This is a genomic window from Arenibacter certesii DSM 19833, assembly GCF_000429545.1.
Lineage (GTDB): Bacteria > Bacteroidota > Bacteroidia > Flavobacteriales > Flavobacteriaceae > Arenibacter > Arenibacter certesii.
In genome coordinates, this window is the sequence record NZ_KE386914.1 from 158,977 (window position 1) to 216,647 (window position 57,671).

The 57,671-nt window shown below is 37.3% G+C and carries 41 protein-coding genes (1 of these 41 running past the window's edge); 28 read left to right on the plus strand and 13 right to left on the minus strand.

Annotated elements, in window-relative coordinates; translation table 11 throughout:
- Positions 1-808 precede the first annotated feature (808 nt).
- From G466_RS0119545 to G466_RS0119680, 26 genes are all read left to right on the plus strand, one after another.
- On the plus strand, positions 809-2,083 hold the full coding sequence (locus G466_RS0119545; protein ID WP_026815123.1) for a mechanosensitive ion channel family protein: 1,275 nt from the start codon (positions 809-811) through the stop codon (positions 2,081-2,083).
- A 1,012-nt stretch (positions 2,084-3,095) separates the two neighbouring features.
- The gene (locus G466_RS0119550) at positions 3,096-3,923 is read left to right on the plus strand and encodes an amidohydrolase family protein (RefSeq protein WP_026815124.1); all 828 of its coding nucleotides are present in this window, start codon (positions 3,096-3,098) and stop codon (positions 3,921-3,923) included.
- 1,442 nt (positions 3,924-5,365) lie between these two features.
- The gene (locus G466_RS22835) at positions 5,366-6,523 is read left to right on the plus strand and encodes an MraY family glycosyltransferase (RefSeq protein ID WP_169720777.1); all 1,158 of its coding nucleotides are present in this window, start codon (positions 5,366-5,368) and stop codon (positions 6,521-6,523) included.
- A gap of 214 nt (positions 6,524-6,737) precedes the next feature.
- Positions 6,738-7,199 carry a UpxY family transcription antiterminator gene (locus G466_RS0119560; RefSeq protein ID WP_026815125.1) on the plus strand — a complete coding sequence of 154 codons (462 nt, stop codon included), beginning with the start codon at positions 6,738-6,740 and terminating at the stop codon, positions 7,197-7,199.
- A gap of 2,533 nt (positions 7,200-9,732) precedes the next feature.
- Complete coding sequence (locus G466_RS0119570; RefSeq protein ID WP_026815127.1) at positions 9,733-11,040, plus strand: nucleotide sugar dehydrogenase; 1,308 nt, start codon at positions 9,733-9,735, stop codon at positions 11,038-11,040.
- Between the two features lie 47 nt (positions 11,041-11,087).
- Positions 11,088-11,477, plus strand: coding sequence for a GxxExxY protein (locus tag G466_RS0119575; protein ID WP_026815128.1), 390 nt, complete (start codon positions 11,088-11,090; stop codon positions 11,475-11,477).
- Between the two features lie 82 nt (positions 11,478-11,559).
- Positions 11,560-12,558 (plus strand): SDR family oxidoreductase, encoded by a 999-nt coding sequence (locus G466_RS0119580; RefSeq protein WP_026815129.1) that lies wholly within the window; start codon positions 11,560-11,562, stop codon positions 12,556-12,558.
- Positions 12,559-12,610: 52 nt separating this feature from the next.
- Complete coding sequence (locus tag G466_RS0119585) at positions 12,611-14,056, plus strand: lipopolysaccharide biosynthesis protein (protein ID WP_026815130.1); 1,446 nt, start codon at positions 12,611-12,613, stop codon at positions 14,054-14,056.
- An 8-nt stretch (positions 14,057-14,064) separates the two neighbouring features.
- Positions 14,065-15,090, plus strand: coding sequence for a nitroreductase family protein (locus G466_RS0119590; RefSeq protein WP_051315794.1), 1,026 nt, complete (start codon positions 14,065-14,067; stop codon positions 15,088-15,090).
- A gap of 34 nt (positions 15,091-15,124) precedes the next feature.
- Positions 15,125-16,273, plus strand: a complete 1,149-nt coding sequence (locus G466_RS0119595) for a polysaccharide pyruvyl transferase family protein (protein WP_084419014.1) — start codon at positions 15,125-15,127, stop codon at positions 16,271-16,273.
- A complete protein-coding gene (locus G466_RS22840) occupies positions 16,273-17,070 on the plus strand; it encodes a glycosyltransferase family 2 protein (protein WP_051315795.1) in 798 nt (265 codons plus the stop codon). Before G466_RS0119595 ends, G466_RS22840 begins: the two co-directional genes overlap by 1 nt.
- A 14-nt stretch (positions 17,071-17,084) precedes the next feature.
- Positions 17,085-18,392: a phenylacetate--CoA ligase family protein gene (locus G466_RS0119605; RefSeq protein WP_026815133.1), complete on the plus strand. Its 1,308-nt coding sequence runs from the start codon at positions 17,085-17,087 to the stop codon at positions 18,390-18,392.
- 57 nt (positions 18,393-18,449) lie between these two features.
- The gene (locus tag G466_RS0119610; RefSeq protein WP_026815134.1) at positions 18,450-19,838 is read left to right on the plus strand and encodes an O-antigen polymerase; all 1,389 of its coding nucleotides are present in this window, start codon (positions 18,450-18,452) and stop codon (positions 19,836-19,838) included.
- Entirely contained in the window at positions 19,835-20,935 is a 1,101-nt protein-coding gene (locus G466_RS0119615; RefSeq protein WP_026815135.1) for a glycosyltransferase, read from the plus strand. The genes G466_RS0119610 and G466_RS0119615 overlap by 4 nt, the downstream gene beginning before the upstream one ends.
- Positions 20,932-21,501 (plus strand): acyltransferase, encoded by a 570-nt coding sequence (locus tag G466_RS0119620; RefSeq protein WP_026815136.1) that lies wholly within the window; start codon positions 20,932-20,934, stop codon positions 21,499-21,501. Before G466_RS0119615 ends, G466_RS0119620 begins: the two co-directional genes overlap by 4 nt.
- Positions 21,498-22,664 carry a glycosyltransferase gene (locus G466_RS0119625; protein ID WP_026815137.1) on the plus strand — a complete coding sequence of 389 codons (1,167 nt, stop codon included), beginning with the start codon at positions 21,498-21,500 and terminating at the stop codon, positions 22,662-22,664. Before G466_RS0119620 ends, G466_RS0119625 begins: the two co-directional genes overlap by 4 nt.
- Positions 22,657-23,826 carry a glycosyltransferase family 4 protein gene (locus tag G466_RS0119630; RefSeq protein ID WP_026815138.1) on the plus strand — a complete coding sequence of 390 codons (1,170 nt, stop codon included), beginning with the start codon at positions 22,657-22,659 and terminating at the stop codon, positions 23,824-23,826. The genes G466_RS0119625 and G466_RS0119630 overlap by 8 nt, the downstream gene beginning before the upstream one ends.
- Positions 23,823-24,446, plus strand: coding sequence for an acetyltransferase (locus G466_RS0119635; protein WP_051315796.1), 624 nt, complete (start codon positions 23,823-23,825; stop codon positions 24,444-24,446). Before G466_RS0119630 ends, G466_RS0119635 begins: the two co-directional genes overlap by 4 nt.
- 156 nt (positions 24,447-24,602) lie before the next feature.
- A complete protein-coding gene (locus G466_RS0119640) occupies positions 24,603-25,751 on the plus strand; it encodes a LegC family aminotransferase (RefSeq protein WP_026815140.1) in 1,149 nt (382 codons plus the stop codon).
- A gap of 318 nt (positions 25,752-26,069) precedes the next feature.
- Positions 26,070-27,281, plus strand: a complete 1,212-nt coding sequence (locus tag G466_RS0119645) for a polysaccharide biosynthesis protein (RefSeq protein ID WP_026815141.1) — start codon at positions 26,070-26,072, stop codon at positions 27,279-27,281.
- Between the two features lie 41 nt (positions 27,282-27,322).
- Positions 27,323-27,994, plus strand: coding sequence for a sugar transferase (locus tag G466_RS0119650; protein ID WP_026815142.1), 672 nt, complete (start codon positions 27,323-27,325; stop codon positions 27,992-27,994).
- Positions 27,995-28,057: 63 nt separating this feature from the next.
- On the plus strand, positions 28,058-29,152 hold the full coding sequence (wecB, locus tag G466_RS0119655) for a non-hydrolyzing UDP-N-acetylglucosamine 2-epimerase (RefSeq protein ID WP_026815143.1): 1,095 nt from the start codon (positions 28,058-28,060) through the stop codon (positions 29,150-29,152).
- 339 nt (positions 29,153-29,491) lie between these two features.
- On the plus strand, positions 29,492-30,256 hold the full coding sequence (locus G466_RS0119660) for a polysaccharide biosynthesis/export family protein (RefSeq protein WP_026815144.1): 765 nt from the start codon (positions 29,492-29,494) through the stop codon (positions 30,254-30,256).
- A gap of 4 nt (positions 30,257-30,260) precedes the next feature.
- Entirely contained in the window at positions 30,261-32,639 is a 2,379-nt protein-coding gene (locus tag G466_RS22845; protein WP_051315797.1) for a GumC family protein, read from the plus strand.
- Between the two features lie 670 nt (positions 32,640-33,309).
- A complete protein-coding gene (locus tag G466_RS0119675; RefSeq protein ID WP_026815145.1) occupies positions 33,310-34,668 on the plus strand; it encodes a capsule assembly Wzi family protein in 1,359 nt (452 codons plus the stop codon).
- 339 nt (positions 34,669-35,007) lie between these two features.
- Positions 35,008-36,372 carry a capsule assembly Wzi family protein gene (locus G466_RS0119680; protein ID WP_026815146.1) on the plus strand — a complete coding sequence of 455 codons (1,365 nt, stop codon included), beginning with the start codon at positions 35,008-35,010 and terminating at the stop codon, positions 36,370-36,372.
- A 1,485-nt stretch (positions 36,373-37,857) separates the two neighbouring features.
- On the opposite strand, the gene G466_RS0119685 is transcribed toward G466_RS0119680, so the two are convergent.
- From G466_RS0119685 to G466_RS0119735, 11 genes are all read right to left on the minus strand, one after another.
- Positions 37,858-39,018: an OmpA family protein gene (locus G466_RS0119685; protein ID WP_026815147.1), complete on the minus strand. Its 1,161-nt coding sequence runs from the start codon at positions 39,016-39,018 to the stop codon at positions 37,858-37,860.
- A gap of 1,256 nt (positions 39,019-40,274) precedes the next feature.
- Positions 40,275-41,441, minus strand: a complete 1,167-nt coding sequence (locus G466_RS0119690; RefSeq protein WP_026815148.1) for an OmpA family protein — start codon at positions 41,439-41,441, stop codon at positions 40,275-40,277.
- 270 nt (positions 41,442-41,711) lie between these two features.
- On the minus strand, positions 41,712-42,203 hold the full coding sequence (locus G466_RS0119695; RefSeq protein ID WP_189356620.1) for a hypothetical protein: 492 nt from the start codon (positions 42,201-42,203) through the stop codon (positions 41,712-41,714).
- Positions 42,204-42,205: 2 nt separating this feature from the next.
- Entirely contained in the window at positions 42,206-43,342 is a 1,137-nt protein-coding gene (gene bshA, locus G466_RS0119700) for an N-acetyl-alpha-D-glucosaminyl L-malate synthase BshA (protein WP_026815150.1), read from the minus strand.
- A 1,176-nt stretch (positions 43,343-44,518) separates the two neighbouring features.
- The gene (locus G466_RS0119705) at positions 44,519-47,431 is read right to left on the minus strand and encodes a glycoside hydrolase family 3 N-terminal domain-containing protein (protein ID WP_026815151.1); all 2,913 of its coding nucleotides are present in this window, start codon (positions 47,429-47,431) and stop codon (positions 44,519-44,521) included.
- Between the two features lie 98 nt (positions 47,432-47,529).
- Positions 47,530-48,012, minus strand: a complete 483-nt coding sequence (locus G466_RS0119710; protein ID WP_026815152.1) for a hypothetical protein — start codon at positions 48,010-48,012, stop codon at positions 47,530-47,532.
- A gap of 123 nt (positions 48,013-48,135) precedes the next feature.
- On the minus strand, positions 48,136-48,927 hold the full coding sequence (locus tag G466_RS0119715; RefSeq protein WP_026815153.1) for a (Fe-S)-binding protein: 792 nt from the start codon (positions 48,925-48,927) through the stop codon (positions 48,136-48,138).
- Positions 48,928-48,943: 16 nt separating this feature from the next.
- Positions 48,944-50,269, minus strand: a complete 1,326-nt coding sequence (locus tag G466_RS0119720) for a (Fe-S)-binding protein (protein WP_026815154.1) — start codon at positions 50,267-50,269, stop codon at positions 48,944-48,946.
- Between the two features lie 3 nt (positions 50,270-50,272).
- Entirely contained in the window at positions 50,273-51,238 is a 966-nt protein-coding gene (locus tag G466_RS0119725; RefSeq protein WP_026815155.1) for an MlaD family protein, read from the minus strand.
- A 19-nt stretch (positions 51,239-51,257) separates the two neighbouring features.
- Positions 51,258-51,386, minus strand: coding sequence for a hypothetical protein (locus G466_RS24620; RefSeq protein WP_262482355.1), 129 nt, complete (start codon positions 51,384-51,386; stop codon positions 51,258-51,260).
- Between the two features lie 62 nt (positions 51,387-51,448).
- Positions 51,449-52,699, minus strand: a complete 1,251-nt coding sequence (locus G466_RS0119735) for an N-acetylmuramoyl-L-alanine amidase family protein (RefSeq protein ID WP_026815156.1) — start codon at positions 52,697-52,699, stop codon at positions 51,449-51,451.
- Positions 52,700-52,829: 130 nt separating this feature from the next.
- Here G466_RS0119735 and G466_RS0119740 point away from each other — a divergent pair, with 130 nt between their 5' ends.
- Both G466_RS0119740 and G466_RS0119745 read left to right on the plus strand, forming a co-directional pair.
- A complete protein-coding gene (locus tag G466_RS0119740) occupies positions 52,830-55,538 on the plus strand; it encodes a putative LPS assembly protein LptD (protein WP_051315798.1) in 2,709 nt (902 codons plus the stop codon).
- Between the two features lie 525 nt (positions 55,539-56,063).
- Positions 56,064-56,447, plus strand: a complete 384-nt coding sequence (locus G466_RS0119745) for a RidA family protein (RefSeq protein ID WP_026815158.1) — start codon at positions 56,064-56,066, stop codon at positions 56,445-56,447.
- Here G466_RS0119745 and G466_RS0119750 read toward each other — a convergent pair.
- Both G466_RS0119750 and gap read right to left on the minus strand, forming a co-directional pair.
- On the minus strand, positions 56,437-57,288 hold the full coding sequence (locus G466_RS0119750) for an N-acetylglucosamine kinase (RefSeq protein WP_026815159.1): 852 nt from the start codon (positions 57,286-57,288) through the stop codon (positions 56,437-56,439). The genes G466_RS0119745 and G466_RS0119750 overlap by 11 nt on opposite strands.
- 82 nt (positions 57,289-57,370) lie before the next feature.
- Positions 57,371-57,671 carry the 3' end of a type I glyceraldehyde-3-phosphate dehydrogenase gene (gene gap / locus G466_RS0119755; protein ID WP_026815160.1) on the minus strand. Its footprint extends 701 nt past the window's final position, so 301 of the gene's 1,002 nt are visible here — the last part of the coding sequence; the start codon falls outside the window, past its right edge — the gene reads right to left on this strand; the stop codon is at positions 57,371-57,373.

Genomic DNA, 57,671 nt, shown 5'->3' on the forward strand with positions numbered 1-57,671 from the left:
AATAGTATTCCTGGGTGAAATTTAGGAATCTAATTTTAGTATTTATTCTCTCTCTCCCTAGCGAGGCCGAGAAAATGAACTTTAGGTAACATAAGCTTGGGTGTCTTATTACTACTATCTTATTTAAATGATGAAGCATAAAAAGCTCCTCGCTTTCGCTAGTACAAAGTATTAAGTATTGAGTAGTTAGATTTGTTATGTACTAGCCTGCACCTCCTTAACTCAAAAAAGATTAATTCTTGGTAATATTACGTAATGGCGTGTGTCAAAATTTATTTAATTCCGAGATTCAGCTTTTTTTTTCAAAAAAGCGCGGAGTTTAAAAACCGATTTTTAGATGTATTCTAAAAAATATATCGGAGAAGGCGCCTTCGCCAACGCTACAGCTGGCTCCTCTAAACGTAAGGTACACCGGTACCTTACGTTTATCGACCCTGTTTCTTTGGACAAGCAATGAAACCGACGAAGGAGGTTCATGAATACCAATAAAAAACAAATAAAATCCAATGAACTAAACCGACGAAGGAGGTTCATGAATACCAATAAAAAACAAATAAAATCCAATGAATCAAATCGCAGATTCACGAAATCCTTTAAAAAATCAATAAAAAACCATTTGAGTAAATTGAACAAACACTAAAAGCAAGGAAGAAACCCCATAGCGTAGTTAATAAGCGCTTTTGTGATATACAAAAACACTCCCGTAAAGAGCACAATCCATAATACATTAAACCAATGCGGATTATATTTCACATTATCTCTTTCAAGCCCTATTTTTGCAAAGAATACAATAAATCGATTTATAAAAATGGTTGAAAATTTTAAAGACCTTGTTTTCAAATATCTATTAAAACTAGGAATGAGCGAACAGGTGGCTGCCTATATCAATCTTATCCTACTCCTTGCCGTACTGCTATTTGTAGCTGCCCTGTTGGATTTTATGATCTGGAAGATTCTAAGGGGATTTTCGGTCCGACTTGCAAGACAAACAAAGACCAATTTCGATAACTATTTAGTGGCGCACAAAGTACCGCGATTCCTTGCCCGCGTCATTCCCTTGATGATGTTGGTGGAATTTGTTCCTTTAATTTTTTCCGATTTTCCTTTCTGGGAAAGCTTTATGCAGAAACTACTGCGGGTAAGTGTGGTAATCCTTACCCTTATCATCGTAAAAAGTATCTTTAGAAGTATCAATGATCACATAAAAACCTTACCAAGGTTCAAAGACAAACCTGTGGACAGTTATGTACAGGTGTTTATCATCTTTGCTTGGCTACTGGGCATACTTACCATATTTGCCATCGTTACCGAAACCACCGTTTGGGCCTATTTTACTGCTTTAGGCGCTGCCTCAGCCGTAATCCTATTAATATTTAAAGATTCCATCCTCGGGTTTGTAGCCAGTATACAGGTGAGTATCAACGATATGGTCCGTATAGGGGATTGGATTACCTTTCAAAAGTATGGTGCCGATGGGGACGTAACGGAAATTACCTTGGCTACCGTGAAGGTGCAGAATTTTGATAAGACCATTACTACCATTCCCACCTATGCCTTGATATCCGATTCTTTTAAGAACTGGCGGGGCATGGAAACCTCGGGCGGAAGACGTATAAAAAGGTCCTTGGCCATTTGTCAAAAAAGCATTCGCTTCCTTACCGAAGAAGATTTAAAAGTATTGCGAAAGATTCAGCTTATAGAACCCTATATAGAACAACGGGAAAAACAGATAGCGGAGTTCAATAAGAAACACCAGTTTAACCGGGAAATCCCTATCAACGGTCGTAATATGACCAATTTTGGGGTGTTTAGGGAATATACAACCCAGTATTTAAAGAACCATCCGGGCGTAAATCAAAAAATGACCCTTATGGTGAGGCAATTGAGTCCCACCCCACAGGGCATCCCTTTAGAAATTTATGCCTTTAGCTCCGATAAAAGGTGGGCAAATTATGAAAATGTGATGTCCGACATATTCGACCATCTCCTTGCCGCCATTCCCTATTTTGATCTAAAAATCTTTGAATACCCCACTACTTTCATCGCCTCCCCCAACCCGGAACAGGAAGTTGTTTCTAAGTAGTACAAAGTAACAAGTAACAATTAGCATGGTTCAGTGTTCAGTAATCAGTAAACAGTAGTCAGTAGTCAGTAGTTAGTAGTCAGATTTTTACAATAAACAATTACCAATGTGATTAGTGACCGATGATTAATTATAGGAATTGAATAGCCCCGTGATACATCACGGGGAATAATAGTAAATAAAGAAAATCGGCTTTAGCCAAACCTTAAAGGCTACAGCAGAGCCTTCGTAACTTCATTTAGTTAGTATCAAGTACAGAATTGCGGCCTGAGATAAAAGCATTTATAGGACGCTGACTCCCTAAACCAGTCAAATTCTCCTACCTCAAAAAACAATTGAATAGCCCCGTGATGTATCACGGGGGTTTAAAGCAAAACAAATGAAACGGCTTTAGCCAAACCTTAAAAGCTACAGCAGAGCCTTCGTAACTTCATTTAGTTAGTATCAAGTACAGAATTGCGGCCTGAGATCGGAGCATTTAGATGACGCTAACTCCCTAAAGCAGTCAAATTCTCCTACCTCTAACAAAACAATTGAATAGCCCCATGATGTATCGCGGGGGTTTAAAGCAAAAGAAACGGCTTTAGCCAAACCTTAAAAGTTACAGCAGAGCCTTCGTAACTTCATTTAGTTAGTATCAAGTACAGAATTGCGGCCTGAGATCGGAGTATTTAGATGACGCTAACTCCCTAAAGCAGTCAAATTCTCCTACATCAAAAAAAAACAATTGAATAGCCCCATGATGTATCACGGGGATTAATAGTAAATAAAGAAAATCGGCTTTAGCCATAGCTTTCGCTAATACAGCCTATTACCTATTGCGTAGTGACTTGAGTAAAACGAACAAACCTACAAAGCAAGGAAGTCTACTATCGGGATAATTAGGCGGTATCTTTGTAAACCATAACCACCCCTCACACTCCATTCAAAATAAATTCAAAATAGTAATAACAACAAATCTTCCTATATTAGTATCTTCACAATTTTACAAACTAAAAAACCATATTCAAAAATGATCATAGATTCCCATCAGCACTTCTGGAAGTACAACCCCAAAAAACATGCTTGGATAAACGAAGAAATGTCCGTTATCCGAAGAGATTTTCTCCCCTCCGACCTACAAACCGTGTATGCCGAAAATGGCGTGGATGGTTGCGTAGCGGTTCAGGCGGACCAAAACCTGCAAGAAACCGATTTCCTTTTGGAACTGGCACATGATAACGACTTCATAAAAGGCGTAGTGGGCTGGGTCGACTTAAGAAATGAAAACGTGGAGCGCGATTTGGAGAAATACGCCTCCGATAAAAAACTAAAGGGATACCGACATATTGTTCAGGGAGAAGAAGACCATAATTTCCTTTTACGACCTAATTTCCTAAATGGAATCTCCAAATTAGAACAATACAATGCGGTGTATGATATCCTGGTCTTCCCCCATCAGTTGAGTGCTACGCTGGAGTTTGTAAAGCAGTTCCCTAATCAGAAATTTGTGATAGACCATATTGCCAAACCCTATATTAAAGATGGCTTTTTTGATGGATGGGCAGTGCTGATGAAAGAAATAGCAAAACAAGAAAATGTCTACTGCAAAGTCTCCGGCCTGATCACCGAAGCAGATTATAACAGCTGGACGCCAGAACAGATGCACCCTTATATGGAACTGGTACTAAACGCTTTTGGGCCATCTCGTTGTATGTATGGCTCCGATTGGCCCGTTTGCCTCGTCGCCGGAAAATACAGCCAAGTAAAACAACTCACTACCAACTTTATCGCCTCCCTCAGCGCTGAGGAACAAAAAGCTATTATGGGAGGGAATGCGGTTTCTTTTTATGGTCTGTGATTAGTTCTTACCAGTTTTTGTAGTATTGAGAAGTTAGATTATTTGGTGCAAGCCTTGCAATTATTTAACTATGATCTGTATAGCTTGATCATAGTAGTTAGTAGCCTGCTCCTATTTGTACCCAGAAAAAGTCATTGCCCCATGCCCTAAAGGGTGGACTTTTCCTTGCATACTATATTAGGATAAGTTTTCGATGGTTTTAATGATAAGAAGAGTGAGAATTGCTCTTTAGTCAATAGTAGAAAACTAGTTAAGTGATAGACGCTGTATGTCCCTGATATTAAAAATGAAGCAGCCAACTTCATAGATACTTAAATAGGAATTGAATAGCCCCGTGCTTTATCACGGGGATAAATAGCAGTTCATAAAAACGGCTTTAGCCAGAACATTAGTAGTACGTATTGAGTAGTTAGATTTGTTTGAACAAGCTCGTAACCTATTACCGTGAAAAATTATTCCTTGGTAATACGAAGATTACCCTTTACCAAGGGTTTCAGCCTTTAGTATTGATGATACGTCTCGCCTGCACCTATTTGTACGCAGAAAAAGTCATTCCCCCATGCCTAAAGGGTGGAATTACAAAATTGAAGCAATTAGCATTTCGAATGAACGCTAGTGAAAAGAAACCGAAGGTTCACGAATACCAGTGAAATAAAATTGCCATTAGCTAAATCGCACAAGTAGCTAACGCGGCGTTCAGTGACCAGCAATCAGTAATCAGTAATCAGTATTCTGTTCAATTAACAATAAAAATTAGTAATTAGAAATGCGTCCAGCCCTCAGTGAACAGGCGTAAGACGGGTTCCATAAATGACTAAAAAACCCATTATCAAATCAGCCCCCATTGTTACATTAAATAACGGTTACATTTCCAAATTAACGCATCTACAAAATTTCAAATTATCTCCCAATTAGTACATTAAATAACGGTTACATTTTCACATTAATATCCCATTTCCAAATCATCACCTCTTCAAATTACCAAATCGAAGCAATTTCCACATTAACCCCTCATTTTCAAATTAACACATTAACGCATTTCCAAATCAGCCCCTATTGGTACATTAACCAATAGTTAAATTGGTACCTTTAAGAATAGCTGTAGTACTCAATTATTACATTACCACACGCCCATTTCACCCTCTCAAGCACATCCTAAAACACCCAAGCCCCTTAACATATTTCCCTTTTAATCAGCATGTTAGACACGTAACCATAAAACAGACTGTTTCTAAATTAAAACGGATAAGCCAAAATGTTAAAAAATTTTAACGTACTCCCTTTCTGATAAAAAAAATAGTATACTTTTGCAGGTTAGAAACAATACTTAAATTAAATATAAAAATTTCTTATTTTTAATAAATTTCCCCTCAAGAAATAACATGAAAATTCATGTAAAATAAATAAATAATAAGAATGCTCTTATTTAATTAATGGCCGTCATGACTAATATTGAATACTTATCCACTCTGCTTTCCAACAAATACATTTTGGTTTTTGTAGCTATAATTGTCTCGTTCTTAGTGTCTTTGCGCTCTTACCCTGTCATGATACTTTTAGTGAATCGCAAGCGACTTTTAGATTCACCGGTCAATAGGAGTATGCATACTAAAAGAACCCCTACCCTAGGCGGAGTCATTGTATTCATTATATTTTCTATCACCCTCATTATAATGGCCCTACTTTTAGGACTGCCCCGAGAGAATCTATTGGATATTTTAGCCATTCTTGCTGGTACCATCCTCCTTATGTCGGCCGGAGTGAAGGATGACTTGATCGGCATCTCCCCAAAAAAGAAATTAATCATTCAAGTATTTGCGGCCAGTGTGGTGGTCATACTGACCGATCTTAAAATTACCCATGGTTATGGCATTTTTGGCCTGGAAGAATTGCCTTATATTGTTTCTGTTTTACTCACCATATTCATTTTTATCCTGGTTATCAATGCGTTTAACCTAATAGACGGATTAGACGGACTAGCGGGAACCATAGGCATTATTACCAGCACTGCTTTTGGAATATTCTATTTTATGGAAAACAGGACGGCGATGATATTGGTTTCCTTTGCTTTAGTAGGATCCCTTATGGGGTTCCTAAAGCACAATTTATCCAGGAAGCGCAAAATATTCATGGGCGATTCTGGTTCCATGTTTGTGGGCTTCCTGTTGGCCTATCAAGCCATTTCTTTTTTAAATTATAATACGGCGGAAATCAACGAGCAAGCCTTCGCACAAGCGCCAATCATGGCTATTGCCATTCTTTCGTTTCCTTTATTGGATACCCTTAGAGTGTTCTGCATCCGCATATCCCAAAAAAGGAGTCCATTTAGCGCGGACCGGAACCATATTCGCCACCGCTTGCTAGACATGAAATTCACACACAAGAAAGCCTCTCTTATCCTTGGCTTCCTTAATTTATTGGCCATCCTAGTTGCCTTGCTAATCAGCGGCCTATACATTAACCTACAGTTATATATTCTAATTGTTGCTATACCCGTTATCTATAGCTCCCCTTGGCTTTTCACCCGTAAAAAAGGCAAGCTTCGCTTAACCGTACCAAGACGCATCAAAAGGCTAATCACTGGAACCAGTGGGGACTAGAAAGTATTAAGTATTAAGTACTACGTAGTTAGTAATTAGAATTGATACTATTAGGATTGATATAGTAGTATTGAGTAGTTAGATAGGGTTCAGTAATCAGTAACCAGTCGTCGGTAAACAGTTCTTCTAGTATGGAGAGGTGAGCACTGAATATTTAGATATCCATATTAATCAATTGTTACATTAACACATTTTCAAATTTTCACATTAGTTTATGCTCTGGTACGTACTTTACACCAAACCACAAAACGAAAAGAAAGTCGCGCTTCGCTTACAGCAGATGGGCATAGAAGCCTATTGCCCGTTGCGCACGGAAATACGTCAATGGAGCGATCGTAAGAAGAAAGTAGAAGTACCCCTATTACCCTCCATGATATTGGTAAATGTAGCAGAGAAAGACAGAAATAGGGTCTTTGAGGTACCTGGCGCCGTGCGCTACATGTTTTGGCTAGAAAAACCCGCTATTGTGACTCAGGAAGAAGTGGAAGCCTTAAAAGAGGTTCAATCCGCTAAAAATGGCCACAAAATGGAAGTACAGGCCATCAAGCCTGGCACCAAATTAAACCTCTCCGAAATGGGATTCAAAGCCCAAGAAGGCACCGTAAAATACGTTTCCGGCAACCAGTGCTGGGTGGTTTTGGAAGGCCTGGGCTACGTTGTAAAATTAGAAATCTAATTTCAGTAGTGAGTAGTGAGTATTAAGTAGTTAGATATGGTTCAGTAATCAGTAACCAGTCGTCGGTAAACTGTTCTGTACATCCCTACCATATACTGACCACTTAATAGGAATCAGTTGTTCTCAAAAAGAAATTAGATTTCAGTTTCCCCTCGCTAAATCTCGAGACTACTAAAAGCCGGCGCAGCCAAAATCCCCTAAACACAAAATAGTGTTCAGTAATCGGTGAACAGTAGCCAGTAGTTTTTCTATAAATTGTCTGATGGTATAGTCCTCATTGCTTTAGTGTTTTTTTGGGCGTTCCCCTATCGGGTCGCTCTTTCCGCTATAACTTTTTTGGTAATAACTCTTAAACAATATGCTTGTTTTTTTTGAGCATTATCGTAACACCTACAAGGTTTACTAAACCTTGCAGGGTTAGTAACCACACATCTATAAGAACAAAAAAGGTTGCCGCTCCAATAGCTAACGCGAATTCAATAAACAGTTATTAATTAGCGCTATCATTAGTCTTATGATGTCAGTAATGAGTAGTGAGATAAATTGATTTTCAGTAGGCGGTAATTAGTAGCGTTTGTATTTGTTCCCTAGGTTATATTCCTCATTACTTTAGTGTTTTTTTGGGCGTTCCCCTAGCGGGTCGCTCTTTCTGGTATATTTTTTTGTTGGTCAAAAGACCTCTAAAAAAGATGCCGCTTCAATAACTAACGCGATATTTAATAAACAATAACTTTCGTGTTCATTAGACGTTCTTATTCTGTGTAGAAGAATCTTTTCACAACAATCTACTAGCCAAAAGCAGGCGCAGCCAAAATCCCCTAAACGCAAAGGACCGAAAAGCAAATGCAACGATTTGCATTTAAATTAAGGGGCCAGATGTCGCGCAGGATGAAAGCTCCGAAATCAGGAGTGCCGATAGGGACGACGCGGAGTTTCAAAAACGGTTTGTTAAAATAGAAGCTGTATACTACGGTATATTCCTTTTCTGTTAACGACTAAATACTTTAAAATTTAAAGATATAAGCACTAACTTTCTACTGTGCTATTCCTGATCTGCAGAGGACCGAAAAGTAAATGCAACGATTTGCATTTAACTTAAGGGGCCAGCTGATGCGCTGGAGGGAAAGCTCCGAGATTCAGCTTTTTTTATTTTAAAAAAGCGCGGAGTTTTGGAACTGATTTTAGATTTAATCTAAAAAATTCCTCAGAGAAGGTGTCTTCGCCAACGCTACGGCTGGCTCCTCTAAACCAAGGGACACTGTACCTTCGCTTTTCGGCCCTGGTTCGTTTTTTGGGCGATGCAAAAAACCGACGAAGGAGGTTCACGAAATCCTTTAAAAAATCAATAAAAAACCACTTGAGTAAAATGAACATATACTCAAAGCAAGGAATCATCTATTTATTATAGTTAGCTGTAAGCCGGCGCAGCCAAAAATACTTGAACGCAGAATAATGTATCAAAGCTCCGAGATCAGGAGCGAAGGCACGTAGCGACGCGGAGTTTGAGCCATAGTTTTTCGACCTCGTTGTCGAAAAAATTCATTGGTCAAGGCGCCTTCGCCAACGCTACAGCTGGCTCCTCTAAACCAAGGTACACTGTACCTTCGCTTTTCGGCCCTGTTTCTTTTGGGCGAGCAAAAGAAATGAAAAATTACTCAAAGCAAGGAGGAAACAACATAAATTAGTAAACCATTGATTTTGTGAATAATAAGCAAACCCACATAAACCACACCGTACCTTACATGCCGAAATGGCTTTTTCCGGTAACAAAATTATCAGTCAGTTCGATCGAACCATAGTGAGGAGAACTCACACAAGTAGCTAAACGGAACCTAGCTATGATGAGAATTTTCATCCCTTAGAAAAAACGTCCCATTTCAAAATCAACAAATTACCAGTCAGTTCGATCGAACGACTGTGAGGAGAACTCACAAGTAGCTAAACGAAACCTAGCTATGATGAGAATTTTCATCCCTTAGAAAATGCCTCCTATTTCCAAATTAACACATTAACACATTCCCAAATCAACACATTGCCAGTCAGTTCGATCGAACCATAGTGAGGAGAACTCACACCAGTAGCTAAACGGAACCTAGCTATGATGAGAATTTTTAATTCTTGCGACAAGCACCTAAATATCAAATTAACACATTTCCAAATTTCTAAATTAACCCATTAACACATAAACTAATTTCCAAATCACCCACCCATTGTTACAATAGCTAATTGTTACATTAGTACATTGACTCTCCCATTTTCCAATAAATAAGTTTCATTAACTATGTTAAAAGCCTTACATTTGCCGATTCAAATTCCTGAAAATAGCAGTCAAAACGGTGAACCCATAATGGGACTCACAGCGGCGGAGCCGTGGAAAGATGCAGGGAGATTGCACTGTAAAATAAATCCTAACACCTTAATTTACAGGCGATAATAGGTATATTGCAAAAATTAAATCGTTTAATTGAAAAGATAAATCTAATACCAATTAGTAAACATTAATACACCATAACGTATAAATTCCTTTAATAGTATGAACACAGAAATAAAAATAGCCGTTATAGGCCTAGGTTACGTAGGTCTACCCCTAGCCCGATTACTCGCTACCAAATATCCTGTAGTAGGATTCGATATCAACGCCCCTAGAGTGGCTGCCCTTAATGGCGGACATGATAGTACTTTAGAGGTGGAAGACGATGTACTACAGTCTGTGTTGTTAAAAGAAAATCCGTTAAAGGGAACTAGTGAAGGTGCTAATACAACTGGTTTGTTCTGCTCAGCCAACCTGGAAGACATTGCAGATTGTAACTATTATATTGTTACTGTACCCACTCCCGTTGATAAAAACAACCGTCCAGACCTTACCCCTTTATACAAAAGTAGCGAGAGCGTTGCCAAGGTATTAAAGAAAGACGATATCGTAATTTACGAATCAACCGTATTCCCAGGAGCTACAGAAGATGAATGTGTGCCGGTGTTGGAAAAGCATAGCGGACTAAAGTTTAATGAAGATTTCTTTGTAGGCTACTCTCCAGAGCGTATTAATCCGGGAGATAAGGAACATACGGTAGAAAAAATATTAAAAGTTACTGCTGGTTCTACGCCAGAAACCGGACAAAAAGTAAATGAGCTTTATAAATCGGTTATTATTGCCGGAACGCATTTGGCACCCACCATAAAAGTAGCGGAGGCTGCTAAGGTGATTGAAAACTCGCAGCGTGATATCAACATTGCCTTTGTAAACGAACTAGCGAAAATATTCAACATCATGGATATTGATACGCAAGCGGTATTGGAAGCAGCGGGTACCAAGTGGAATTTCCTTCCTTTTAAACCAGGATTGGTGGGCGGACACTGTATTGGGGTAGATCCGTATTACTTGGCACAAAAAGCACAAGAAATGGGATACCATCCAGAAATTATCTTAGCTGGCCGACGTATGAACGACTCCATGGGACCCTATGTAGCCTCGGAAGTGATTAAGTTGATGTTGCAAAACGAAATTAAAATAAAGAGTTCCAAAATATTAATTTTAGGAATCACCTTTAAAGAGAACTGTCCAGACGTGCGGAATACGAAGGTAGTAGATGTAATTAAGGAATTACAATCATACAGTACCGAGGTTACCATTTATGATCCTTTTGCCACTCCATCAGAAGTAATGCACGAGTACGGCCTAACCACTACTCAAGAGATTCCAAATGATAAGTTTGATGCTATCATTCTAGCCGTAGCACATAATGAATTCTTAGACATGGATCTAGATGCCCTAAAAGCAGACAATGCCGTGGTTTATGATGTGAAGGGTATATTAGAAGGTAAAGCCAATAGAAAATTGTAAATAAAATGCGAATTAATGCGAAGTCCTGCGAATTAGGCGAATAGAAAATGACAGACATCATCTTCAAGGGGGAGAGCTATAACATCATCGGTGCATGTATGAGAGTACATACCGAGTTGGGTGCTGGATTTCTTGAAGCTGTTTATCAGGAAGCATTAGAGAAAGAATTTAGAAGTAGTAATATCCCATTCGAAAGACAGACGAAGCTATCTATATACTATAAAGAAGAGAAGCTTAAAAAGTACTATATAGCCGATTTCCTGTGTTTCGATAAGATAATAGTGGAATTAAAAGTAGCCCAGTACTTAAACACCGCCGTACAGGCGCAACTAAAAAATTATTTGGTTGCTACAAATTCAAGATTAGGTATAGTAGTTAATTTCGGGAAGAGTTCCTTGGAATACCAACGTATCTTAAATTCCAAAGCTGCCCTTTAATTCTCATATCACACAATTCGCATAAACACATATTCGCATTAATTCGCCCCAATTCGAAAAATTTGCATAAAACATAAACAAAATGAATACTGAACAATTTAGAAAGTTAGAAGGAAAAAACATCTTAGTTACGGGAGGCGCGGGTTTCATCGGTAGTAATCTCTGCGAAGCCCTACTCTCCCTCGACGCTAAAGTAACCTGTTTGGATAATTTTGCAACGGGTCACCGTCATAATATAGCCCCGTTTTTAGAGAAGGAGAACTTTACGCTTATAGAAGGTGATATTCGAGATTTAGATACTTGCCACAAAGCTTGTAAAAACCAAGATTTTGTATTGCACCAGGCGGCTTTAGGTTCGGTACCACGTTCTATTAATGATCCTATTACGAGTAACGACGTAAATGTAGGTGGGTTTTTAAATATGTTGGTAGCGGCGAGGGATGCCGGAGTGCAGCGTTTTGTATATGCTGCTAGTTCCTCTACCTATGGAGACCATGAAGCCTTACCAAAAGTAGAAGAAACTATTGGGAAGCCTTTGTCACCATATGCCATTACGAAATATGTAAATGAGCTATATGCAGACAACTTTTTCAGTACGTATGGCTTAAATACGATTGGATTACGCTACTTCAACGTTTTTGGAAGAAGACAAGATCCTAATGGTGCTTATGCGGCAGTGATTCCCTTATTTGTAAAGCAATTTATGAAACACGAAAGTCCATTGATTAATGGAGATGGTACTTACTCACGTGATTTCACCTATATAGACAATGTAGTACAAATGAACTTACGCGCTATTACGACCGAAAATAAGGACGCGCTTAACCAAGTGTACAATACTGCCGTAGGGGATAGAACCACCTTGGTCCAGTTGACCGACTTGCTCAAAAAGCATTTAAGTGCTTTTGATGCGGAAATAGCAAAAGTAGAAATTAAACACGGTCCTAAGCGTAAGGGAGACATCCCCCACTCTTTGGCTTCTGTAGATAAAGCAAAGCGATTATTAAATTATGAACCAAGCCATGCCATTGATAAAGGGATTAAGGAGGCAGTGGAATGGTATTGGGAGAATTTAAAATGATATAAATTAAAATACATGAGCATAATAATGATTTAATGGAAATTTTCTAATAATGAGTTTAATCAACCAAGCCAAAAAAGGTGTTTTTTGGACTTTCTTGCAACAGTTTAGTGTATTAGGAATTAATTTTATAGTACAAATTTTTTTGGCAAGATTGCTATTACCATCTGATTTTGGCTTGATTGCTATGATTACTGTGTTTGTAGCGGTAGGGCAGAGTCTCAGTGATAGTGGAATGACCTCTTCATTAATACGTAATAAAGTCAATACAGAAGCAGATTATGGCACAGTATTTATAACAAATTTTGTTGTAAGTTGTTTTATATTCGTTATGGTTTATTTTTTTGCCCCTGTGGTTTCCAGTTTCTATGAGCAAGAAATTTTAACAGACTTGCTAAGAAGTTACTCCTTAATATTTATCATCAGCTCATTTTATGCAGTTCAAATTGCAAAGTTTAGTAAAGAACTTAATTTTAAATCACAATTTACCTACCAACTGCCTTCTGTAATAATCGGATCAATAGTGGCTATTATTATGGCGAAAAATGGATTTGGTGTATGGAGCTTAATAGGTCTTAATATTACACAAGCCATTTCGTTTTCTATTATTTTATGGCTTTTTTATAAATGGAGGCCAAAATTTATTTTCGACAGAACGATTTTTCGTGGTCATTTTAATTATGGGTACAAACTCACTATATCCAGTTTGCTAACTAATCTTTATTTGAATTTATATAAAATCATAATTGGTAAATTATTTACACCTGCAACTGTCGGATATTTTAATCAAGCCGACGGTTTAAGGCAATTCCCTGTAAATCAACTATCCAATGTGTTTAATAAAGTTTCCTTTCCTTTATTTGCAAGTATACAGCATGATGATGAAAAACTTAAAAATTCATATAGAATTATCTTAAATGTGGTGTTATCATTGAGTTCATCTATAATGATAATATCCATATTAATTGCAGAACCCCTTTATCTAGTTGTGTATGGATTCAAATGGTTGCCAGCAGTACCATATTTCCAAATTTTATGCTTAGCGTCTATTTTTTTACCTGTGAATATTTACAATCTAAATATTTTAAAAGTAAAAGGAAGAACAGATCTTTATCTTAAAATAGATGTTATTAAAAAAATTATTGGTGTCGCAGCACTTTTATCAAGTTTGCATTTCGGCATAGAAGGTATAGTGTGGTCCTTATGTTTGACAAATATATTTTTTGCATATTTCAATGGTTTTTTTTCAGGCCAATTAATCTCCTATTCTTTACGAGAACAATTTGCCGATACTCTAAGGGTTATTTCAATTGCAGCAATTCCTGGTATCATTAATTATATCTTAATCCAGTTATATTTCAATCATTTTCCTAATTTACTATTTATAGTTGTGGTTGTAACACTTTATATGGCAGGGTATATTCCGTTATTATTTATTTTTAATAAAACTTTCATTAAAAATGTTAAAAAAGTTCTGCAATCAAAGAATATCGCTTAAATAAAATTATGGTAAAAACAATTATACTTCACTTTATTAGTAAAGAAAAAATCACACAGATTGTACGAAAATTTAATTTTATAAAAAATTACACAAGTTTTTTCAGTAATTATTGGACAGACATGAAGCTTTACTACAAGTATTCTTCAATATATAAAATTGATGATTATAAAAAGATAGAGGCTAAAATCATTCTTCATTATCATTCTATTGAAAAAGGATTAATTCACAATCCAATCCGACCAAAGTTCGCAAAAGATAAAATTAAAGAATTACATAAGTGGTTAAAACACCAAAGCGTTGTTGATTTTTATAGTAATTCTCAAATTCAAGTAACATTTAAAATTTTAAAACAGTACTATGAATTGCACGAACAGCTAAAGGTGGATATATCGGATTATTTTCCAAATAGTTTATATATATTGTATTGTAAACTCATTAATACTAATGAAACGAACTTTTCAGGTAGTATAGAGTTTGATAAGAAAACTTTTTATATGAATACTGATTCTGCATTTGATAAATTTTCGAATTCAAGGAAAAGCATTCGAAATTTTACAGGAGAGCTAATCTCTGAAGACCTAATAGAACTTGCAATTACTTTATCTTTAAATTCACCTTCGGTTTGTAATCGACAATCCTCTAAAGTATACCTAGTAGATGATTACCAAAAAATTCAAAACATATTAAAAATTCAGGGAGGATTTGCTGGTTTTTCGGATAATGTCAAACAATTATTAATAGTAACAAGTAGTAGAAGTTATTTCTACACCTTGGGAGAGAGGAATCAATTTTATATAGATGGTGGAATTTATTTAATGAATTTACTATACTGTTTGCATTATTATAAAATTGCAAACTGTCCTGCCAACTGGGGAAAAACTACAGATTCAGAAAAAAGATTATCTAAAATTATTCAGCTTCCACCTGAAGAAAAAATTATTTGTCTAATTCCCATCGGAATTGCGACAGCCCAATTTAAAGTTCCCAAATCCCAAAGAAGAGAACGGAAAGAGATATATCGCAAATTATAATGTAGGTTAAGGGTTTTAAATATTGAATATACATATGAGCAACACTAAAATGAAAATAGGCGTATTAACACAGCCTTTACATGACAATTATGGAGGACTTTTACAAGCTTATGCTTTAAAAGAAACCTTACAATCTTTAGGCCATGAAGTAGTTATCATTAATCGTAGAGGAAAAGAGAGATCAAATTTCAGAAAAATTGCATCGATTATCAAAAATAAGATTAAAGGAACAGAACCAAATCCCAAAACGTTGCTTTCCAAAGAGGACAAAAAAATAATTTCTCAAAACACCTTAGCATTTAGAAATAAATATATCCCGAATCTTTCAAGGCCATTTACAAGTGATAAAGATATGAAAAATCTAAACAGTATGGGTTTTGATGCTTATGTGGTAGGTAGCGACCAAAGTTGGCGACCAATTTATTCCCCTTCAATACAAAATTATTTTTTAGATTTCGCGAAAGATGAGGAAAAAATTAAACGTTTAACTTACGCAGTATCTTTCGGCGTATCCCATTGGGAATTTACTGAAGCTGACACAAAGGCTTGTGCTACTCTCGCAAAAAAATTCGATGCAATATCAGTTAGGGAAGAGTCAGGAATTCATCTTGTAAAAAATTATTTAGGAGCTGAGGCAATTCATTCTTTAGATCCAACGATGCTCTTAAAAACCGAACATTATCTAAAAATCACAAAAGCTGAAAATGTCATGAATAATGATGGAGATTTAAAGGTCTATATTTTAGATAAAACCGAGGAAAAGCAAAGATTGATTAATTCGATAGAATCTAAATTAGGTTTAAAACAATTTGAAGTCATGCCTAATAAAAGAATTCAAAAAGATAAGGTTGATAAAATTGAAGATTATGTATATCCTAACCCTGCTAAATGGATAAAGGGGTATGAAGATGCGAAATTTGTAATAGCCGACTCATTTCATGGAACCGTTTTCGCTATTTTATTTAATATTCCATTTATAGCGATTGGTAATAATCATAGAGGAATGGCCAGATTTGAATCACTATTAAAAATGTTTGGATTACAAAACAGACTTATAATTGATCCGCAAAATATTGATGTGGATGAAATTCTCAAAACTGATATTGATTGGATAAGAGTAAATGAGATATTAAAGCAAGAAAGAGAAAAAGCATTAAGGTATTTGAAAATGAATTTAAAATAATGTTCTCAATAATTATTCCATTATACAACAAAGAACTGAGTATTTACAATACGATACAATCAGTGCTAAACCAAACATTTGAAGAATTTGAAATCGTTATTGTAAATGATGGATCAACTGATAAGAGCGTAAATATTGTTGAAGGTTTCAAGGATAAACGAATTCGATTAATTCCACAAAAAAATCAAGGAGTTTCAGCTGCAAGAAATACAGGTATCAAAGAAGCAAAGTATGAATGGATCGCTTTTTTAGATGCTGATGATTTATGGATGGCACACCACTTAGAAACACTAAAGAAAATGATAATTGTTTATCCTTATCTTAAAGTATTCAGTACGTCCTATATTTTAAGTAATAAAACTCTTCCTAGGAAAGAAGATAATTCTATATTAGTAATTAAAGATTATTTCAAAGAAGTTTTCAAATTCCATTTCTTTTGGACCTCTGTAACTTGTATCCATAACTCCGTATTTAATTCGATTGGCACTTTTAATATAAATTTAAGCAGGGGAGAAGACTTAGAATTATGGGCTAGAATTGGTAGGAAATATGAATTCGGGCGATCAAAAAGAATTACGGCAATCTATCGAATGGATGCAGAGAATAAAATTAGTGTCGGTAAATCTAAATATAACAAATCATTTCTTTCAGTTATTAATCTAAATGGTACTTATGGATATGAAAGGCGTTACTTAAAAAAACTATTATTTCAAAGAATTAAAACAAATATTAAAACATATGATTTGAAAGGTTTAATTAATATAGTAGTAAAGCAAAAATTTGAATTATTTAAATAAATATTAATTAAAAAATGATAAATAGCTTTATAACGTACTTATATAGACGTTTTTTCACTCCAAATATATACAAAAGAGTACAACAACTAAGAGTATTTGATATCACAAATCCTGAACAGAAAAAAAATCATCAATTAAAAAAACTTGAAGAAGTATTAAAAATAGCAATTAATAAAGTTCCTTTTTACAAGAAAATGAATCTACCCATCCATATTAAGGACATTTCCTATGAGGATTTTCGAAAAATACCAATTATAACTAAAGAATTGATAAGAGATAATTCAAGTGAATTATTAAATGGAAATTATAAAAAACTAACTTACAAAAATACTTCCGGTGGTTCGACTGGTGAGCCACTAGAATTTTATCAAACAAAAGAGCAAGGGGTTTATGGAACTTTAAATTATTATTATGCTTTACAATTAAATGGTATTCGAGGATTTGAAAAATCTGTGGATTTATGGGGAGCAGAAAGAGATATGCATAAAATAAAGAAGAAGTTTAATTTTAAATCATTAATCTATAACAAAACCAGTCTCAATACCTTTATCCTTAGTGAAACTATAATAGAACATTATGTTAAAATATTAAACAAGAAAAAACCAGTTTTTATAAAAGCATATGTCCATTCGATATATGAAATTGCTAAATATATAAATTCTAAGTCAGTGAAAATAAACTTTAAACCAGTTATTCATTGCACAACTGGACCCTTATATCCAGAAATGAGAAATGAAATTAGCAAAGCATTTAATCAAGCCTACGTTTATAATTTCTATGGCTCAAGAGAAGTATCAGCAATAGCAACAGAAGTTAAAGGATTAGAAGGGATGTACGTCTTATTTGACAACGTATTTGTTGAAATTCTTGATAGTGATAATAATCCAGTTCAACATGGAGAGGAGGGTGAAATAGTTATTACCACGCTTAACAATCATTATATGCCTTTAATACGATACAAAATTGGAGACAGAGCCATAAAAGGCGATGATTCAAATTATGGCGTATTGCTTATGAAAAAGGTTGTAGGACGAACATTAGGAGTTATACATAGGGAAGATGGTTCTCAGTTGGATGGTCAGTTTTTTACTTCATTATTTTTTAACAAAAAAGGAATTAAATCCTTCCAATTAGTCCAGAAATCAATTTACGTTTTAGTTCTATACGTAGTGAAAAACAAAAATTTTAATAGTAATGAATTGGAGGAAGTAATATTAAGAATTAAGGATGAATTGCCAAATGTAACTATACAGTTGCTTTTTGTAGATAAAATTAATTTAACCAGCACAGGGAAAATCATGTACGTATATTCTGAAATATAAAAAAATCAGCAATTTATCGTTTTATTAAATATATTTTGTTGAATAGAAAGTAGTTATATGAAGAGTATTATATATTTATTGGTTTTAATTACATTGATTTTACTAACACCATACAGGTTAGAAACTTTCAATGCTGCCTATAATTTCAATATTTCTGTAGTATACTTAGTCACACTGTTGTATTTTTTTTATCAACAATCAAGATATAACAAAAATTGGTTGCGTTTTGATGTGATTTTTTTAATAGGCTATACTATTGTTCATTTTCAAATACCATTTTTGGCATCTATCGGTATTGAGCCTGAAAGACCAAGCTTTATTTGGATTAATAAAGATGTTGTGAACTTTGCTACTTGGATGAGTGCAGTCACAATTGTATTATGGATGTGGGGATTTAGTTTATATGGTTATAGAAAAAGAACAAAACAAAGAGCTTTTAATTCACAGAATTCTATAATTAACTATTGTAAGTATGATATTATTTTATTTTTATCCTTTATAGTTTTTTTAAGTTTAGTCGGTACTTCCATATTTCAGGGAGTTTATGATGGTGGTGGAAGTTGGGGAAATGGAGCAAATCATGCTTTTTTATTACTTAGGGTATTGCTTTATCTTAGGATTATTTATTTTTTTAGAAGTTTTAAGAGGAATACTTCTTTAAAACGTATAGTAAAGAAATTACTAATATATAAGCTTTTCTTAATCACACTTTCTATTTATACTTTACTTTTTTTATTGTCTGGTGATAGAGGGCCAGTCCTCTATGTTTCTTTAGTTGCAGGAGGTGCTTATGCATTATATATAAGACCTGTTCCTTTAAGAAAATTAATTTTGATTGTTTTTTTAGGTGCATTTCTGTTTACTGTTATCCGCTTAGGAAGAGGCAGAGATAGTACTGAATTTAATGAAAGTAATATTTTTGAAAGAGGTTATGCTAATTATACTGAAAGTGAACAAGGTGTTAACGTCACTGACGAATTAGCTTCTTCTGTTAGAATTCAATACAGGGCCCTAGACGTTATTCCAAATAAACATCCTTATTTGTATGGAATAACTTTTTTCACAGTTGGTATAGGTACAGCTCCTTTTCTAGGGTCAACTATAATGGAAGTTTTCGACATACCTAAGCAATACGCTGGTTCTGCCATGTTTTTTACAGTATTAGGTCAAGGACCTAATCCAAGTTATGGTGAAGGCTCTGAAATACTTGCTGATATATATATAAACTTTGGCTTATATGGAACTTTTATAATTATGTTTATTTTTGGAATTTACACCAATATTGTAAATCAAAGGGCTCAAAATTTTGATTTTACCTATGTGTTAATTTTCTTAATTTTATTGACATCAGCTATAACTATGAATAGAGCAATGTTACTTTCTCCATTAAAAGATATAGTTTACGTACTTTTTTTTAACTGGATTTTTACTAGAGTGATTAAATGAATAAATCAAGAATTATTTTTTTTGTTACAGGTTTAGATAGTGGAGGTATAGAAAACTATTTGTTACGTTTTTTAATATTTGCCAAGAATAATATTAAAGCTACTATTTATACAAAGTCTGGTCTTTTAGGTGATCTTGAACAAGAATATTTAAACGCTGGGGCTGAGCTCAAGCCTTTCAAGCTGGGCTTGTATTCAGTTAAAGACCATCTTAAATTATATATGGAACTGAAAAAAGGAAAATTTGATGCTCTAGTTGACTTTACAGGAAATTTTGCTGCTCTACCACTTCTTCTGGCTAAAACGGTAGGTATACCCAACAGAGTTGTATTCTATAGAGGATCAACCAATCATTTTAAAGAAGACTATCTAAGAGTAACCTACAATAATATTTTGAATAAAATAATCCCTCTTGTTTCAACCTCCATACTTTCGAATTCTAAAGCTGCTCTTGATTTCTTTTTTAAAGGAATATGGGAAAATGATGACCGCTTTAAAGTCATTTATAATGGCATAGATGCCAATGCCTTTTTATCTACTAAAGATAATCTGCGTAAAGAATTAGATATACCCTCAGGTGCATTTGTAGTAGGCCATGTTGGACGGTATAATGAAGCTAAAAACCATCTAACCATGATTCAAGTAGCCATCGAATTATGTAAAAAATACGCTGATGTTTATTTTGTTTTTTGCGGTAGTAAAGTTGTAGAAAGTTTAGAAAAAAAAGTTAATCAAGAAGGATTGAGCTTGCAAATAAAACTGCTTGGATATAGAAAAGATATAATAAAGGTTCTAAATACTATGGATTGCTTTTATTTCCCCTCCTTAACAGAGGGACAACCCAATGCACTTATTGAAGCAATGCTCGTTGGATTACCATTTGTAGCATCTAATATAAACCCCATTAAAGAAACTGTACCGAAAATTTTTCATTCACAGCTTTTAAATCCGGGTGACAAAAACATGGCTATTGAAAAAATTATCAAAATTAAAAATAATAAATTATTTGCTGAAGAATTAAATTTATCGAAATGGTCAAAATCAAATTTTGATTCAGAAAAATTATTTAATGAATTTAATAAAGTTCTAATGAAATGAATACTGGTAGAGAAAAGTTTAAAAAAAATAGAACTTTGATAAATTGGTTTGTCAAAATATTTAAATTATTACCAAAATCTATTCGATTATTTATATGGGATTTTACAAGCAGTTATTCTCAACTTCCTTTTATAGGTTTGAGGTACATATTAATTAAATCAATGCTTAAATCTTGTGGAGATAATGTTAAAATTGGGACTAATGTGCAAATTCTAGGTTGGAATAATCTACAATTAGGTAATAATATAAGTATTCATTCTAATTGTTATATTGATGCGTATGGAGGTATATATATAGGAGATAACGTATCAATAGCTCACAATACCTCAATTTTATCAACTAATCATGATTATAAAGATAATAAATTACCCATAAAATATAATCCTACTTTAGAAAGCCCAGTTATCATATCTCAAGATGTTTGGATCGGTTGTGGTTGTAGAATATTAGCTGGTGTTAAAATAAATGAACGTTCTATAATAGCGGCAGGAGCAGTTGTAAATAAAGAAGTTAAAATGAAAACAATTGTGGGAGGTGTACCGGCAAAATTAATAAAACAAATATGAAATTATTATTTGTTCACGATCATCCTTTTTATGATCGCAACCAAAAAGTATATAGTGGAGGTGGACTTCCTAGTGACACTTGGCCTAAATATTTAAAAAACTTTACAACATTAACGGTATTTGGCCGCAAGAGCTTTGAATTGAAAGATCAAAAAGTTTTATCTTCGCACGAGCATACTTCGTTTTATTTAACTGAAAACTATTCGTCTTTAACCTCGTTAGTTTTAAATTATCAAAATTTAGAAAAGGAGCTTCTGATTGTAATTGATAATGTTGATGTGGTTTTAATAAGACTGCCAAGTGTTTTAGGAATTATTGCTGCAAGAATTGCTAACAATCAAAAAAAGAAAATATGGATTGAAGTAGTGGGAAATGCAAGAGAAGCATTCTCAACTCATGGGTCTATTTTCGGAAAAATATTTGCACCAATTTTTGATATTTTAAACAAAAAAGCAGTAAAAGAAGCAAATTTTGTGAGTTATGTAACTCAATCGAAACTTCAATTGGATTATCCTTCCAATACTAATGCCATTACCGCCTCCATTTCAAATGTTATTATCAATAATATTATTCCATATACAGAAATTGAAGCTGAGCGATTCACCTCTAAAAATCTTAAAATATGCCTAATTGGCGGCTTCGATGCAAAATATAAAGGGCAGGAATTTTTATTGAGAGCAGTAAAACTTTTGCCTCCCAGTCAACAATTAAATATAGAATTATACTTGATCGGAAAGGGAGATTTTAAGTGGGTAGTAGATCTAGCCAAAAAATTAAATATTCATACTAATATTAAATTTATTGGCTCATTGGAATCTGGAAAACCCATCTTAAATATATTAAAAGAAATGTCCCTATATATCCAGCCATCACTTACTGAAGGGATGCCGAGAGCATTACTAGAAGCTATGAGTATGGGATGTCCTGTTATGGGTAGCAGAGTTGGAGGAATACCAGATGTGGTTTCTGAAGACCTTTTACATAAAAAAGGAGATATTAAAAATATTGCAAATCAAATTGAGATGTTAATTTCAAATAGACAAAGATTATTGGATGAATCTTTACGTAGTTTAAAAATCATAAAGCCTTATCTTAAAACAAATTTAGATATTAAAAGAGAGGAGTTTTATACAAGCATGAATAAAGCACTAAAAAATGGCTAAACCAAAACTTGTTCGCATCACCACAATCCCCTTTTCTTTAGAAAAATTACTAAAAGGACAACTGGATTATATGCAGAAACATTTTAATGTTACCGCAGTTTCTTCGGAGAAGGAAAACTTAGAGACGTTTGGCAAAGAAGAGGGAGTGGCAACTTACCATATTGAAATGACACGGCAGATTACTCCATGGGCGGATCTTAAAGCTGTTTACCAGCTTTATAAATTTATAAACAAAGAAAAACCTACCATTGTTCACACTCATACCCCTAAAGCGGGAATTGTCGGGATGATGGCAGCGTGGTTGGCCAGGGTTCCACATAGATTGCACACAGTAGGTGGTCTGCCTCTTATGGAAGCCACAGGCAACAAAAGAAAATTGTTGGACTTTGTGGAAAAAAACACCTATAATTTCGCAACCAAAATATACCCAAACTCTAAAGGACTTTTTGAATTTATAGTCGCTGAGAGTCTTGCAAAACCAGAAAAGCTTAAAATAATAGGTCAAGGCAGTACTAATGGTATTAATACCCATTTATTTGATCCAACGCATTTTACGGATGTAAGAGATACCCTTCGTAAAGAACTAAATATTCCACAAGAAAGTTTTGTATTTGTGTTTGTAGGCCGGATAGTAGGAGATAAAGGAATTAATGAATTAGTGGAGGCTTTTAGTAATATTCAAAGGAATTCGCAAGGATCAAAAGACAAAGATCCAAAACTTTTATTGGTTGGATTTTTAGAAACAGAACTAGATCCTTTAAAGCCTGAAACACTGTATGCTATTGAAAACAATCCCGATATAATTTCTGTGGGTTATCAAAAAGATGTTCGCCCCTACTTTGCTGCTGCGGATGCTTTAGCTTTTCCTAGCTATAGAGAAGGTTTTCCTAATGTTGTTATGCAAGCTGGAGCAATGGGACTTCCTGCAATTGTTTCTAACATTAATGGTTGTAATGAAATAATAGAAGAAGGAAAAAATGGCTTAATAATAAAGGTTAAGGATTCCACCACTTTAGAGCAAGCTTTGACAGAGCTCTTGACAAACTCTAGCCTTTACCAAAAATTAAAATCTAATGCTAGGGAGATGATCACTTCCCGTTTTTCACAGGAGGAGGTATGGAAAGCCCTATTGGAAGAATATAATCTTTTACTAAAAAGGTGAAAATTCAAAAAAACATCAGTTTTATTGGCTATTCTGGTCATGCTTATGTTTGCATAGAAACTGCGCAGCTTTTAGGGTATACGGTAACTGGCTATCATGACTTTCAAGAGCTTGAACAGAATCCATATAACTTACGCTTTTTAGGTCCCGAAGAACAATTTGAGCAACACGATGGATTTCTATTTGGAAGCATTGGAAATAACAACATCAGGGAAAAAGTTTTTAGAACTATTTCAGCTATAAAAAGGGATATGTTTGTTTCCCTCCTACATCCATCTGCGACTCTATCCAAAACAGCTACTATAGATACTAATGTTCTTATTTCAGCTGGAGCCATTGTCAATGCGCTTAGCAATATTGGAATAGGAGCAATAATAAATACGGGCGCTATAGTGGAACACGAGTGTACTATTAAAGCTTTTGCCCATATTGCACCTGGAGCAACTTTAGCAGGAAACGTAACCGTTGGAAAAAGAAGTTTTATAGGGGCAGGTGCAGTTGTTAAACAAGGAGTAACTATTGGCAATGATGTTATAGTTGGTGCTGGAGCTGTAATTATTAAAGATATTCCTGATAATCTTACTGTGGTGGGTAACCCTGCAAAGAGATTAATAAAATAGGATATTCAAGAATTCAAAGATTCAATAAAAATCTTCGATTTTTATTGAATCAAATATTGCACCACTAATAATTGAAACTAAAACACGATTCGAGATATAAACTAATCATTGAATTCTTGAATTAGTAAAAAATTTTGAATAAATAAACAACGAATAATGATACCCTTATCAATCCCAAAACTAGAAGGCAACGAATGGAAATACGTTAAAGATTGCCTAGATACCGGTTGGATTTCCTCTGCCGGTAGTTATGTTACTCAGTTTGAAGAAATGGTGGCCCAATATGCTGGTGCCAAGTACGGCGTAGCCTGTATGAATGGTACCGTAGGTTTACATATTTCCCAAATCTTATTAGGGGTCACTGCAGACGATCACGTTATTACGCCCAATATTACTTTTATTGCAACTTTAAATGCCATAAAATATACAGGGGCTACCCCTATTCTTATAGATGTGGATCCAAACAATTGGCAAATGGATTTGAACCTATTGGAGGAATACCTGCAAGAGCATACCAAAATAAGAGAAACAGAGTCAGGACTCTTCAGCTTTGATAATCGTACCAACAAGCGTGTCCGTGCTATTATGCCTGTACACGTCTTGGGTAATATGGGTGATATGGACCGGTTAATGGCAATAGCCAATACCTATCATTTAGAAGTTATTGAAGATACTACTGAAGCTTTAGGATCTACCTTTAATAATAAACACGCTGGCACGTTTGGAAAATTAGGAGTCTTTAGTTTTAATGGGAATAAAATTATTTCTACTGGTGGGGGTGGTGTTATCGTTACCGATGATGAAGAATTGGCTAAAAAGGCAAAGCATTTAACCACTCAAGCCAAGGTTAGTGCTATGGATTATATTCACGATGAAATAGGCTATAATTATCGACTCGTCAACGTTTTGGCTGCTATCGGTGTTGCACAAATGGAGCAATTCCCTGCCATTTTAGAAAATAAACAAACCATGGATGCCTTTTACCGTAAGGAGTTAAATGGAGTTGGAGATATTAAATTTCAAGAAATTCCTGAAGGAACAAGTCCTAATGGCTGGCTATTTACTTTTAGCACCTCACGTATGCGAGAGCTATTAGATTACTTAAATGCTAATGGCGTGCAATCGCGTCCATTTTGGATGCCTATGAACCAATTGGACATGTTTAAAGATGAATTTTATTTTCATAAAACTGATGTTTCTGCCTCTGTTTATGATAGCAGTATAAGCATACCCAGTTCAGCGGGCATAACACAGGAGCAAATGGAGACAGTAGTTTCGGTTATCAAGAAGTTCTATGCTAGCTAAATCAAATAAAAAAAACTCACACTTCTAACTAATAATTTAAAATATTTTCTTTTTTACTCACGGATTTTATTTCCTTATTAGTGGTGTTCGTGAATCTACGATTTGCATTGCCCAAAAAAGAAACAAAAAAGTCTAGGCTTACGAAACTTTATCTAAATTTTCATTCAGCACCTAAATTTTAGGAACTCGCGTGAAAAATTATTTACATGGTGTTTATTTGAGATCGCTCAAACAGCCTAAAATTTTACGGCTTTCTCATTTTAAATTTCACGATAAATTTTCGATAGGCCGGCATTTAACATTTAAAAACTATTATAAATGAATTTAATAGACATTCCTAATTTTATAAATACCCACATCACTAAAAGATCAGAGAGTCTTTTCCAAAGTGATATTGAAAATAATAAAGAACTGCTAAGTCAAAAAATAGCGAGAAAATCGGTATTGGTTATTGGTGGCGCTGGAACTATTGGCTCTTCTTATATTAAAGCCATTTTAAAGTTTAAGCCCGGAAAGCTTTATGTAGTGGATACCAATGAAAACGGGCTTACAGAACTAACACGTCAGTTAAGATCGGACGCCAATATGTTTGTTCCCGACGATTTTAGGACCTACCCTATGAATTTTGGAGACCCAGTATTTAAGAAAATGTTTTTGGCGGAAGGTCCGTTTCATATTGTTGCCAATTTTGCCGCCCATAAACATGTACGAAGTGAGAAAGACAAATATTCTATTGAAGCCATGATAGACAATAACGTTTTCAAGGCCAAGGAGTTTTTGGATTTGTTGGTAGACCATAAACCTGAACATTTTTTCTGTGTTTCAACTGACAAGGCTGCGAATCCAGTAAACGTTATGGGCGCCAGTAAAAAACTAATGGAAGAAGTCATTATGGCCTACAGTAAGGACCTACAGATTACAACCGCTCGTTTTGCCAATGTGGCGTTCTCAAATGGTTCTCTGTTGGCCGGGTATATAGAACGATTGTTTCAGAACCAACCTATCTCCTGCCCTTCCGATGTACAACGCTTTTTTGTATCGCCTGAAGAAAGTGGGCAGATTTGTATGTTAGCCTGTATGCTAGGGAATTCTGGGGAAATCTTTTTCCCCAAATTGGCAGCTGAAGAAATGGCTTATTTTAAAGATATTACGATCGATTTTTTCAAAGCATCTAATCGGCCTATTGTAGAGTGCAAATCTGAGGAGGAAGCCAAACAAAAAGCCTTATCCCTGAAAGAAAATGATCCATATCCAGTTTATTTCTTTGATACCGACACCTCTGGCGAGAAATTATACGAAGAATTCTTTACGGATAAAGATGTGGTAGATCAGGAAACCTATTCAAGCTTAGGCGTTATTAAAAATGCCCGAAGGCTACCCCAAACAGAAATCGATAAAATTATTTTGGAGTTGAAAGATCTGATGGATTCTGGAAATCATGATAAATCGGCAATTGTAGGAATGTTGCAACAACACATCCCTGACTTTGCTCATATTGAGACGGGTAAAAGTTTAGATCAGAAAATGTAGATATAGGATTTAGTGGTTCAATAAAACTAATTAATTAAAACATGTACAAAGTATTCAAAAGGTTGTGTGATATTCTAGCATCTGGAATTGCACTCCTCATCTTAGCACCCTTATTAATTCCCATTATGATTGGTCTTAAGCTTACTGGCGAGGGATATATTTGGTATAAGCAGGAACGCGTGGGGTATAAAAATAAACGGTTTTTAATTTGGAAGTTCGCTACTATGCTTAAAGACAGCCCAAATATGGCTGGCGGCATTATGACGACCAAAAAAGACCCAAGAATTACTCCAATGGGCGGATTTTTAAGGAAAAGTAAAATTAATGAACTGCCACAATTAATCAATATTTTTAAAGGAGATATGAGTGTGGTAGGACCACGACCAGTAATGCCAAAAAGTTTTGATGCCTATCCTCCTGAAATTCAAGAAGTAATTTATAATGTAAAACCTGGTCTTACCGGTATAGGTTCTATTATCTTTAGAGATGAAGAATCATTGATTACTACCGTAAAAGAAAAAGGAGAGGACCCTTGGGAATTCTATAAAAACGTTATATATCCCTTTAAAGGAAAGGTAGAACTGTGGTACCAGGCCAATGAATCCTTTTGTACCGATATTAAGATAATTTTCACAACTGCTTGGGTAATACTTAACTCTGATAGCGATGTGGTTTATAAGTGGTTTAAAGGGCTTCCAAAACGGCCGTTTTAAATCCCTATATTTATTGACGGTATAGTTAATATATATACTTTAAAGTTCATAGATAATTTCACTATGTTAAAAATCACCATCGTTGCAGGTGCAAGGCCTAATTTTGTAAAGATCGCGCCTATCCTAAAAGCCATAGAAAAGGCAGCAGACAATGGTGAACTCATCAGTTATCGTTTGGTGCATACTGGACAGCACTATGATAAAAAAATGTCTGGTAGTTTCTTTGAGCAATTAGGTATTCCAGCTCCTCATGCTAACCTAGCATCTGGTGGTGGCACCCAAGCTGAACAGACGGCCAATATAATGGTACGTTTTGAACAGGAATTGTTGGAAAATCCCTGTGTGGTAGTTTTGGTCGTAGGAGATGTGACCTCTACGATGGCCTGTAGTATAACTGCCAAAAAACTGAATATTCAAGTAGTGCACGTGGAAGCAGGGATACGATCATATGACCTCTCCATGCCCGAAGAAATAAACCGTATGGTGACGGATTCCATTACGGATCATTTCTATACCACTACGGAAAGTGCCAATGAAAATCTTATAAAAGCTGGTATAGCAGAGGATCGTATCCATTTGGTAGGCAACACTATGATAGATACCCTTATGGCCAATATGGATAAATTGATTGATCCTCAATTGGATATTGATGGATTAACTCCTGGCAATTATTTTATGCTTACCCTTCACCGACCTGCCAACGTAGATGAAGAGCAAAAGCTAAAAGATATGATGGCTGCCATTATAGAAGGTACAGGCAACCATCCCATTATTTTCCCTGTACATCCCCGTACTGCCAAGACCCTACAACAGTTAGTGATTGTAGATCCAAGATTGCATTATATTGAGCCCCTCTCCTATTTGGAGTTCAATTATCTGGTAAAAAATGCCAAAGCAGTAATCACAGATTCGGGGGGCATCACAGAAGAAACAACCATTATGGGTATCCCTTGCCTTACCCTCCGTGACAATACCGAAAGACCAGAAACCCTCACCCTAGGAACAAATGAATTGGTAGGAACAGACCCAGCCAAACTCGCCCCCTACCTTGCTAAAATACTTAATGGAGAATGGAAAAAAGGGGGCACTATTCCGTATTGGGATGGCAAAACTTCAGAACGCATAGTAAAGTCGTTGCTGGAAATTTATAGGGTTTAAGGATTAGATTATTAATTTTTAGTAAAGCAGGATTGCCAGTGGTGAAAAGAAGATTCGAACACACCAAGGTTCTCGATACAAAAGTTCATTCGCTCGTCATTGGGAGTTTACCTGCTGGAGGCAGGCTTGCCTATAGAAGTAAAGAAATTAATCAACGCTAGCTGATTTACCTGCCGATAGGCAGGCATATGATTAGATTATAAAATGTTTGAATCTGGAAACCCGAAGAGACTTAAAACCCCCATTCACCTAAATCTATTGAAAAGAATTGTACCATGCCTACAAAACGCTTAATTTTGCCGATCAAGTAAATTTACATTTTTATATACCAGAACACGAATGAAAAAAAGTATAACACTGTTAGGATTAGTAGTCCTAGTGCTACAATCTTGTGCTACCAAAAAAGAGATTCTATATTTTCAGGATGCGAACACTATGGGACCTCAAAACATAACCTACGAAACTCCAAAGATTCAGCCCAATGACATACTAAATATTACCGTGAGCGCTTTGATCCCAGAGACCGCTTTACCCTATAATAAGCAGCAACCTACTAATACCTCCTCTAATTCCATAGACCTCTTAAAATTACAGGGCTATCTTGTCTCCACAGAAGGAACAATTGTGTTCCCAGTCTTGGGCACCCTTGAGGCAGCGGATAAAACCACCGCTCAATTGGAAAAAAAATTACAACAACTCTTGGAAAAAGGCGGTCACCTTATAGAACCTACCGTTAGTGTTAGACTCCTAAATGCTAAGGTTACCGTTTTAGGAGAAGTGCAACGCCCAGGTACCTATAGTTTTACCGAGCAGCAAATAAGTTTACCACAAGCGCTAGGCTATGCCGGAGATCTAACTATTAATGGAAAACGAAATGATGTGCTGTTAATTCGTGAAGAAAATGGAATACGTACGGTAACCCAGATAGACCTCACCGAAACAGACTGGTTTAATAGTTCTTACTATTATATTAAACCGAATGATTTTATTGTGGTCAATCCAAATGCCCCCAAAGTGAAAAGTGCTGGCTTTGTGGGCAATACTGGTACACTACTATCCGTTGTATCCGTTATTTTATCCTCCATTATATTAATTACAAGATAACCCCATGAAAGAATCACCATATCAAGTTGAAGAGTTTGAAGTGGAAGACTCCTTCCAGTTAAAAGAGCAACTTTTAAAATATTTGGGTTATTGGCCCTGGTTCTTAGGTACTGTTATAGTTGCCTTACTTGCCGCCTTCCTATATTTGAAATATGCTACAGTGACTTATCAATCTGTTGCCAAGATTAAAATTATAGACGAATCAAAGGAGATGAACATCGCTACCGATGCCATGTCCCTCCTTAGTGGAAAATCCCAGATTAATTTGGATAACGAGATTGAGGTTCTAAAGTCCTACCGCTTATTAGAACAGGTGGTAAAGGAATTAAACCTAGATATAAGTTATTTTAACGTTGGTAGTATTAAATCTATTCAAAATTGGAACCCACCATTTAGTGTTAGTAAGAAAGACAGAAAAGATGATTACACTTTTAATAGTCCTTATAATATTCAAATACTACCGAATAAAGTGAGTATTACCGATAAGAATGAGTACTCCGTATCCCTTCCGTTACAATCAACTCCAACTACGGATGATAGCCTTCCTTTTTTTATACAATTTTCGGAAAATGTCGACCTTTCCAAAATAGAAGGAAATACATATAAAGTAGCTTTTGTGACCGTTAAACAAGCTACTATGCAACTTATGAGTACTTTGCAAGCACAGACTACCAATAAAAGTAGTGATATTATTTCTCTTTCTATGAATGGAGAGAGTGTTGCCCGATCTGAAACAATACTAAATACGATAATTGATAAATTTAACCAAGACGGGATTTTAGACCGCCAATTGGTTTCTAAACGGACCTTAGATTTTATAGATAATAGGTTTATTTATCTCACACATGAATTAGATTCCATTGAGGGGGATAAAAAATCCTTTAAGCAACAGAACAATCTTTCCTATATTGAGGCCGATGCCGGAATAACTATTCAAAAGAAATCCGCTACTGAAGAGAAGGCTTTTAAATTAGAAACGCAGGTTGCCCTTTCCAAACTTTTGGCAGAAACCCTTTCTAATGAGGCAGCATATAGTCTGCTTCCTGCCGATATCGGTTTGGAAAATTCGGGGATTAATTCTTTGGTAAGTGATTACAACCAGTTGGTATTAGAGCGCGATAAGATGGTGGCCAGTGCCGGGGAAAACAACCCTACCCTATTGGTAATTAACAGTCAGCTACAACGCACCAAGCAGAACGTATTGCAAACGGTAAGGAGCTACCAGCAACAATTACAGGTTTCTAGGACGCAATTACGACAAGAACAACAACTGGCTGGTTCTTCCTTTTCTAAAATTCCTGAAAAAGAACAGCTGTTACGGGCTATTGAACGCCAACAGAGCATTAAAGAAAATTTATTCTTGTTGCTCTTGCAAAAAAGGGAAGAGGCTGCCATTAGTCTGGCTGTTACCGCCCCCTCGCTTAAGGTAGTAGATTACGCCTTGACTCGCAATACTCCTATTGCTCCCAAAAATACAGTTACCATGGTAGGGGCACTCCTATTAGGATTTTTACTGCCCTTCGGAATCCTGTATTTACGATTTACACTAGATACCAAAATAAATGATCGCTCAGATTTAGAGCGTGCCAATCCGGAGATTCCTGTGTTAGCTGAAATCCCTTTCTTGGAGGAGGACAACAAGACCTTTATTGAAGCCAATGACCGGTCTGTTTTGGCAGAATCGTTTCGGATTTTAAGCACCAATATAAATTATATGCTCCCTAAAAAGGAAAATGGCGAAGGCCAAGCCATCTACGTTACCTCTACCGTTAAGGACGAAGGAAAATCCTTGGTGGCTTTTAACCTTTCCCTAGCGTTTGCTAGCATTGGGAAGAAAGTATTATTGGTAGGGGCAGATTTAAGGAACCCCAATATCCATCAACATTTTAATCGCCCGAAGGAATCACTTGGATTATCGGATTACCTTTACGACCCTGAAATGGATTATACGAAGATCATCTATAAGGGCTATAAAGATATAGGGAGCCACAATGTATGTTTTAGTGGTAGCATTCCTCCTAACGCCCCGCAATTATTGTCTGGGGATGGTTTCGAGAAATTTATGAACATTGTAAAGCAGGAGTACGACTACATTATTGTAGATACCGCGCCTACCATGTTGGTCACCGATACACTATTAATTTCCCAATTTGCAGATCTTACGCTATTTGTAGCCCGTGCCGGTTATACGGATAAACGTTTATTGGAATTCTCTAAAGAATTGAACAAATCCAAGAAACTGAAGAACATGGGGTACCTACTAAACGAGGTAGGTATTAAGCGCCGTAGAGGCTATGGTTATACCTATAACTATGGCTACGGCTACGGCTACCACGAAGAAGTACAGAAGACCGCTTCATGGTATATGCCTTGGAAGAGGTAAATTTTAAAAAAACAAGCCCGTCATTTTTTAGGAAATGACGGGCTTGTTTTTTCAGTAGTAAGTACAAAGTAGTTAGTAGTAAGACTAGTATTCCGTATTGAGATGGGTCCAGTAATCAGTAATCAGTAATCGGTCAACAGTGGTCAGTTTTTACAGTTAACAGTGAGCAATGATGAATTTCTATTGAGGTAAATTCAGTAATCAGTTTTCAGTAATCGGTGGCCAGTATCCAGTTATCGCCAAAAAATGTGTGATTTCTCTCCCCATGGATCGGGACGTTGCGAAAAGCAACTTAGATCCATAATGAGTGTCGTTAGTAAACAGGTAATCATCTGTTCAATTAACAATTAGCAATGTTCGGTTTTTACTTAACTGTAATCGGTCTTATCAGTTAAAATAATCGATAAGCAATGTTCTCATTTTTAAGTAAATGGTGATCAGTAGGCAGTGGGTTAAAATGATATACTGGAACATGCTGCCCCCCAATTTGAAAAAGAAGATAGCTAGATTTGGGAAGCCTACGAAAAAAGGGAAGTCTACAGCTAAATTGAAATAGTAAACAAATCTATACATCATGAAATTTCCAAATAGAAAAAAATTAAACGTTCAATAATTCCGTAACTTAAACAATTTTAAATTTCTAATTTCAGAAGTCGGCTCAACACTAATAATGATTAAAAAATCTCCTCTTTTAATTTTCCTTTTGGGCGCATCGTTGATGCTTCATGCCCAAAGCCATTTTATTACAGAGGTTAGCCTAAAAGGGCTTCAGCCTGAGGGGAAAAATACGTTTTGGACGCATAGTAATACCAATGCATTAATAAGTCCTACTACACGGTTCTTGGGCACCATCAGTTCAGAATATGCCAAGCAGATGGGGAATTATGGCAGACTTACTCTAGGAGGAAGTGCCTTCTATACCGTTAACCACGAACATCCGAATATAGCCGCCTTCAATCAATATTATGGGGAGTACCAGTTCCGGAAGGTATCACTAACCCTAGGCGCTAAACAACGCCCAGAAAAACAAATGGGACTTTCCAGTGTTGGCGGTGATATTATTTGGAGCAACAATGCTAGAGCCATCCCAGGACTAGAACTGACCACCGCTACCCCAATTAAAATTTCCAATGTACTAAGTTTGGACGCTACCTTAGGACACTACCTTCAAAATGATGACCGCTATGTACAAAATGCACGCGTGCATTATAAGCAGGTCACTTTTAATTTTAATACCTCCCAAAATTCGGTACTGTCCGTTGGCATACACAATTATGCCCAGTGGGGAGGTATTAGTACGTCCATCGGAAAACAACCGGACAGTTTTAAGGACTATCTTAGAGTCGTGTTTGGACATTCAGGAACGAGCGAGGCATCTGTAAATGATCAAATAAATGCGCTTGGAAATCATCTAGGCTCGTACCATGTAGAATATAAATACCAGTTTAAAAACAAGGATAAGCTGCATCTTTATTACCAATCCATTTTTGAGGATACTTCCGGAAGAGAATTAGAGAATTTCCCCGATGGCGTTTGGGGCGTCTTTTGGTCTAGCCCTAAAAATAGTTTTATAAAAGGTCTTCTCTATGAATACCAACATACCCTCTCTCAAAGCGGCCTATCTCCTATTCGTGGAGGGGATAACTATTTTAGCAATAGCATATACCGTTCTGGTTGGACGTATTTTGGCGAAGCAATAGGTACCCCCTTCATTACTCCCAATCCAAACGGGATAGGCATAATCAACAACACCTACCGCGCTCACCATGTGGGTGCTACGGGTCGTATGTTCAATTTATACTATAAAGGCAAAGCCAGCTACGTAGAGAATATGGGTCGGCACCGTACCCGTTGGAATCCCACCCACAAAAACCTATACGTCTATGGGGACCTCACCTACTTTACTTCCCCAAGAAGTAGCTTTACCTTTATTCTCAGCGGGGATATATATTCCGCTACAAGAGACCGCCTTACCGTAGGATTTGGTTATAAGTATAGGTTTGTGAAGTTATATCCACAGTTCGAATGAACGATAGTGAAGAGAACTTACACAAGCAGCTCACTCACCTATTCTTACGAGTGTAATTCCTCTACCCACAGGTACGGGGACATTTCGAAAAGCAACTTATATTGAATTGCATAAATCCTCCATTTTCAAATTAACCCATTACCAAATCTCCAAATCAACTCCCCATTGTTACATTAATATTTGTTACATTAAGCAATTGATACATTGTTACCTAAATTCAACGGTACATTAATCTTGATTGAGTCAATTATTAACGTGATTACTCGTCCAAATAACAAAAAAGTTCTATAAATTGCACCGCTTTAAAATTTATATGAAGTCACCCCCTAATCCCTAGTCATGATTAAAAAAATTAGTTTTTTTCTTCTATTATTACCCATTGCAATACAAGCACAAAACCATTTTATTACCGATGTTGGACTACGAGTCCTGCTTTCTGACCAGAAGAATACGTTTTGGTCCCATAGCAACACCAATGGGTTAATTCAGCCTAACACCAATTTCCTAGGTACTGTAAACACCGAATTTTCCAACTATGTTGGGGAGTATGGCCGACTTGCCATAGGTGCAAGTGCTTTCTATGCCGTTAACAAGAGTCAGGATGATACGGCAGCATTGAACGAATACTATGCCTTTTACGAATATCAGAATGTGAAAGTTACCTTGGGCGCGAAAAACCGGGATGAAAAACTTATGGGCCTTTCCAGCGTGGGGGGCGATATGCTGTGGAGTTCTAATGCTAGAGCTATTCCTGGAATTGAATTCGCTACTATTGCTCCTCTAGAATTTTCAGATTATATAAGTTTGGATTTTGCTCTAGGGCATTACCTTCTTAATGATGACCGACACGTAGAAAATGCACGTGTACATTATAAAAAAATCACTCTTAATCTAAATACGTCCGAAAATTCCGTTTTCTCGCTAGGGCTAAGCAACTATGCGCAATGGGGCGGTGTGAGCAAAACTGCAGGTCAGCAACCAGATAGCGCGAACGACTTTCTAAAAATATTGTTTAGCACTACCGAAACGACCAAGGTGACCAGAGGTTATGAGGAAAACCCTATGGGCAACTTTATTGGTTCTTTCCATCTGGATTATAAGTATCAATTTAGAAACCGTGATAAGTTGCACCTATACTATCAATCGATTTATGAAGATACCTCTGGGCGAGAATTTGCTAATTTCCCCGATGGCGTATGGGGCGCCTTTTGGTCCACCTCTGAAGAGGATAGCTTTATAAAGGGCTTCCTCTATGAATACCAACATACCATCTCCCAGAGTGGTCCCTCTCTTAATCGGTATAACGATAATTATTTCAACAATAATATATACCAATCTGGTTGGACGTATTTTGGAGAGGTTATAGGTACTCCCTTTATCACTCCTAACCCAGACGGCATAGGCATTATCAACAATACCTACCGCGCACACCATGTAGGCGTTACAGGGCGACTATTTAACTTAGACTATAAGGGTAAAGCTAGCTACGTAGTGAATAAGGGGCTTATTAGAGCACCTTTTGAGCCCTCTCAGAACAATCTATATGTTTATGGAGATCTCACCTACAACGCCTCCGAAAGAAGCAGCTTTTCATTCAGCCTAGCCGGCGATATAAGAGATGCTGAACGAGACCGACTCACAGTAGGTCTAGGCTTCCGCTACCGTATTGGAAGAAAGCCACGTTATATTTATAGAAGAGATTGATCAGTTAACAGTTCCTTCAATAAACAATAAACAATTAACAATAACTTCAGTCATCAGTGATCAGTTATCGGTAATCAGATTTCAGTTGGCGGCAAAAGTGGTATGATTTCTTTCCCGACGGATCGGGACGTTGCGAAAAGTAGTTCCCTGAGGCAGTTAAACGAATCCTAAAAAGTCGTCCCTTCCGTCTTTTGTCCCGAAAAATAGGAACAAGAGCCACTTTCATGGCTAAGAGAAGAGCTGTACTAAGTCAGTAAACAGTAACTTCAGTGTTCAGTCATCAGTAATCAGTTATCAGTAATCAATTTTCTAGTAGTTAGTGTTGATACCAGTATTGAGACGGGTTCAGTACTCAGTAATCGGTGAACAGTAGTCAGTTTTCTTCAGTGAACAATGACTTCAGTGTTCAGTTGGCGGTAATCAGATTTCAGTTGGCGGCAAAAGTGGTATGATTTCTTTCCCGATGGATCAGGACGTTGCGAAAAGTGCTTCTCTGGGGCATTTAAATAAATCCTAAAGAATCATCCCTTCCGGCTTTTGTCCCGAAAAAAAAGGAACAAGAGCCGCTTTCGTGGCTAAGGGAAGAGCTGTACTAAGTCAGTAAACAGTAACTTCAGTGATCAGTGAATAATAACTTCAGTGTTCAGTCATCAGTCATCAGTCATCCGTAATCAATTTTCTAGTAGTTAGTGTTGATACCAGTATTGAGACGGGTTCAGTACTCAGTAATCGGTGAACAGTAGTCAGTTTTCTTCAGTGAACAATGACTTCAGTGTTCAGTTGGCGGTAATCAGATTTCAGTTGGCGGCAAAAGAGGTGTGTTTTTTATCCCGATGGATCGGGACGTTGCGAAAAGTAGTTCCCTGAAGCAGTTAAACGAATCCTAAAAAGTCGTCCCTTCCGTCTTTTGTCCCGAAAAATAGGAACAAGAGAAGAGCTGAATTAATTCATTACAAAGAAGTTCATCGCTATTTCGTTACATTACTATAGTGATACATTAATTCCGTCAATTCGAATAAACGATAGTGAAGAGAACTCACACATGCAGCTCACTGCCCTATTCTTACTAGGGTGATTGCTCTTATAACGGGTACTAGGACATTTCGAAAAACAACTTATATCGAATTGCATGAATCCCTATTTTTCCAAATTAACGCATTAACAAATCTCCAAATCAATCCAATTGATACATTAATCCCGTCAGTGCGAATAAACGATAGTGAAGAGAACTCACACAAGCAGCTCACTGTCCTACTCTTACGAGGGTGATTGCTCTTATAACGGGTACTAGGACATTTCGAAAAACAACTTATATCGAATTGCATGAATCCCTATTTCCAAATTAACGCATTAACAAATCTCCAAATCAATCCAATTGGTACATTAAACCCATAAAAAAAACACCAGCTACGCTCACAATATTTGAGCCATAGCTGGTGTTAAAAAATTTAGATTACGAAATCTTTGCTGAAACGCTAGTTCTAATTAGAAATTAGCAACTTCAAATTCCGATCTTCTGTTAACGCGGTGTTTGGATTCTGGACAGTACTTAGTACCATCACAGTCGTTCAACAACTTCTTCTTCCCGAAGCCTTCTCCGTTGAATCTACTGGCATCAATACTTTTCTCGTTCACCATATAATCGATGGTATTTTGTACCCTCTTCTCAGTTAACTTCAGGTTGTATTCTTGAGATCCTCTAGCATCTGCGTGAGACGTAACATACAAAGTTACGGTTGGATTTGCTTCCATGATTACAGCAAGCTTATCTAATCTATCTTTTTCTGCCTTGATAATTACAGAAGAATTGAAGGCGAAGTTTACATGACCTACATTCTTAACTTGATTTTCTATATCCAGTCTTCTTTGGTTTTCGGCCTCTTTTCTAGCTTGCTCTTCAGCAGCTAAACGCGCTTGCTCTTTTTCTTTTGCCAATCTCTCAGCAAGTAGTCGTGCCTCTTCTTCCGCTTTCTTAGCAGCGTTGATAGAATCTTGAACGCGTTGGTTTTCGTTGATTAAGTCCAATTTTTCCATTCCTCTTTTGGAAAGTCCTTTCTCTATACCGAAACGATATACTACCCCGGCAGCATGCTGAAAATGGTTCTCTGCATCTATTCCTATTTTACCCGCGCTACTAAAGTCCAATCCAAAACGATCGGAAAACCAAGTCCTGAAACCAACAACAGCGTTATAAGTCGCCATATCTTCGTCATTGGCCCTGGTATACCCCAATCCAACACCTACATAGGGATCAAAAAAACCGGTTTCTCCTATGATCTTGTTCAAATCATAGCTTAACCTAGCATCCACCGCATAATAATCCATTTCCTTAGTGTTCGGCACTCTATTGACTATTTTTCCTACTTTATATTTGTTATAGGATCCCATCGCTTCAATACCCAAACCATTTTTAAAATACCTTCCTATACTTATTCTAGAAGGATAGGCCAAGGCATTCCAATTGTCCTTTACATTGAACAATTGCTCGAATCGATAATCGGAATTATCCACAAAATTGTACCCTAAGCCAACCATCCATGCGCTTTTGACAATAGAGTCCTTAGCTGTGAGCTGCAGCTCCTGGGCCGAATTAACATTAAATGAAGCTACAAATAATGCTACCAAAATAAACCTCAAAAATTTCATAATTTTATAAATTAGATCAATTGGTAAAAATAACTAGATTTTTAAGTGCGGCAACTAATATTCCACAAAACACAGATATTCTCGACTATAGCGTTTCCCCTGCATATAGCTGGACTTTTTTCAATAAAAAATTAGCGATAAAAAATTAGCAATGGGCTCCGTATTCAGTGAACGGTGATCAGTAATCAGTGGTCAGTTTTCTAGTAGTATGATACCAGTATGGAGACGGGTTCAGGTTTCAGTAATCGGTAATCAGTAAACAGTTTTATTCAATAAACAATGACTTCAGTGTTCAGTTGTCGGTAATCAGTTTTCTAGATACCAGTATTGAGATGGTTTCAGGTTTCAGTGAACAATATCTTCAGTGTTCAGTAATCGGTGATCAGTAAACAGTTTTATTCAATAAACAATAAACAATAAACAATAAGCAATAAGCAGTTAGCAATGGGTTCCGTATTCAGTGAACGGTTTACTAGTATTAAGTACAAAGTAGTTAGTATTGAGATGGGTTCAGGTTTCAGTAAACAATATCTTCAGTGTTCAGTAATCGGTGAACAGTGGTCAGTTTTCAGTTGGCGGCAAAAGAGGTGTGATTTCTCTCCCTATGGATCGGGACGTTATGAAAAGTCCTTCTCTGGGGCAATTAAATAAATCCTAAAAAATCATCCCTTCCGTCTTTTGTCCGGAAAAAAAGGAACAAGAGAAGAGCTGAATTAATTCATTACAATGAAGTTCATCGCTATTTCGTTACATTACTATAGTGATACATTAATCCCGTCAATGATAATAAACGATAGTGAAGAGAACACACACAAGTAGCTCACTGACCTATTCTTGCTAGGGTGATTGCTCTTATAACGGGTACTAGGACATTTCGAAAAAAAACTTATATCGAATTGCATGAATCCCTATTTTTCCAAATTAACGCATTAACAAATCTCCAAATCAATCCAATTGATACATTAATTCAGTCAGTTCGCATGAACGATAGTGAAGAGAACTCACACAAGTAGCTCTCTGACCTATTCTTGCTAGGGTGATTGCTCTTATAACGGGTACTAGGACATTTCGAAAAACACCTTATATCGAATTGTATGAATCCCTATTTCCAAATTAACGCATTAACAAATCTCCAAATCGATCCAATTGGCACATTAAACCCATAAAAAAAACACCAGCTATTCTCAAAATGCTTGAGCAATAGCTGGTGTTAAAAAATGTAGTGAACTAAATCTTTGTCGAAACGCTAGTTCTAATTAGAAATTAGCAACTTCAAACTCCGATCTTCTGTTAACTCTATGCTTAGACTCAGGGCAGTACTTAGTACCATCACAGTCGTTCAATAACTTCTTCTTACCGAAGCCTTCTCCGTTGAATCTACTAGCATCAATACCTTTCTCGTTCACCATATAGTCTATAGTGTTCTGTACTCGCTTCTCAGTTAATTTCAAGTTGTATTCTTGAGATCCTCTAGCATCTGCGTGAGAGGTAACATGCAAAGTAACCGTTGGATTCGCTTCCATGATTACAGCAAGCTTATCTAATCTATCTTTCTCAGCTTTAGTTACTGCAGAAGAATTGAATAGGAAGATTACGTGCCCTACTTCTTTAACTTGCTGCTCGATTTCTAATCTTCTTTGTTTTTCAGCCTCTTGTCTAGCTTGCTCTTCAGCAGCTAAACGCGCTTGCTCTTTTTCTTTAGCCAATCTCTCAGCAAGAAGTCGTGCCTCTTCCTCCGCTTTCTTAGCAGCGTTGATAGAATCTTGAACGCGTTGGTTCTCGTTGATCAAGGCTAATTTTTCCCTTCCTTTTTTGGAAAGTCCTTTCTCAATACCAAAACGGTAAACAGCACCAGCTGAATGTTGCAAATGGTTACCTTCATCACTCATACTCCATTTTCCAGTAGTACTAATATCCAATCCAAAACGATCTGAGAACCAAGTCCTAAAACCAAGAACAGCGTTGTAAGTTCCAAAAGATTTGTTGTTCGCATCAGTATACCCTAATCCACCTCCAACATAAGGATCAAAGAAACCGGTTTCTCCAATAATCTTGTTAAGGTCATACGTCAACCTAGCATCAATTCCAAAGTAGTCAGATTCGGTAGTGTTTACACGACTATCAATCAATTTACCTACTTTGTATTTATTGTAGGTACCAATTGCTTCAATACCCAAACCACTTTCAAAATATCTTCCGATACTTAGTCTTGATGGATAAGCTAATGCGTTCCAATGGTCTGTATCGAACTTATCACCAATGTCGGTACCCGTACCAGCATCATCTACAAAGTTGTAACCTAAGCCTACCATCCAGGAGCTTTTGACAATATGATCCTTATCCGTCAAACGCAACTCCTGCGCCGAATTTATATTAAAGGAAAGGACCAGTAAAAAAACTAAACCAAATCTACATGCTTTCATCAAAACTCTTTTTAAAATTTTTAATTTATTAATCGCCAAAATTAAGCCAAAATTCGCTTACAAACTATAAAATTCTTATTAAAATTCCCTTAAATGCAATAATACTCGTCATTCTACGTTTAATAGGTTTTTTCTGAAGCCATTTCTTACATATTCTTTATTTCATCGATAAAAAAACCGCTTCAACCGCTTTATTTAACCTAACTTTTTGTTAATCACTATTTTACAACAACATAATATAAGACAATTTGACCGATTTATACTGTAAGATTATTCTTTATTAAGATACTCTTTATTCTTAAATAAAACAACTTTTTTGGCTGTTTGTGGAATAGAATAGATGCAAAATGGAGTAGTACTGATACCTGAATTCACTTTTTTTAAAGGAATTTTATTCTCTACTCCTACCCAAATACTATCTCTAAATTCTTTTTTTATACATAGTTCCAAATCTTTTTGGCCGCTAATTCTACCGGAGCTATAAAACAACAGTATATTTTCCTTAAAATCTACCGCCGGTACAGGAATCCCTGGCTTTCTGGTCTTATTGATGTGTGAAAAGAGCATTTTTAACGCTTTCTCCCCCCTGATCACCTGAAAAGTGGGCTCCATACTATTACTATAATCACCCCGCATCACCAAGTGAAGACTGCTAGTAGGCTCCTCCTCCTTATCGACTTTATCAGATGCCGACTTCCGTTGTGCTGAGCACGATAGGCTCATTGCCAACAGTAGATAAAGAATAGCGCACCTTAGATGCATCCTTAATTTTTCTCTAACTCAGAAAAGGCCTTTTCATAGACCGCCTCATAAAGTGGCAGGACTTTTAGAATATCAAAATCCAAAGCGGCATTATAGGCATTCTCTTTAAACTTCTCTAACGTTTCATCGTCCTTTAGTATTTTTAGGGCATTCTCTGCCATCTCCTCTACATTGCCTACCTCACTTAAATATCCGCTAATACCCTGCTTATTTACCTCCGGAATTCCGCCTGTATTACTGGATACTACCGCTACGCGGTTGATCATTGCCTCTAGTGCTGCCAAACCAAAACTCTCCGTTTGGGAAGGCAATAAAAAGAGGTCCGAAAAACAAAGTATTCTGTCTACCTCATTACTATTACCCAAAAAAATTACTTTATCCTCAATCCCTAGATCTACACACAGCTGCTCTGCGCCTTCTTTCTCTGGCCCCTCTCCCACCATCACTAATTTTGCGGGAATCTTATTCTGTATCTTATGGAAAATGTGAATTACATCGGGAATTCGCTTTACCTGCCTAAAATTACTGATATGGGTAATAATCCGCTCATGGTCTTCTGCCATTAAGGAACGCTGACAATCGGTAAATACAGTGTTGTATTTTCGTTTATCGATAAAATTAGGAATCACTTCTATTTCCTTTTTTATATCGAATATTTCCAGGGTACTCTTCTTTAAATTTTCTGATACGGAAGTAACTACATCGGACTTATTGATGCTAAAGGTTACTGCCGGTTTGTAAAAGGGGTGCTTCCCTACCAGGGTAATATCCGTCCCGTGCAGCGTAGTCACCATAGGAATATAGATGCCGTCTTCCTCCAACATCTTCTTCGCCATATACCCTGCATAGGCATGGGGAATGGCATAGTGCACATGTAACAACTCTATTCCATGCAATTTTATGGTATCTACCAATTTACTGGACAGCGCCAGTTCATAAGGTTGGTAATGGAACAAGGGGTATTCCGGTACATTTACTTCATGAAAATGAATTTTATTGCTCAACAACTCGAGCCGTACCGGTTGCCTATAGGTGATAAAATGAATCTCGTGCCCCCTATTGGCAAGGGCAATCCCTAATTCCGTGGCCACGACCCCACTTCCCCCAAATGTGGGATAACATACTATTGCTATTTTCACTCGATTTTTTTTTAATAGATTATGGAAACCTTAGTCTCCTAATAAAGATAGAAATTACAGGTGATCCCATAATTCCCACCAAGGTGAAATCCCTTGGGCTATAAATTTATTTAAAATTTCTTTGTACACGGCATCTTTTCAGAATAAAGGGACGTTTTCCATGAACAATAAACAAATAAACAAGGGGATAGGAAAATGAAGAAAAGAAATGGGTTCAGTGTTCAGTGAATGGTGATCAGTAATCAGTAATCAGTGGTCAGTAATCAGTGGTCAGTAATCGGTAAACAGTAAACAGTTTTCTTCAATAAACAATAAGCAATGGGTTCAGTGTTCAGTGAATGGTGATCAGTAATCAGTAATCAGTGGTCAGTAATCAGTGGTCAGTAATCGGTAAACAGTAAACAGTTTTCTTCAATAAACAATAAGCAATGGGTTCAGTGTTCAGTGAATGGTGATCAGTAATCAGTAATCAGTGGTCAGTAATCAGTGGTCAGTAATCAGTGGTCAGTAATCGGTGGTCAGTAATCGGTGATCAGTAATCAGTAATCAGTGGTCAGTAATCGGTGAACAGTAAACAGTTTTCTTCAGTTAACAATAACTTCAGTGTTCAGTTGTCAGTCAACGGTAATCAGTTTTCAGTTGGCGGCAAAAGAGGTGTGATTTCTTTCCCAACGGGTACGGTGACATTTCGAAAAGCAACTTAGTTCGAATTGCATGAACCCCTATTTCCAAATTAACCCATCTACAATTCCCCAAATTAAATGAAGTTTTGGCTAAAGCCCTCTCTCCTGCACCAACTTTAATCCACGGGCTAAAACGCCGTGGCTATTCAAAAAATCTTCTTGTTTCATTAAACCATTGCAATTTTTTAAAGTGTATTCCTAAAAAGTCAGATGATTTAATTGAAAACTCAGTGGCATCAGCCGTACCCAATTTTGTAGTTTACCTGCCGTAGGTATGCGGAACAGAAGGGCATCAAAGAAAAAATACTAAGTATACAAAAATCGAATACTTAGCCAGCAACCCAAGAAATTAAAAAAGCTTTGAAAAGGAATAGGAATTATAGAGATGCTTACCTCAAAACAACTCCATAAAGAATAAAATAAAAATTATCGAGAAACTTTAAGCTCCCGTCCGGAACCTTACTTAACGAGCAAACAAAAAAGAAATGGAGTACTAATTTAAAATCGCCTCATAAATCTTTTCTTGAATCCTTGTTCTAAGTCCAGATTTTATTAAAAGGGTATTGGTAGCCGTAGGGAAGGTTCTATTGGATAAAAACACATAGACCAAATCTTCTTCTGGATCTGCCCAGGTATACGTGCCTGTAAATCCGCTATGGCCAAAACTTTTTCTTGAAACCAACTTACTCGCCGGTCCCCCACCCCTGGGTTCTGGTTTATCGAAACCTACGCCCCTTCTTACATTATTACCGCAGAAATAACAGGTGTTGAATTTTTTTACCGTTCTGCTCTCTAAAAACTGTTGTCCCCCATAATAGCCGTCCTGAAGGTACATCTGCATAATCTTAGCCACATCATTGGCATTGCTGAAGAGTCCGGCGTGACCTCCAATGCCCCCTTGCATAGCGGCGGCCATATCGTGCACATACCCCTGCACTCGTTGGTAGCGGTAATAATTATCATCTTCAGAAGGAACTATATCACTCTTTAAAAATCGCTTCAAGGGATTATAACCCGTATGGGTTGCTCCAATAGGCTTATATAAAAAATCGTTTGCTAATTTTCCTAGATCGGTGTTGTACGTATTCTCGATATATTTTTTCATCACAAAAAAAGCCAGGTCACTATAGCGATACCTATTGGCCTTTAGCGTCTGCCTTCCTATCCTATTATATATGGAATCTTTATACGTATCGGCAATATACAAATGGTCTGCTACCTGTACCGAAAACCCATCGGTCACCTGATTGCGATAAAATTCTGCAGAAGGTTTTCTATTCTCATCCAGGGTACTCAGGTAAAAAGCGATCCACGCAGGTAACCTACCGTAATGGGATAATGCTTTTAAAACAGTCACGTTACGTAAGTCCGACTTAGAAAAGGAAGGGATAAGTTCTTCAAAAGTAGTATTTAGCTCCAGTGTTCCTTCTTCTTCCATCTTCATAACCAACGGAAGCGTAGCCAATATTTTGGTAAGGGAAGCCAGATCATATAAATGGTCCGTGGTAATCTTCTCGTCGGAGTCATAGGTAGGCTTTCCAAAGCCCTTGTTATAGACCACTTTCCCTTTCCTTGCCACCAATACCTGGGCACCAGGGAACATAAGGGAATCCATTCCCCCTTGCACCATTTTATCTATTTGCGCCAATTTACTGGAACTTAACCCTACTCGCTCTGGAATACTATATCCCAAACGCTTAAGGGAAGGCACAGCGACTGTAGTGTTTACTGGGAAGTCGGAATGCGAACTTACCGGCAGCACCCCTTTGGCTTCTATAGCACCAAAGATAGCCTGTGCCGTTTTTTCCTGTGCTATCTTGCTATTTTGATAACCTACCACTACCGCATCAATATTTTCGAAGGTGGGAATATCCAACAACGCATAAGGCCTTGCAAACAGCGCCAATATAAGATTAGACGTCCGTTCGGCAGCAATTTGCTGCAACCAATCTATTTCCCGTTTGCTAAATTTGTACGACTTCCATGGATTGGCATTGCTCTTATGGAATCCGACGATCACCAAATTATAGGCTTTTAAACCTGCTTTTAGCGTAGCAATATCCTTCCCGTTAATCTGGGTGACTTTCGCATATTTATTAAGCTCCTCTACAAAGGGATCACTATTATCATCACCAAATTTTACATAGGCAATCTTTTTGTTCTCCAGTTTTTTAATCGCCAATAGGGAAACGTTATTTTTTACGACAGTAATAGCATTTTCTATAGCCTCTTCATAGATCATATCGTCTTCCAAGGAGTTTAGGTTCTTATAGAGGTTATCCAGTTTAATGGGGCTATATCGATGCAACCCTACCTTATATTTGGCCATCAATATTTTCTTTACCGAATAGGCCAGTCTGTTTTCCGTAATCCTACCATTTTTATAAGCCTCTAATAGTTTAGCTTTTGCCTTAGGTACATCTAAAGGCATTAGGAGAATATCATTCCCCGCTAAAAATGCAGCCAGTTCCACTTCGCCTTCCTTGGCATAATTAGCGACTCCCTGCATATTTAATGCATCGGTAAAAACCAATCCCTTAAAGTTTAACTGTTCTTTTAGCACAGCGCCAATAATCTGCTCGGATAAGGAAGAGGGAAATCCTTCTTTTATTTCCAAGGCGGGAACACTTAAATGCGCCACCATTACACTGCTCAGCCCTTCTTTGATCAGTTTTCTATAGGGATAAAGTTCAATACTATCTAAGCGTTCCCTACTAAAATCGATGACGGGTAGTGCCTTGTGCGAATCGACCTCCGTATCTCCATGACCGGGGAAATGTTTTCCGCTAGACAATACACCAGCGCCTTCCATTCCTTTCATAAAAGCAATTCCCTTTTGAGCGACATTTTCCCTATCCTCCCCAAAAGAACGGTTTCCGATGATGGGGTTTTTTGGGTTGATGTTGATGTCGATATCCGGGGCAAAATTTATATGCACCCCCAATCGCTTGGCATGCCTCCCAATTTGATGCCCTACTTTCTCTACAATCGCATTATCGGTAATCGCTCCCAAAGTCATGTTCCATGGAAAGGCGTAAGTAGAATCTAAACGCATGGCCAAGCCCCATTCCGCGTCCATCCCGATCATTAGGGGAATCTTAGAATGTTTCTGAAATTCGTTGGTCAGCTGTGCCTGTCTTACGGGACCTCCAGTAGAAAAGATTAAACCTCCTAAATGGTGGTCCCTAATCAGTTGCTTTGTTCTTTCTGCACTTGCCTTGCCCTGATCCGAATGAACCATGATCATAAAAAGTTGCCCTAGCTTTTCATCTAGGGTCATTTTTTGGTAGGTAGCTTCTACCCATGCACGTTGCTGAACACTATCCTTTGTCACCAAAGGATTTCCCTGACCGTGTATTGTTAAAAAAGAGATGAAAAATAAAAAGAAAAAAGAATTGATTCGCATAAACAAATTTCTAAAATTATAAGCGAGCCTTATGCCCTTAATGATAAAATATTAGGGTGCTTTCAAAAAACAAGCCAAAAGAGGGATGTTGAGAAATATTACATAAATCGGGCGTGCCAACTTTCGGAAGCAGGAACTTCCCAGTGGTTTTCGTACTCTTGTTTGTTGGTCACCAAATTATTAAAAACGATGGTGTTTTTAGAAACCGCCTTTTGTTTCGCCATTTTCCTAAAATCGGACAAGGGCTTATAAGCCACGAATTCTCCTTGTTTGTAGGAAACATTCATTTTATCCAATAGGCTGATGTCGTATTTCTTTTCCAACTGCTGTATAAAAGCTACAGAAGCATCTATGGAACATCCTGATGCCGCTGTGATGGACTGATCCAACGCGAGCACAATAAACCTATTATAGCGAATCTCACAACCTGCACGCAGATCGCTGCCGTGGGCCGTCCAACCCTCTATAAATTCATTTAATAGTGTTTTCACCTCACTAAGCTCCTCCTGAGAAAAACTTCTACTCGCCTGGTAGATCCAAACTCTTGCATCATCTGGTAACGTACTGAACTCTACTAACATTTTTAAGTTTTATATTTTGCCCAAAATTCATTTTTTGGGTAGCTATTAATTATTTATTTGATTCCTTTCCTTGCTCACCTTCTTAGCACTGGCACAACGTATGGAATGCCAATCTGAAGACGTTTAAAGATCCTCTGCTTGGGCAATTAATTCGGCTATATCCATAACCGCAATGGAAGCTTCCTTATCCTTTCCCTTAACCCCGTCTGTCATCATAGTATTACAGAAGGGACATCCTGCAGCAATAATATCTGGGGTTACTTCTATTGCCTGCTCTGTTCGCTCTATATTGATGTCCTTATTTCCTTTCTCAGGCTCTTTAAACATCTGTGCTCCACCGGCCCCACAACACAATCCGCGCGACTTACAGCTTTTCATTTCTACGAGTTCTGCATCCAATTTTCTAATGAGATCCCGTGGTGCCTCATATACATTATTGGCCCTACCAAGGTAACAAGGATCGTGAAAGGTAATTCGCTTTCCTTTAAACTGTCCGCCTTCCACAGCAATGCGGCCCGATTCCAATAGGTGTTTTAAGAACTGCGTATGGTGTACTACTTCGTAATTACCTCCTAGCCCTGGATATTCGTTTTTTATGGTATTGAAACAATGCGGACATGCGGTAACTATCTTTTTCACCTCATAGGCGTTTAACACCTCTATATTGGTAACGGCCTGCATTTGGAACAAAAACTCGTTTCCCGCTCTCTTGGCCGGATCACCAGTACAACTTTCCTCGGTTCCCAATACGGCAAAACTCACCTTGGCCTTGTTCAATATCTTAACAAAAGCCTTGGTTATTTTTTTGGCCCTATCGTCAAAGCTTCCAGCGCAACCTACCCAGAATAACACATCGGGCTGTTGTCCTGCTGCAGAAAGTTCGACCATGGTAGGCACTTTTAATTCATTTTCCATTCTAACCTATCTTTTATTACGATTCCTTGGACCAATTATTTCTATCCATCTGATTAAAAGGCCAGGGCGCCCCGTTGTTTTCTATATTGCCCATCATATTATTTAAATCTGATGGGGCGGCAGATTGCTCCATTACCAGATACTGCCTCATATCCATGATAATGGATAAGGGATCTATACTTATAGGACACGCTTCTACACAGGCATTACAGGTGGTACATGCCCAAAGCTCCTCATTCGTGATATAATCTCCTAATAATTGCTTTCCATCTGGTACAAACACCCCTTTATTGGCATCCATATTTTTCCCCACCTCTTCTAATCTATCCCTAGTATCCATCATAATCTTTCTAGGGGATAGTTTTTTTCCGGTGATATTAGCGGGACATTCACTGGTACAGCGGCCGCACTCCGTACAGGTATAGGCATTTAATAACTGCGTCCATTTTAAATCCATCACGTCCGAAGCACCAAATTTTTCTGGTAGCGGTGCATTTTCATCGGGAGCGGCAAAAGGATCTGCAGAAGGATCCATCATTAACTTTACCTCTTTGGTTACGGAATCCAAATTATCAAACTGTCCCTTAGGTCGTACTTTTCCAAAATAGGTATTAGGGAAAGCCAACAGGATATGTAGATGCTTGGAATAGTATAGGTAATTAAGGAATAGCAATATTCCCACAATGTGCAACCACCAAGCTGCGCGCTCCAATATAATAATAGAAGAGACGGACATATCTTGGAATAATGGTGCTATAAACTGACTTACAGGAAAGGCCCCTGCTTTAGTATAATGCGCCACATCCATTTGCTGCAACTGATAATCAGCTGCATTCATGGTTAGGAAAAGCACCATCAATACAAATTCTATATACAGAATTAGATTCCCGTCCTTCTTGGGCCATCCGGCCATCTCTGGATTTAAAAATCGCTTTAACTTAATAATGTTTCTACGTACCCAAAATAAGAATACCGCCACAATGACCAACAAGGCCAAAATTTCAAAAGAACCGATCAGGAAACTATAAAATCCGCCTAAAAAGGCAAACAGCCTATGCGTCCCCAATAATCCGTCCAATATTATTTCTAGGACCTCTATATTGATAATTATAAATCCTACGTAAACAATAATATGCAGAAACCCTGCTATAGGGCGAACGACCATTTTACTTTGCCCCAATGCAATCGCAATCATATTTTTCCACCGCTGGGAGGTATGGTCACTGGTATCTACCGACTTTCCCAACTTTATGTTGCGGATAAGTTTTTTTACATTTTTAGTGAAAAATGCAATACCGGTAACAAGTAAGATTGCAAATAGAATGTTGGGGATATAATCCATGGTTTAGTTGGTTATTTCTTCCGCCGGGTCATCGGACGGAACGGTATACTCTTTTTGTTTTTTTCCAAATACAGAAACGTTTACATAGCGCTTAGGGTTTAAACGGAAATCTTGAAGCAAGAGGTCCAACTGCTTGGAAGCATCAGTAAGGTTATTATACAGGGTTTGGTCGTTAACCAATTTTCCTAAGGAGCCGTCTCCATTTTCTATTTTTGCCAGTACAACGTTTAGATCGTTGACCGTAGACTGCAATCCCTTCATAGTTTCTCCCAAGCCTGCATTGGCCAAAGAATCTGATAATTTATTAAAATTATCAGTGATATCGCTTATATTACTAATGGATTTCTGTAAATTATCCTTATTACTGTTCATTATTGAATTAAGCGCATCTGCGCTCCCCTGAAAACTCTTTACCATAGTATTGAGGCCGGCAATACTTTCCCTTAGGTCTTTCTTTGCCTTTGGATCCAACACCTCATTTACACTGATCAGTAAAGAATCGGCATTAGAAACAGCATCCTCCACTTTTTGCTGTAAAGGAGTTATCTTTTGCTGTAATAATTCTGTTAATCCAGGTCTACTGGCCGCTGCTAAGGTATCCCCTGAGACTGCCTCTGGTGCCCCATCAAAAACCGGTTTTATCTGGATGCCCTTCCCTCCTATTATACCGGTATCATAAATCTCTGCCAAACTATTTTTGGAGAAAGAGAAGTCGTTGCTCACCGTAAAAGTGACCAATAAATTACCGGAGGCATCGTTAAACCGGATGTCTTTCACTTTCCCAACAGAAAAACCGTTGATGGTCACTTGCGTCCCAGATTGGAGTCCGCCTACATGTTGATACACGGAATAAAAGGTCTTACTATTATCGAATAGTGGTGAGGATTTTAAATAACTAAATCCTAAAATGAATAACAGAATACCACCAATAACAATAATTCCTGTTTTTACTTCTCTAGATATTTTCATATGTAGCTATTAATTCTTTTTATAATGATCCTACTTTGGCTCCGCTCCATACCGGTATATAACCCTGCCCTAGGGAGGTAGCCGTGCTCAAAGGCTGACCGGCCCGCATAGATTTTGTTTTCTGCGACCCGTTTTCGGCCATGCTCATTTAAAAAGAGTATATTTTTCGGTTGCAAACAAAATTAGAAATAATTTTAATAAGACTGGGCATTATTCGGAAAGGTATTTAAGTGCCTCACTTTCAGAAATGCGCTTTCCGTCCTTATAGGCAACAATATACGATGTAGTATATCCTTTGGCAACAGCATTTCTTTTTAGCAAGGTAGCTTGAAAATGGTCTCCCGTCTCCCCGTACATGTACCTATTTAAGTCATTATAATTTTCTATGGACAAGGTATTTAACCCCTTAAAGTTTTCTGATTGCAATGGAATGTTTTTTGCACTTGCAAATATTTGCACTTTAAATACGATATGGGCGGCATTCCCAACAGGCTTTTTGGAATCGTTATTTACTTGCTCACTTGCATTTGCCACTTCTTCATCCGATTGGTCCTTAACGACCACCTTAGGCTTAGACACCGTTTTAGACCCTTTATCAGAAGCACCTACTTTAGCTCCCGGTTTGGTCTTATTTGCATCTATAATCACCAACGTATTTTTTTTAGCGGGTGGCTCCACAGAGACTACGTATTCTTTTTTATAGGAGAGAATAGCATCTGCGATAGCCGCTGCCATTTCTTCTTTACCTCTTTTGGAGTTTAGATAGGCGCCTTCGTTTTTATTGGTCAAAAATCCCGTTTCTACCAATACACTGGGCATAAATGTTTGATGTAGCACAATAAATCCGGCCTGCTTCACCTTACGGTCATTCCTTTTTAATTTTTGGGAGAAATTGTCCTGCATCAATTTGGCAAGATTTATACTTTGATCTAAAAATTCCTCTTGCATAATAGTAAGGCCAATAACGGATTCTGGCGAATTTATATTATAGTCGGCATATCTTGTCTCATAATCATCCTCCAAATAAATTACGGAGTTTTCCTTTTTGGCAATCTCAAAGTTTTGCTGATTGGCATGCAGTCCTAAAACAAAAGTTCCGGCGCCATGGGCATTTGAGGTATGGGAATCGCAATGCACGGAAACAAAAAGATCTGCATTTGCTTTATTGGCAATTTCACCACGCTTAAAAAGATCTACAAAAGTATCGTCCTTCCTGGTATAGATAACTTTGATTCTGGGGTCTTTCTCCAAAATCTTCCCAGCACCCAAAACAATCCCCAAGGCAATATTTTTTTCTAGATAGCCATTCCCCGTATTCCCGGGATCATGACCGCCATGACCAGCATCTAACACCACAATGAACTTATCATCATTGTCTTCCTCGGTTGTTTTTTTGTCAAATGATACGAGTAAGAATGCTGAAAGAAGAATTGATATATGGAGGAAACGTTTTAATTTCATATCGAAAGTTGTAATTTGATCACTATATTAGGTTAAATTTATTGCAATACGCTACTAGCAGAACAAAAAATATATGTAGTTTTGATCCCGAATTATTGCCGAAACCGTTACAAAAATAGGATATCTTACTTTGCAATCAAATAAACATCATCTACTTTTCCTATTGCTCCTTTTATTTGGTGCATTTACCATCACGGCCCAAGAAGATAAAATAATCCCCTTGCCCATTGCTGGCTATAGCGACACCATTGTTGCCCCACTTATTCCTGATCCGAAATTAAAGGATGCTGCCGCTTTGGCCGATTCTACTAAAATTGATTCTACCAGTGGTTCACAAGCCCTCTTGCTAGATAAAATTAAGTACAAGGCGAAGGACTATGTGAAAATGAGTCAAAAGGAGAAGAAAATCTATCTATATAATGAAGCAGAGCTCTACTACCAAGATACAGAGCTAAAGGCAGGTATCATTATAATGGACTATACAAAAAATGAGGTCTCCGCGGGCCGAATAAAGGATTCTCTAGGGAATTACACCCAGTTACCTTATTTTAAAAAAGGCACCAATGTGGTAATCCCAGATTCCATTCGCTTTAATTTTGATACCCAAAAAGCAATTATCTGGAATTCCAGAACAGAGCAACAGGCAGGATTGGGACAATTGGGTAGTGATGCCATGAAAGTATATGCGGAAATCACCAAGAAAGAAAACGATTCTGTCTATTTCTTGAGCAAGGGGAAACTTACCACCTCCAAAGACACCATAAATCCCGATTACTATATTAAGATCAATAAAGCCAAATTTGTCCCTAAGAAAAAGGTAATCGCAGGGTTCAGTAATTTATATATTGCGGATGTGCCTACTCCTATAGCACTTCCTTTTGCCTACTTCCCTTTAACCGTAGGGAGGACCGCAGGGCTAATGATGCCTACTTTTGGAAGTGATCCCAGCAGGGGCTATTTTTTACAGAATGGAGGTTACTACCTGCCTATTAACGATTATGTAGACCTTACCCTTACGGGAGACCTGTATACAAACGGGAGTTATGGATTTAGGACCCAATCTATTTACACCAAGAGATATAAATATAGGGGGAACGTCAATTTTAGGTATGAAAACCTGATTACGAGTCAGAAAGGATTTAGCGATTATAGTAGGAGTACTATTTATAATATTCAAGTTTCCCATTCCCAAGACCCTAAGAACAATCCCAATTCCAGGTTCCAAGCCTCTGTAAACCTTGGAAGCAGTTCTTACTACCGGAATTCACTTTTACAGCAAAACCTGCCCAATACCCAGGTAAACAACCTATCATCCTCGATTTCCTATTCCAAGACCTTTCCGGCCTATCCGTCGGTAAATATGAGCCTTACGGCGACACATAACCAAAACACCAACACAGGAGTGGTAGATCTAACCTTGCCCACCTTGCAGGCAAGTATGGAACGTATATATCCCTTTGCCCGTAGGGAAGGCATAAAAAAAGGCATTATCCAAAACGTAAACTTCCAATACAACCTAAATGCCAGGAATAGCATTCGAACCACGGAAGAGGATTTTATGACCGCCAGGATGTTCAATGAATCCAAATTTGGAGCTCGAAATACGATCCCCTTGAGCACCAACTTTAAGGTAGCCAAGCATTTTAGTGTGAGCGTAGGAGGATCTTATGAGGATGTTTGGGCCATTGAAACCTACAGACGCGCCTGGGACCCAGAGAATAAAAGAACGGTTATTACCGATACCATCAGTGGGTTTGATCGCTATAACAAATACAATCTGAGCACCAGTGTAGGAACCACCTTATACGGTACCTTTAATTTTGGGGAAGATAAAAAGATACAGGCCATTAGGCACGTTATGAGACCTTCCTTAAGCTACGGCTACACACCTTCTTTTGATCAGTTTTATGACAGTTATATAGGCGCAAATAACGAAGAACAATTTTACAGTAGGTTTGAAGGTACTCTTAATGGAGCCCCAGGAATGAACAAATCCAGCTCCATGAGCTTCTCCCTAGGTAACCAGCTGGAGGCTAAAGTCCGCAGTAAGGATTCTACCGCTACCGAACCCAAAAAGATTTCCCTGCTGAGCAATTTAAACTTATCTGCAGGTTATAATTTTGAAGCAGACTCTCTAAAACTGAGCCCTTTAAATATTAACGGGGGTACCAATATCTTAAACAATAAGATGGCTATTAACTTCGGCGCTAGCCTAGACCCTTATGCCATTGATAATAATGGCACTAGGATCAACACCTTTAATATAGATAACGGCGGAAGCCTCTTTAGGCTTACCTCGGCAAGAGCAAATATTAGCTACTCTATAAGCAGTGAGACTTTTGGAAAGAAAGACGCCAAGGAAGACGACGATAAGGATGAGTATGATTATGTGGCATCTAGTGGTGGTAGGGACGATGACCTTTTTGGAAAGGCCGAGGATTTTAATAACCGACCGGGGGACGACAGTAAAGGTTCTGATGAAATAGAAAACCCCTACTACGGCACTAAATTACCATGGGACCTACGGATGTCTTATGCCGTTAACTACAACAATTTTAACCGGCAAAATGCTATTGGGAGTCATGCCCTTATGTTCTCGGGTAACATTCAGTTATCTCCCAGATGGAAGGTTGGTGGATCCTCGGGATACGATTTTAAAAACCAAGGTTTCACACTAACCCAACTTCGATTTGAAAGAGACTTAAAGAGTTTTAGGATGAACTTTAACTGGACCCCTTTTGGTACTTACCAGCGTTGGTATTTCTTTATTGGAATCAAGAGCTCTATCCTGCAAGATCTTAAATGGGAAAATCGTAGTAGACCTACCCGAAGGAGGTAAGGTTAGCAGAATGGCTGGAAGCGGCTATTCAATTCCTTTTTTTAGTTACCTTACTTTATCATGAAAACACTCAAATTTATGTTCGCTGAAGTTCAGGTTATCCCACCCGTCCTAGGGAGGTATTCAATACTAATTCTAAGTATTAAAATAGTAAACGAGTAAAAAAAACTCATGCGTATTAAAACTAAAGGAATACTGTTCCAGAATTAGGATGTTACAGGCTTCAACTAAACAAATCTAACTGCTTACTACTAGCATCTCAATACCAGTCCAACTGATCACTGAACACATTGCTCATTGTTTATTGAACAGAACGAATTGCGAATTGTTTATTGTTAATTGCTAATTGTTAATTGTTAATTGTTAATTGAACAGATCAATTTGTGAATTAATTGGACCTAAATCTAAACTAGAATTTTAATTTTGTTAGCTTAGAGATTATAGAAGAAACAAGGCTTTATAACTAGAACGATTGGTAAAGCTGGATTACATAACATTGAAAAATTAAAATAAACTACACTAAAGATGAAAAAAATTATCAACACCAAAAATGCGCCAGCACCTATTGGACCCTACAACCAGGCAGTACTAACAGGGAATACCTTATACATTTCCGGTCAGATACCCATTGACCCCAAAACGGGGGATTTGGTAGAGGGCGACATTAAAAAGGAAACGAAGCAATCTATGGAAAATTTAAAAGCCATTCTTACCGAGGCAGGAATGACTTTTGAAAATGTTGTTAAGTCGTCGATCTTTGTAAAAGACATGAATCAGTTTGCCCTGATCAACGAGGTGTATGGCACCTATTTTAACGCTGCAACCGCACCAGCAAGGGAAACGGTTGAGGTAGCTAACCTACCTAAATTTGTAAATGTTGAAATTTCTATGATCGCTATTACAGATTAGCTCTATGAAATTCGACTAGACCTTCTATAGGTCTTTGTCTAATAACGCCAAGTACTAGATCGTTTCTTTCTATTACCGCAGTAAGCTCATCGCGTAAGTAGTGCGCAATACTGCCCACAAAGCTAACGGGTACCTTGGTAGCAAGCTCAAATTGCATAATGTAATTGTTTACAAACTGCTGAAAACCTTTATCGATCACCCCTCTACTGTAGGGGTGGTCTTTATTTTCCACAATAAATCTGGCAAATGTGGCCAAATAGGTATTGGGATTAGGTTGTTTGTATAGGTTCTCCTTGATGACATCCGCATCTAGATCATACTCATTTTCAAACTTGGTCGCCAAGTCTTTTGGGATCTTATTAAAATAGTAATCGCGAATCAGTTTTCTACCAAAAAAGTTACCGCTCCCATCATCCATTGGAATATACCCTAAGGAAGTCACTTTTTGATGCAATCGCTCCCCATCGTAATAGCTACAGTTAGATCCCGTACCTAAAATACAGACTATACCATGCTGCCCAACTTTTGTAGTGGCAAAAATAGCGGCATAGGTATCTTCCTTCACCTCGGCCTTTGCATTGGGAAAGAAATCCTTAAAAATATCCCCCAAAAATTTTTTCATCCTATCGGTCCCGCAACCTGCCCCATAAAAAAACAAATGGGTAACCCTTTCCCTATTTTTAGAAAGCTCAAAGTTATTGGCCAAACGGTCTTCTATTACAGGTCTGGTCAATACTTCTGGACTAAGTCCAAGGGTTTGAGTCATGAATAACTGGTCTCCCTTCTCATCCAAAGCGATCCAATCCGATTTTGTAGCGCCACTATCAACTATCAATATCATAAAACAAATGTATTAAGCAAAAATCCTGAAAATAAACAGATGTTCACTTTCAGGATTTCATTATTTATTACTGAACTTTATATTAAAGAGAATGAACATGCTCAGCAAGATCTACCAACTTGTTGGAGTATCCAGCTTCGTTATCATACCAAGAAACAATTTTAAAGAATTTAGAATTCAGCTCAATTCCTGCTCCTGCATCAAAAACACTGGTTCTCACATCTCCGATGAAATCCTGAGAAACTACAGCCTCATCAGTATATCCTAAAATACCTTTCATTTCTCCTTCAGAAGCGGCCTTAAAGGCTTTTTTAATTTCTTCGTAAGAAGTTTCTTTTTCCAATCTAACGGTTAAATCTACAACAGATACATCTGCAGTGGGT

Excerpts from the sequence above, each read along its gene's own strand:
- G466_RS0119590 (WP_051315794.1), top strand. The coding sequence starts at position 14,065 with ATGGTAAAAACAATTATACTTCACTTTATTAGTAAAGAAAAAATCACA.
- G466_RS0119710 (WP_026815152.1), bottom strand. The coding sequence starts at position 48,012 with ATGTTAGTAGAGTTCAGTACGTTACCAGATGATGCAAGAGTTTGGATC.
- G466_RS0119605 (WP_026815133.1), top strand. The coding sequence starts at position 17,085 with ATGATAAATAGCTTTATAACGTACTTATATAGACGTTTTTTCACTCCA.
- G466_RS22835 (WP_169720777.1), top strand. The coding sequence starts at position 5,366 with ATGACTAATATTGAATACTTATCCACTCTGCTTTCCAACAAATACATT.
- G466_RS22840 (WP_051315795.1), top strand. The coding sequence starts at position 16,273 with ATGTTCTCAATAATTATTCCATTATACAACAAAGAACTGAGTATTTAC.
- G466_RS0119675 (WP_026815145.1), top strand. The coding sequence starts at position 33,310 with ATGATTAAAAAATCTCCTCTTTTAATTTTCCTTTTGGGCGCATCGTTG.
- G466_RS24620 (WP_262482355.1), bottom strand. The coding sequence starts at position 51,386 with ATGAGCATGGCCGAAAACGGGTCGCAGAAAACAAAATCTATGCGGGCC.
- G466_RS0119650 (WP_026815142.1), top strand. The coding sequence starts at position 27,323 with ATGTACAAAGTATTCAAAAGGTTGTGTGATATTCTAGCATCTGGAATT.
- G466_RS0119680 (WP_026815146.1), top strand. The coding sequence starts at position 35,008 with ATGATTAAAAAAATTAGTTTTTTTCTTCTATTATTACCCATTGCAATA.
- G466_RS0119545 (WP_026815123.1), top strand. The coding sequence starts at position 809 with ATGGTTGAAAATTTTAAAGACCTTGTTTTCAAATATCTATTAAAACTA.
- G466_RS0119745 (WP_026815158.1), top strand. The coding sequence starts at position 56,064 with ATGAAAAAAATTATCAACACCAAAAATGCGCCAGCACCTATTGGACCC.
- G466_RS0119575 (WP_026815128.1), top strand. The coding sequence starts at position 11,088 with ATGACAGACATCATCTTCAAGGGGGAGAGCTATAACATCATCGGTGCA.
- G466_RS0119610 (WP_026815134.1), top strand. The coding sequence starts at position 18,450 with ATGAAGAGTATTATATATTTATTGGTTTTAATTACATTGATTTTACTA.
- G466_RS0119695 (WP_189356620.1), bottom strand. The coding sequence starts at position 42,203 with ATGCATCTAAGGTGCGCTATTCTTTATCTACTGTTGGCAATGAGCCTA.
- G466_RS0119640 (WP_026815140.1), top strand. The coding sequence starts at position 24,603 with ATGATACCCTTATCAATCCCAAAACTAGAAGGCAACGAATGGAAATAC.
- G466_RS0119735 (WP_026815156.1), bottom strand. The coding sequence starts at position 52,699 with ATGAAATTAAAACGTTTCCTCCATATATCAATTCTTCTTTCAGCATTC.
- G466_RS0119685 (WP_026815147.1), bottom strand. The coding sequence starts at position 39,018 with ATGAAATTTTTGAGGTTTATTTTGGTAGCATTATTTGTAGCTTCATTT.
- G466_RS0119645 (WP_026815141.1), top strand. The coding sequence starts at position 26,070 with ATGAATTTAATAGACATTCCTAATTTTATAAATACCCACATCACTAAA.
- G466_RS0119580 (WP_026815129.1), top strand. The coding sequence starts at position 11,560 with ATGAATACTGAACAATTTAGAAAGTTAGAAGGAAAAAACATCTTAGTT.
- G466_RS0119615 (WP_026815135.1), top strand. The coding sequence starts at position 19,835 with ATGAATAAATCAAGAATTATTTTTTTTGTTACAGGTTTAGATAGTGGA.
- G466_RS0119595 (WP_084419014.1), top strand. The coding sequence starts at position 15,125 with ATGAGCAACACTAAAATGAAAATAGGCGTATTAACACAGCCTTTACAT.
- G466_RS0119725 (WP_026815155.1), bottom strand. The coding sequence starts at position 51,238 with ATGAAAATATCTAGAGAAGTAAAAACAGGAATTATTGTTATTGGTGGT.
- G466_RS0119560 (WP_026815125.1), top strand. The coding sequence starts at position 6,738 with ATGCTCTGGTACGTACTTTACACCAAACCACAAAACGAAAAGAAAGTC.
- G466_RS0119660 (WP_026815144.1), top strand. The coding sequence starts at position 29,492 with ATGAAAAAAAGTATAACACTGTTAGGATTAGTAGTCCTAGTGCTACAA.
- G466_RS0119570 (WP_026815127.1), top strand. The coding sequence starts at position 9,733 with ATGAACACAGAAATAAAAATAGCCGTTATAGGCCTAGGTTACGTAGGT.
- G466_RS0119720 (WP_026815154.1), bottom strand. The coding sequence starts at position 50,269 with ATGGATTATATCCCCAACATTCTATTTGCAATCTTACTTGTTACCGGT.
- G466_RS0119705 (WP_026815151.1), bottom strand. The coding sequence starts at position 47,431 with ATGCGAATCAATTCTTTTTTCTTTTTATTTTTCATCTCTTTTTTAACA.
- G466_RS0119620 (WP_026815136.1), top strand. The coding sequence starts at position 20,932 with ATGAATACTGGTAGAGAAAAGTTTAAAAAAAATAGAACTTTGATAAAT.
- G466_RS22845 (WP_051315797.1), top strand. The coding sequence starts at position 30,261 with ATGAAAGAATCACCATATCAAGTTGAAGAGTTTGAAGTGGAAGACTCC.
- G466_RS0119625 (WP_026815137.1), top strand. The coding sequence starts at position 21,498 with ATGAAATTATTATTTGTTCACGATCATCCTTTTTATGATCGCAACCAA.
- G466_RS0119630 (WP_026815138.1), top strand. The coding sequence starts at position 22,657 with ATGGCTAAACCAAAACTTGTTCGCATCACCACAATCCCCTTTTCTTTA.
- G466_RS0119750 (WP_026815159.1), bottom strand. The coding sequence starts at position 57,288 with ATGATATTGATAGTTGATAGTGGCGCTACAAAATCGGATTGGATCGCT.
- G466_RS0119550 (WP_026815124.1), top strand. The coding sequence starts at position 3,096 with ATGATCATAGATTCCCATCAGCACTTCTGGAAGTACAACCCCAAAAAA.
- G466_RS0119585 (WP_026815130.1), top strand. The coding sequence starts at position 12,611 with ATGAGTTTAATCAACCAAGCCAAAAAAGGTGTTTTTTGGACTTTCTTG.
- G466_RS0119690 (WP_026815148.1), bottom strand. The coding sequence starts at position 41,441 with ATGAAAGCATGTAGATTTGGTTTAGTTTTTTTACTGGTCCTTTCCTTT.
- wecB (WP_026815143.1), top strand. The coding sequence starts at position 28,058 with ATGTTAAAAATCACCATCGTTGCAGGTGCAAGGCCTAATTTTGTAAAG.
- G466_RS0119715 (WP_026815153.1), bottom strand. The coding sequence starts at position 48,927 with ATGGAAAATGAATTAAAAGTGCCTACCATGGTCGAACTTTCTGCAGCA.